Source organism: Desulfotruncus alcoholivorax DSM 16058 (assembly GCF_000430885.1).
Classification (GTDB): Bacteria; Bacillota; Desulfotomaculia; order Desulfotomaculales; family Desulfallaceae; genus Desulfotruncus; species Desulfotruncus alcoholivorax.
Map to the genome: position 1 here is coordinate 57,672 of NZ_AUMW01000012.1, position 57,671 is coordinate 115,342.

At 51.0% G+C, this 57,671-nt stretch carries 59 protein-coding genes (2 of these 59 cut by a window edge); 8 read left to right on the plus strand and 51 right to left on the minus strand.

All coding sequences use genetic code 11. The annotated features are described in order from the left end of the window. The 8 genes from wecB to H569_RS0106920 all read right to left on the minus strand — a co-directional run. On the minus strand, nucleotides 1-306 hold the 5' portion of the coding sequence (gene wecB / locus H569_RS0106885) for a non-hydrolyzing UDP-N-acetylglucosamine 2-epimerase (protein ID WP_027364396.1). 846 nt of this gene lie to the left of the window's left edge; only the first 306 of its 1,152 coding nucleotides appear in the window; its start codon is at nucleotides 304-306; its stop codon lies beyond the left edge, outside the window. A 48-nt stretch (nucleotides 307-354) separates the two neighbouring features. Further along, nucleotides 355-621, minus strand: a complete 267-nt coding sequence (locus tag H569_RS0106890; RefSeq protein WP_407638044.1) for a MazG-like family protein — start codon at nucleotides 619-621, stop codon at nucleotides 355-357. A gap of 66 nt (nucleotides 622-687) precedes the next feature. Continuing rightward, entirely contained in the window at nucleotides 688-1,140 is a 453-nt protein-coding gene (locus H569_RS0106895) for a deoxycytidylate deaminase (RefSeq protein WP_027364398.1), read from the minus strand. After that, nucleotides 1,118-2,395, minus strand: a complete 1,278-nt coding sequence (locus H569_RS0106900; RefSeq protein ID WP_027364399.1) for a serine hydroxymethyltransferase — start codon at nucleotides 2,393-2,395, stop codon at nucleotides 1,118-1,120. The genes H569_RS0106895 and H569_RS0106900 overlap by 23 nt, the downstream gene beginning before the upstream one ends. 238 nt (nucleotides 2,396-2,633) lie before the next feature. Continuing rightward, nucleotides 2,634-3,086, minus strand: coding sequence for a ribose 5-phosphate isomerase B (rpiB, locus tag H569_RS0106905; RefSeq protein WP_027364400.1), 453 nt, complete (start codon nucleotides 3,084-3,086; stop codon nucleotides 2,634-2,636). Nucleotides 3,087-3,295: 209 nt separating this feature from the next. Continuing rightward, nucleotides 3,296-3,763, minus strand: a complete 468-nt coding sequence (locus H569_RS0106910) for a low molecular weight protein arginine phosphatase (RefSeq protein WP_027364401.1) — start codon at nucleotides 3,761-3,763, stop codon at nucleotides 3,296-3,298. A gap of 131 nt (nucleotides 3,764-3,894) precedes the next feature. Then, complete coding sequence (locus H569_RS0106915; RefSeq protein WP_027364402.1) at nucleotides 3,895-4,440, minus strand: manganese efflux pump MntP; 546 nt, start codon at nucleotides 4,438-4,440, stop codon at nucleotides 3,895-3,897. An 89-nt stretch (nucleotides 4,441-4,529) separates the two neighbouring features. After that, complete coding sequence (locus H569_RS0106920) at nucleotides 4,530-5,600, minus strand: L-threonylcarbamoyladenylate synthase (RefSeq protein WP_027364403.1); 1,071 nt, start codon at nucleotides 5,598-5,600, stop codon at nucleotides 4,530-4,532. A gap of 265 nt (nucleotides 5,601-5,865) precedes the next feature. Here H569_RS0106920 and H569_RS21245 point away from each other — a divergent pair, with 265 nt between their 5' ends. From H569_RS21245 to H569_RS0106935, 4 genes are all read left to right on the plus strand, one after another. Then, nucleotides 5,866-6,468: an accessory gene regulator B family protein gene (locus tag H569_RS21245; protein WP_027364404.1), complete on the plus strand. Its 603-nt coding sequence runs from the start codon at nucleotides 5,866-5,868 to the stop codon at nucleotides 6,466-6,468. A 105-nt stretch (nucleotides 6,469-6,573) separates the two neighbouring features. Next, the gene (locus H569_RS23570) at nucleotides 6,574-6,696 is read left to right on the plus strand and encodes a cyclic lactone autoinducer peptide (RefSeq protein WP_157833478.1); all 123 of its coding nucleotides are present in this window, start codon (nucleotides 6,574-6,576) and stop codon (nucleotides 6,694-6,696) included. Continuing rightward, nucleotides 6,689-7,201, plus strand: a complete 513-nt coding sequence (locus H569_RS0106930) for a hypothetical protein (RefSeq protein WP_027364405.1) — start codon at nucleotides 6,689-6,691, stop codon at nucleotides 7,199-7,201. The genes H569_RS23570 and H569_RS0106930 overlap by 8 nt, the downstream gene beginning before the upstream one ends. A 40-nt stretch (nucleotides 7,202-7,241) precedes the next feature. Next, complete coding sequence (locus H569_RS0106935) at nucleotides 7,242-9,182, plus strand: ATP-binding protein (RefSeq protein ID WP_027364406.1); 1,941 nt, start codon at nucleotides 7,242-7,244, stop codon at nucleotides 9,180-9,182. On the opposite strand, the gene prmC is transcribed toward H569_RS0106935, so the two are convergent. From prmC to rpmE, 4 genes are all read right to left on the minus strand, one after another. Further along, on the minus strand, nucleotides 9,143-10,054 hold the full coding sequence (prmC, locus tag H569_RS19520) for a peptide chain release factor N(5)-glutamine methyltransferase (RefSeq protein WP_051273390.1): 912 nt from the start codon (nucleotides 10,052-10,054) through the stop codon (nucleotides 9,143-9,145). The genes H569_RS0106935 and prmC overlap by 40 nt on opposite strands. 2 nt (nucleotides 10,055-10,056) lie before the next feature. Further along, nucleotides 10,057-11,124 (minus strand): peptide chain release factor 1, encoded by a 1,068-nt coding sequence (prfA, locus tag H569_RS0106945; protein WP_027364407.1) that lies wholly within the window; start codon nucleotides 11,122-11,124, stop codon nucleotides 10,057-10,059. After that, nucleotides 11,114-12,001, minus strand: a complete 888-nt coding sequence (locus H569_RS0106950; protein WP_027364408.1) for a DUF1385 domain-containing protein — start codon at nucleotides 11,999-12,001, stop codon at nucleotides 11,114-11,116. The genes prfA and H569_RS0106950 overlap by 11 nt, the downstream gene beginning before the upstream one ends. A 196-nt stretch (nucleotides 12,002-12,197) precedes the next feature. Beyond that, on the minus strand, nucleotides 12,198-12,398 hold the full coding sequence (gene rpmE / locus H569_RS0106955) for a 50S ribosomal protein L31 (protein WP_027364409.1): 201 nt from the start codon (nucleotides 12,396-12,398) through the stop codon (nucleotides 12,198-12,200). Nucleotides 12,399-12,685: 287 nt separating this feature from the next. Here rpmE and H569_RS0106960 point away from each other — a divergent pair, with 287 nt between their 5' ends. Beyond that, a complete protein-coding gene (locus H569_RS0106960; RefSeq protein ID WP_027364410.1) occupies nucleotides 12,686-13,801 on the plus strand; it encodes a GAF and HD-GYP domain-containing protein in 1,116 nt (371 codons plus the stop codon). A 136-nt stretch (nucleotides 13,802-13,937) separates the two neighbouring features. Here H569_RS0106960 and H569_RS0106965 read toward each other — a convergent pair whose 3' ends face one another. The 23 genes from H569_RS0106965 to sleB all read right to left on the minus strand — a co-directional run bounded on the left by H569_RS0106965 (nucleotide 13,938) and on the right by sleB (nucleotide 38,605). After that, nucleotides 13,938-14,273: a DUF3307 domain-containing protein gene (locus tag H569_RS0106965; protein ID WP_027364411.1), complete on the minus strand. Its 336-nt coding sequence runs from the start codon at nucleotides 14,271-14,273 to the stop codon at nucleotides 13,938-13,940. Then, nucleotides 14,270-16,138 (minus strand): CHASE2 domain-containing protein, encoded by a 1,869-nt coding sequence (locus tag H569_RS19525; protein ID WP_051273391.1) that lies wholly within the window; start codon nucleotides 16,136-16,138, stop codon nucleotides 14,270-14,272. The genes H569_RS0106965 and H569_RS19525 overlap by 4 nt, the downstream gene beginning before the upstream one ends. 214 nt (nucleotides 16,139-16,352) lie before the next feature. Then, a complete protein-coding gene (locus tag H569_RS0106980; RefSeq protein ID WP_027364412.1) occupies nucleotides 16,353-17,603 on the minus strand; it encodes a radical SAM protein in 1,251 nt (416 codons plus the stop codon). A gap of 207 nt (nucleotides 17,604-17,810) precedes the next feature. Continuing rightward, nucleotides 17,811-18,758 (minus strand): peptidoglycan DD-metalloendopeptidase family protein, encoded by a 948-nt coding sequence (locus H569_RS19530; RefSeq protein ID WP_051273393.1) that lies wholly within the window; start codon nucleotides 18,756-18,758, stop codon nucleotides 17,811-17,813. A 323-nt stretch (nucleotides 18,759-19,081) separates the two neighbouring features. Next, nucleotides 19,082-20,368 (minus strand): transcription termination factor Rho, encoded by a 1,287-nt coding sequence (rho, locus tag H569_RS0106990; RefSeq protein WP_027364413.1) that lies wholly within the window; start codon nucleotides 20,366-20,368, stop codon nucleotides 19,082-19,084. A gap of 54 nt (nucleotides 20,369-20,422) precedes the next feature. Then, nucleotides 20,423-20,890 (minus strand): DUF2062 domain-containing protein, encoded by a 468-nt coding sequence (locus H569_RS0106995; protein ID WP_027364414.1) that lies wholly within the window; start codon nucleotides 20,888-20,890, stop codon nucleotides 20,423-20,425. Between the two features lie 6 nt (nucleotides 20,891-20,896). After that, complete coding sequence (gene fsa / locus H569_RS0107000) at nucleotides 20,897-21,553, minus strand: fructose-6-phosphate aldolase (RefSeq protein ID WP_027364415.1); 657 nt, start codon at nucleotides 21,551-21,553, stop codon at nucleotides 20,897-20,899. Between the two features lie 133 nt (nucleotides 21,554-21,686). Then, nucleotides 21,687-22,544, minus strand: a complete 858-nt coding sequence (locus H569_RS0107005) for a class II fructose-1,6-bisphosphate aldolase (RefSeq protein WP_027364416.1) — start codon at nucleotides 22,542-22,544, stop codon at nucleotides 21,687-21,689. Between the two features lie 186 nt (nucleotides 22,545-22,730). Next, on the minus strand, nucleotides 22,731-23,414 hold the full coding sequence (locus H569_RS0107010; RefSeq protein ID WP_027364417.1) for a hypothetical protein: 684 nt from the start codon (nucleotides 23,412-23,414) through the stop codon (nucleotides 22,731-22,733). A gap of 97 nt (nucleotides 23,415-23,511) precedes the next feature. Beyond that, nucleotides 23,512-23,913 carry a response regulator gene (locus tag H569_RS0107015; RefSeq protein ID WP_027364418.1) on the minus strand — a complete coding sequence of 134 codons (402 nt, stop codon included), beginning with the start codon at nucleotides 23,911-23,913 and terminating at the stop codon, nucleotides 23,512-23,514. Nucleotides 23,914-24,007: 94 nt separating this feature from the next. Continuing rightward, complete coding sequence (locus H569_RS0107020) at nucleotides 24,008-24,778, minus strand: Yip1 family protein (RefSeq protein WP_027364419.1); 771 nt, start codon at nucleotides 24,776-24,778, stop codon at nucleotides 24,008-24,010. A gap of 12 nt (nucleotides 24,779-24,790) precedes the next feature. After that, nucleotides 24,791-25,708: a signal peptide peptidase SppA gene (gene sppA / locus H569_RS19535; RefSeq protein WP_081410913.1), complete on the minus strand. Its 918-nt coding sequence runs from the start codon at nucleotides 25,706-25,708 to the stop codon at nucleotides 24,791-24,793. A 194-nt stretch (nucleotides 25,709-25,902) separates the two neighbouring features. Further along, nucleotides 25,903-27,495, minus strand: a complete 1,593-nt coding sequence (locus tag H569_RS0107030) for a CTP synthase (RefSeq protein WP_027364420.1) — start codon at nucleotides 27,493-27,495, stop codon at nucleotides 25,903-25,905. 107 nt (nucleotides 27,496-27,602) lie between these two features. After that, a complete protein-coding gene (locus H569_RS0107035; protein WP_027364421.1) occupies nucleotides 27,603-27,761 on the minus strand; it encodes a XapX domain-containing protein in 159 nt (52 codons plus the stop codon). Nucleotides 27,762-27,772: 11 nt separating this feature from the next. Next, the gene (gene argS / locus H569_RS0107040; RefSeq protein WP_027364422.1) at nucleotides 27,773-29,458 is read right to left on the minus strand and encodes an arginine--tRNA ligase; all 1,686 of its coding nucleotides are present in this window, start codon (nucleotides 29,456-29,458) and stop codon (nucleotides 27,773-27,775) included. Between the two features lie 300 nt (nucleotides 29,459-29,758). Beyond that, complete coding sequence (locus H569_RS0107045; RefSeq protein ID WP_027364423.1) at nucleotides 29,759-30,343, minus strand: indolepyruvate oxidoreductase subunit beta; 585 nt, start codon at nucleotides 30,341-30,343, stop codon at nucleotides 29,759-29,761. After that, nucleotides 30,336-32,093, minus strand: a complete 1,758-nt coding sequence (gene iorA / locus H569_RS0107050) for an indolepyruvate ferredoxin oxidoreductase subunit alpha (protein WP_027364424.1) — start codon at nucleotides 32,091-32,093, stop codon at nucleotides 30,336-30,338. Before iorA ends, H569_RS0107045 begins: the two co-directional genes overlap by 8 nt. A 20-nt stretch (nucleotides 32,094-32,113) precedes the next feature. Beyond that, entirely contained in the window at nucleotides 32,114-33,415 is a 1,302-nt protein-coding gene (locus tag H569_RS0107055) for a phenylacetate--CoA ligase family protein (protein WP_027364425.1), read from the minus strand. A gap of 44 nt (nucleotides 33,416-33,459) precedes the next feature. After that, nucleotides 33,460-34,707: an aminotransferase class I/II-fold pyridoxal phosphate-dependent enzyme gene (locus H569_RS0107060; protein WP_027364426.1), complete on the minus strand. Its 1,248-nt coding sequence runs from the start codon at nucleotides 34,705-34,707 to the stop codon at nucleotides 33,460-33,462. Then, the gene (locus tag H569_RS0107065) at nucleotides 34,704-35,195 is read right to left on the minus strand and encodes an Lrp/AsnC family transcriptional regulator (RefSeq protein ID WP_027364427.1); all 492 of its coding nucleotides are present in this window, start codon (nucleotides 35,193-35,195) and stop codon (nucleotides 34,704-34,706) included. The genes H569_RS0107060 and H569_RS0107065 overlap by 4 nt, the downstream gene beginning before the upstream one ends. A 351-nt stretch (nucleotides 35,196-35,546) precedes the next feature. After that, nucleotides 35,547-36,275, minus strand: coding sequence for an SIMPL domain-containing protein (locus H569_RS0107075; protein ID WP_027364428.1), 729 nt, complete (start codon nucleotides 36,273-36,275; stop codon nucleotides 35,547-35,549). Between the two features lie 186 nt (nucleotides 36,276-36,461). Beyond that, nucleotides 36,462-37,832, minus strand: coding sequence for a germination protein YpeB (gene ypeB, locus H569_RS0107080; protein ID WP_051273397.1), 1,371 nt, complete (start codon nucleotides 37,830-37,832; stop codon nucleotides 36,462-36,464). Between the two features lie 89 nt (nucleotides 37,833-37,921). Further along, nucleotides 37,922-38,605 (minus strand): spore cortex-lytic enzyme, encoded by a 684-nt coding sequence (sleB, locus tag H569_RS0107085; RefSeq protein WP_238492491.1) that lies wholly within the window; start codon nucleotides 38,603-38,605, stop codon nucleotides 37,922-37,924. Between the two features lie 400 nt (nucleotides 38,606-39,005). Here sleB and H569_RS19540 point away from each other — a divergent pair, with 400 nt between their 5' ends. Next, nucleotides 39,006-39,215: a hypothetical protein gene (locus H569_RS19540; RefSeq protein ID WP_051273410.1), complete on the plus strand. Its 210-nt coding sequence runs from the start codon at nucleotides 39,006-39,008 to the stop codon at nucleotides 39,213-39,215. A 138-nt stretch (nucleotides 39,216-39,353) separates the two neighbouring features. On the opposite strand, the gene H569_RS0107100 is transcribed toward H569_RS19540, so the two are convergent. The 5 genes from H569_RS0107100 to H569_RS0107120 all read right to left on the minus strand — a co-directional run bounded on the left by H569_RS0107100 (nucleotide 39,354) and on the right by H569_RS0107120 (nucleotide 43,866). Then, complete coding sequence (locus tag H569_RS0107100; RefSeq protein WP_027364431.1) at nucleotides 39,354-40,778, minus strand: cobyrinate a,c-diamide synthase; 1,425 nt, start codon at nucleotides 40,776-40,778, stop codon at nucleotides 39,354-39,356. Between the two features lie 280 nt (nucleotides 40,779-41,058). After that, nucleotides 41,059-41,376: a TusE/DsrC/DsvC family sulfur relay protein gene (locus H569_RS0107105; protein WP_027364432.1), complete on the minus strand. Its 318-nt coding sequence runs from the start codon at nucleotides 41,374-41,376 to the stop codon at nucleotides 41,059-41,061. Between the two features lie 39 nt (nucleotides 41,377-41,415). Beyond that, on the minus strand, nucleotides 41,416-42,798 hold the full coding sequence (locus tag H569_RS0107110) for a (Fe-S)-binding protein (RefSeq protein ID WP_027364433.1): 1,383 nt from the start codon (nucleotides 42,796-42,798) through the stop codon (nucleotides 41,416-41,418). A gap of 3 nt (nucleotides 42,799-42,801) precedes the next feature. Further along, the gene (locus H569_RS0107115) at nucleotides 42,802-43,626 is read right to left on the minus strand and encodes a respiratory nitrate reductase subunit gamma (protein ID WP_027364434.1); all 825 of its coding nucleotides are present in this window, start codon (nucleotides 43,624-43,626) and stop codon (nucleotides 42,802-42,804) included. A 51-nt stretch (nucleotides 43,627-43,677) separates the two neighbouring features. Beyond that, a complete protein-coding gene (locus H569_RS0107120; protein WP_027364435.1) occupies nucleotides 43,678-43,866 on the minus strand; it encodes an indolepyruvate ferredoxin oxidoreductase subunit alpha in 189 nt (62 codons plus the stop codon). 575 nt (nucleotides 43,867-44,441) lie between these two features. Here H569_RS0107120 and H569_RS0107130 point away from each other — a divergent pair. Beyond that, the gene (locus tag H569_RS0107130; RefSeq protein WP_027364437.1) at nucleotides 44,442-44,684 is read left to right on the plus strand and encodes an FmdB family zinc ribbon protein; all 243 of its coding nucleotides are present in this window, start codon (nucleotides 44,442-44,444) and stop codon (nucleotides 44,682-44,684) included. A gap of 39 nt (nucleotides 44,685-44,723) precedes the next feature. Further along, nucleotides 44,724-45,866, plus strand: coding sequence for a DVU0298 family protein (locus tag H569_RS0107135; RefSeq protein ID WP_027364438.1), 1,143 nt, complete (start codon nucleotides 44,724-44,726; stop codon nucleotides 45,864-45,866). Nucleotides 45,867-45,928: 62 nt separating this feature from the next. Here H569_RS0107135 and H569_RS0107140 read toward each other — a convergent pair whose 3' ends face one another. From H569_RS0107140 to H569_RS19545, 11 genes are all read right to left on the minus strand, one after another. Then, entirely contained in the window at nucleotides 45,929-46,552 is a 624-nt protein-coding gene (locus H569_RS0107140; protein WP_027364439.1) for a YkgJ family cysteine cluster protein, read from the minus strand. Continuing rightward, a complete protein-coding gene (locus tag H569_RS0107145; RefSeq protein ID WP_027364440.1) occupies nucleotides 46,545-47,174 on the minus strand; it encodes a tetratricopeptide repeat protein in 630 nt (209 codons plus the stop codon). Before H569_RS0107145 ends, H569_RS0107140 begins: the two co-directional genes overlap by 8 nt. 177 nt (nucleotides 47,175-47,351) lie before the next feature. Further along, the gene (locus tag H569_RS0107150) at nucleotides 47,352-47,585 is read right to left on the minus strand and encodes a dissimilatory sulfite reductase D family protein (RefSeq protein ID WP_027364441.1); all 234 of its coding nucleotides are present in this window, start codon (nucleotides 47,583-47,585) and stop codon (nucleotides 47,352-47,354) included. Nucleotides 47,586-47,668: 83 nt separating this feature from the next. Further along, the gene (gene dsrB, locus H569_RS0107155) at nucleotides 47,669-48,856 is read right to left on the minus strand and encodes a dissimilatory-type sulfite reductase subunit beta (RefSeq protein ID WP_027364442.1); all 1,188 of its coding nucleotides are present in this window, start codon (nucleotides 48,854-48,856) and stop codon (nucleotides 47,669-47,671) included. Between the two features lie 19 nt (nucleotides 48,857-48,875). Then, nucleotides 48,876-50,246, minus strand: coding sequence for a dissimilatory-type sulfite reductase subunit alpha (dsrA, locus tag H569_RS0107160; protein ID WP_114679267.1), 1,371 nt, complete (start codon nucleotides 50,244-50,246; stop codon nucleotides 48,876-48,878). Nucleotides 50,247-50,909: 663 nt separating this feature from the next. Next, on the minus strand, nucleotides 50,910-51,734 hold the full coding sequence (locus tag H569_RS0107165; protein WP_027364444.1) for an Mrp/NBP35 family ATP-binding protein: 825 nt from the start codon (nucleotides 51,732-51,734) through the stop codon (nucleotides 50,910-50,912). Between the two features lie 159 nt (nucleotides 51,735-51,893). Beyond that, entirely contained in the window at nucleotides 51,894-53,645 is a 1,752-nt protein-coding gene (locus H569_RS0107170; RefSeq protein ID WP_027364445.1) for an aldehyde ferredoxin oxidoreductase family protein, read from the minus strand. A 125-nt stretch (nucleotides 53,646-53,770) separates the two neighbouring features. Beyond that, the gene (locus H569_RS0107175) at nucleotides 53,771-55,450 is read right to left on the minus strand and encodes a glutamine--tRNA ligase/YqeY domain fusion protein (RefSeq protein WP_027364446.1); all 1,680 of its coding nucleotides are present in this window, start codon (nucleotides 55,448-55,450) and stop codon (nucleotides 53,771-53,773) included. 223 nt (nucleotides 55,451-55,673) lie between these two features. Beyond that, a complete protein-coding gene (gene rlmH, locus H569_RS0107180) occupies nucleotides 55,674-56,156 on the minus strand; it encodes a 23S rRNA (pseudouridine(1915)-N(3))-methyltransferase RlmH (protein WP_456072954.1) in 483 nt (160 codons plus the stop codon). A gap of 97 nt (nucleotides 56,157-56,253) precedes the next feature. Continuing rightward, nucleotides 56,254-57,510 (minus strand): UDP-N-acetylglucosamine 1-carboxyvinyltransferase, encoded by a 1,257-nt coding sequence (gene murA / locus H569_RS0107185; RefSeq protein WP_027364448.1) that lies wholly within the window; start codon nucleotides 57,508-57,510, stop codon nucleotides 56,254-56,256. A 25-nt stretch (nucleotides 57,511-57,535) separates the two neighbouring features. After that, nucleotides 57,536-57,671: the end of a peptidase MA family metallohydrolase gene (locus H569_RS19545; RefSeq protein ID WP_051273398.1), read on the minus strand. 788 nt of this gene lie beyond the right edge of the window; 136 of the gene's 924 nt are visible here — the last part of the coding sequence; its start codon lies beyond the right edge, outside the window; the stop codon is at nucleotides 57,536-57,538.

A 57,671-nucleotide genomic window follows, 5' to 3' on the forward strand; every position in this document is an offset into this window, starting at 1 on the left:
CACAAAAGTGGTGGTGGTGTCACCGTGCACCAGCACCAAATCCGGCTTTTCCTGCTCCAGCACTTTTTGCAGCCCCGCCAGGGCCCGTCCCGTTATATCAAACAGGGTCTGGCCCGCCTGCATGATGTTCAAATCGTGGTCGGGCACAATATCAAAAAGGCGCAGCACCTGGTCCAACATTTCCCTGTGCTGCGCCGTTACAGCCACCCGGCATGCCAATTGCTCGTCCCTTTGCAGCAACTGCACCAGCGGCGCCATCTTAATCGCCTCCGGCCTGGTGCCAAACACAACCAACACCTTCACCATACACACCCCCGGGGTCAGGCTTAAACTATCTATAATAATAACTGTAATTTATGGCTCCGGAACAAGGTAGCCTTTTCGGATCAGTTTATTAATATGTTCATCCAGAGCTTTTTCTATACTTACATGATAATGCTCTTCCAGCACAAACATCATTGAAACTGCTGTCTGGGCCACATCCAGCAGTTCCCTGGTTATCAGCGCCAGCACCTCACGCTCGTCAACGGTACATTTTTCCCCGCTCATGCCTCTGAGCTTGCCGATGGCCTGGGCCAGCTCCCCCGCCTCTTCCATCAACTTTAACGCGGTGGACTCCATGGAGGGAGTCAGGTTGTTAAGCTTGGGCAAGGCCACTATTTTTTTCTGCACCTTTATTCACCACCGCTAACAATCAAGGTCCGTTTTCTTAAGCTCAATACCTGCTTCCGCCAAAATTTCCAGCGCCAGTTCATCGGGGTAATCCCCCCGGTAAACTATTGTTTTAATACCGGCGTTGGCTATCATTTTGGCGCAAAGCACACATGGCTGGTGAGTCACATAAAATGTACCGCCCGCAATGGAAATACCGTGCAGGGCGGCCTGAATCAGAGCGTTTTGCTCGGCGTGCAACCCCCGGCATAACTCATGCCTTTCTCCGGAAGGAATACCCCGGCTTTCCCGCAGGCAGCCTATTTCCAAGCAGTGACGCAGGCCGGCGGGCGCGCCGTTATAGCCGGTGGTTAAAATCCGGTTATCCCGCACAATGATCGCGCCGACCTTCCGGCGCAGGCAGGTTGAACGACCCGCCACCACTGTGGTTATTTCCATGAAATAGCTATCCCATGAGGGGCGCTGCATAAACACCACTCTCTTCGTAAATGGGGAACCGGCGGCATAGGCCGGCAGCCATTTCAGCCGCTTTTTTACGACGCGCCGGGTCGTCGCCAAAACTAAGGGCCAGATGGATTATTTCCGCAACCTCTTGCATTTCCTGTTCTTTAAGCCCTCTGGTGGTTACGGCCGGCGTACCCACGCGCACGCCGCTGGTGACCACAGGCGGTTGTGGATCGTTGGGAATCGCGTTTTTATTTACGGTAACGCCAACCTCGTCCAATACCTTTTCGGCATCGCGACCGGTAATATTTTTATTGCGTAGATCCACCAGCATCATATGGTTGTCCGTTCCCCCGGAAACCAGCTCAAACCCGCGCTCCAGCAGCGCACCGGCCAAAGCCCGCGCGTTGGCGACTATCTGCCGCTGGTATTCCTTGAAGCCGGGTTGGAGAGCTTCACCAAAAGCAACAGCCTTGGCTGCGATAACGTGCATTAGAGGGCCACCCTGTATCCCCGGAAATACGGCTTTATCCACAGCGGCGGCATGTTTTGCTCTACAGAGAATCATCCCGCCCCGGGGCCCGCGTAGTGTTTTATGTGTGGTGGTGGTTACTATGTCGGCGTAGGGAACGGGGCTGATATGTAACCCTGCGGCTACGAGCCCGGCAATGTGCGCCATATCGACCACCAAGAAAGCACCAACCTGGCCGGCTATTTCACTCATTTTATCAAATAAAATTTCCCGGGGGTAAGCACTGGCCCCGGCCACAATTACTTTTGGCTTGTTTTGAACAGCAAGCTCATAAACTTTATCGTAATTTATCCGTCCAGTTTCCTCCTCCACCCCGTAAAAAAACACTTTAAAGTAGCGGCCTGACATATTAAGGGGACTGCCGTGCGTAAGGTGTCCCCCGTGAGCCAGGTTCATCCCCAGGATGCCGTCCCCCGGGTTCAGCAGCGTGAAATACGCAGCCTGGTTGGCCTGGGATCCGGAGTGGGGCTGCACGTTGGCGTGTTCTGCGCCAAAAAGCTTTTTGGCCCGTTCAATGGCCAGGGATTCGGCCACATCAACAAAGGAGCACCCGCCGTAGTACCGGCGTCCAGGCAGTCCCTCGGCATATTTGTTGGTCAGTACCGATCCCTGGGCCTCCATAACTGCCCGGCTGACGATATTTTCCGATGCAATCAGTTCAAGTGTGTTGCGCTGCCTGTCAAGCTCCCGCGCCAACGCGCCGGATACTTCGGGGTCTACATCAGCAAGGGGGCTGTAAAAGCTCATTTAACTTTCCTCCCAATTTTAATAAGCAGTTGCCGGTTAAACAGGTAATTCAAGCTCTCTGTTCCAAACCGTTTGAAGTAAAAAATCATAATAACTACTCAGAGTCAGAAGCCGGAATGAGAAAAAGGTTTGCCGTCCCGGATCATTCTGAATTCCTGCTCCTGAATTCTGAATACCTGAATAATAGTTATTTAATTAAGATTCTTAAACTGGTTCCAAGCCGGTGGTCCCTACTGGGTTAGCACTGCTTGTTATTCCTTTCAATTTCGGCAATCTTTTCAATCCTGCGGGCGTGCCTGCCGCCGGCAAATTCTGAATCAAGCCATGCGCCCACTATTTCACGGGCCAAACCAGGCCCTATAACACGCTCGCCCAGAGTTATAATGTTGGCATTATTATGTTCCGAGGCCATCCGGGCGGAAAAGGTGTCATGACACAAAGCAGCCCTGATGCCTGCCACTTTGTTGGCGGCTATGGAAACACCAATACCGGTGCCGCAGCATAAAATTCCCCGGTCATAGTCGCCACTGACCACAGCGCCTGCAACAGCCCGGGCAAAGTCCGGGTAATCCACTGAATCAAGAGAATAGGTGCCGAAATCCTTATATTCAATTTGCCTTTCCTTAAGGTAGCAGATAATTTCCGCCTTTAGATTAAAACCGCCATGATCGCTGCCTATAGCCACCCGCAACAGGTAACACTTCCTTATCGTTTTTATCAAATTGGCCGAGTCATTTGCCCGGCCCTTAACCTTAAATTATTCTACATTATTCGCGAAGTTTCCTTTAAACATATTAACCAAAAATTAAATATCCAAGGCCGGTTGACCCGGATAAGCATGGAGACATAATCTGGCAAACTATATTTGCATATATTGGTATTACAGTTATTACAGTTAGTTTAAGCCCGACCCCGGAATTTGCGGAGGGCATCGCGAATGAGTGCGTTGAGTTCGCCGGCTGCGATACGGTAGGCTTCTTCGCCCAGGCCAAAGGGGTCGGGAATGTCCCCTCCTGTACCGGCATATTCCGCCAGTGTATATATTTTATCCGAAGCGGCCGGCGCCATACGCAACAGCATGTCCCTGTGGGCGGCAGTCATGGTTAATACCAAATCTGCTTCCTCAACATCGCCGGGCGATACCAGTGAAGACCTGTGCCCGGTTAAGTCTATACCCCGCTCCTCCATCACGGCGATAGCCCGGTAAGACGCACCGTCACCAGGCAGGGCGGCAATTCCGGCGGATTTAAACTCAATGTCGTCCCGGCCCGGGTAAAGCTCAGCCAGCGCCTTGCGGGCCAGCGCCTCTGCCATGGCGCTGCGGCAGGTGTTACCGGTGCAAATAAATAAAATCTTTTTTTTCTCCATAGCTAACTTACACCAACTACTATTCAGGTATTCAGAATTCAGTAGTCATAATTCAGAATACTACGAGACGATAAACCGTTCTCTTATGTTGACTCCTGACTCCTGAGCAGTTACCTTATTATTCCCAATCTTTACGGTATCATCATGCGGATGCCGATACCCACCAGAAGCAGCCCGCCTCCGGCAACGGCCCGCTCACCGACCTTAATCCCGACAAAACGGCCCAATATAAGTCCTGATGCTGTCATTACCCCCGCTGTAACACCGATTATCATGGCGGTTAGGGGCAGGTTAACCTGCCTTGTGCCAAGGGAAAATCCTACGCTGAGGGCATCCATACTAACGCTGGCAGCCAGTAGCAGCAGTCCCCAGGTATTAACCAGAACAACCTTTGGATCAATAGCCTCTCCACTTTTAACAACCGATCGGATCATTTTAACTCCCAGGTAAACCAAGAGCAGGGCACCGGCAATGCTTGCCGCTCGTCCCGCAAAAGTACCCACAAATTCACCGGCGTACCATCCCGCCAGCGGCATGACGATATGGAAAATCAAAACCGTCAGGCTGACGATTAAAATTTGCCGGCGCGTTACCCCGGCCATGCCCAGGCCAAGGCACATGGAAAAGGCGTCCGTACCAAGGGCTACGGCAAGGGCAAGAACGGTATAAAGGCTCAATCTAAATTCCTCCATCATTTAGGCTGTTCAATGATAAATGTTTATGCAAAAACCTGTGGTTTCATCCATGCCCCGGCTGGCTATCAGCTTTATATCGCAATAATCTTTCCCCCTGCAGCCCTAATTAATCTGTCCATAACCGCCAGGCCGACGCCTTCCCGCGCAATCCCCTGGGCCAGGATTCTATCAACCCCCAACCGGTCAAACCGCCGCAGGGAATCATATAGCGCTGCCGCAACCGTCTCCGGGTCCAAGCTGTTGCCGGCCAATACGATATCATAATCTTTGCCTGTATATAAGTGAGCGGTATCCTCATAGGTTAAAATCCCCACCCTTAACCCCTGTGATTTAATCCGCCCGGCCTCGGCCAGGATATAGCCGGCCAGGTCTTTGACATTAGAACCTTCGAACAACAGCAATGGTGCACGGGGGGCGTAATGCATGTACTTCATGCCCGGGGACCGGGGTTTTTCCACCCTGCCGCCATTCACCGAGGGATCAATTTCCACCTGGCCCAGCACTTCTTCCAATTCCCGCCTCGTCACCCCGCCAGGCCGCAAAATAACCGGAATTCCACCTGTCAGGTCCAGCACGGTGGATTCCACACCCACGCCGGCCGGACCACCGTCCAGCACAAGGTCAATCCGGCCGGATAAGTCTTCCATTACGTGCCGGGCCGTGGTTGGACTGGGACGCCCGGACACATTGGCGCTGGGCGCAGCAACAGGAACACCGGCCGCTTCAATCAAGGCCTGCGCCACCGGGTGCGCCGGCACCCGAAACGCAACCGTATCCAGCCCACACGTTACTTCCCGGGGAAAACTGTTCGCGCTTTTAAGCACCAGTGTCAGCGGCCCCGGCCAAAAATGTTCGGCCAGTTGTTTTACAGCCGGGGGTATTTCTTTAATGTATTCAGTAATTGCTTGATACTTATTGATATGTACTATTAAAGGGTTATCCGCCGGCCTTCCCTTGGCCGTAAAAATCCCTTTTACCGCACCCGAATCAAGGGCGTTGGCCCCCAGTCCATATACTGTCTCCGTGGGGAACGCGACCAGGCCGCCCTCCCGCAGCACCTCTGCAGCCGCATGAACCAGCCCGGCCTCCGGGTTGCGCGGATCAACCACCAGCAACCGCGTGGGGCGCCGACAAAGTTCCATGTTTTACCACACTCCCGCTCTCTGAAGTAGTATACCACAAAGAGGGTTCCGGTAAAAGAAACCGCTCTGCAGGCTATTTTTATTTATCCAGTTTTGTATAAAGAACTCTCGCTGGTCGAACTATTGCGAAACATGACGGTATTTGTAGGAAAATTTATACATTTTTTAGCAGGAAATTGCCAAATCCATACATAATTAAACCTATAATTCATAATACACTATTCAATTCTACAACATTTTGCAGCAAGAAAGAGAGGCGGGGGATTTGACGTCAATTATCAGCCATTTTTCCCGGTATTTAGCCCAAAAAGCTGGTAACTATACTAAGAATCCAGGATTAAACAGCGAAATTTTTGCCTACGCCTTGATGATAATTCTTGTCAACGTCACCGCCTTTGGAGGAATTTTATTGTTTTCCTGGCTGCTTGGCACGATAAAAGCAACTTTACTGATATGGTCGGCCTTTATCTCCCTCCGCATTTTTTCCGGGGGCCGCCACCAGGCCGGCCCGGTGACATGCTGGGCATTAACTGTTGCAGTATTTACCTTGCTTGGTTTTTTAGTTACAAACATAGCTCCATTTACCGCACAGTATGCTTTAGAAATTGAAGCAGCAGGTTTTATTTTTGCGCTGTATGCGGTTATTGCCCATGCACCGGTTACCATAGCCAGCAAAAAATTCAAGCAGGTTAAAAAAAGCAGATTAAAAACCGCTTCCACTGTGGTGATTATTATTTGGGCGTCCTTTGTTTTTAACCCGTCTGTCATTGCAGCAGACCGCAACCCCAGTTGGCCCCTGGCTATAACCACAGGCCTGGTGGCACAGTCTTTTTCCATATTACCTTTGTCTTTTGCCAAAAGACACTAAATTTGCTGCGGTAAAAAGGCCAGCATCAACCATACCCTTATTAACCTTATATTATGGCTGGATTTTCCTGAAAGATTAAAATATAATCTAGAAAGGAGGGATAGCGTGAAAAGGATACTAATACTTTTAACCGCCACAGCCTTATTGTGGATTGCCCAAATCAGCTCCGCATCAGCATGCTTCTCACATTTTTATGAACCCGAATTACCAGAGAGCCTAAATGAGTAAAGAATTAACCGATAGTTTAATTAATTTGGTTTTTGTCGGAATACCAGAATGCATAGCTTTAACAATGCTGATGCTGGCTTTTTTACAACTTCCGTTAATTTGGAAAAAAACCTTTCTCGTTGGCATTACCCAAGCCATAACAGTGATCGTCTTCCGGATGGTCTCCAACAGTTTAGAACTGCCGGGACTTCATACAGCCGCTGCTGTAATAACTTCGGGCCTTCTGGTAAGCGCCTTCTGGCGAGCGTCCAGGCTAAAAGCTTTAACCTGCAGCATTATTGCTATTGTTTTACTTAGTATACTTGAAATATTATATTACCATCTTTTAGAAATATTGTTTACCGTAAACTTAGATCAAATTGTGCAATCCAAACTGTATTGGGTCCTGGGCGGCTGGTTGCATATAACAACTTTGTCCTTGGCAGCATTGCTGATAATGAAAACCCAATGGTATAAAAAAGGTTTGCATAAATACACGCCTTTTAATCATATCGGGGCACGGTGACAACCGTGCCTTTGACCTGAAAATTAGGAGGCCATCAAAATTGATAAAGCTGGAGGCTGGTTTATCCCGCCTGAAAGAGTGCTATTTATTCACCCACTTGACTTATTCCATTCTTTCCGTTACCTGTTTGTTAGAATGGCTAAAATCGACCCAAATGTTTTTCATTGATGGTTACATGTTTTTATGGGCAGCCTGCTTGATTATCATTCTTGCTTTGATTCCAGCCCAGCATGTTATCATTACCAAAACCTTTTTCCAGGACACAAAAAATTTAGTTTTATACAAAATCGCCTATACCGCCGCAATCTGCATTCTTTATATTCCCATTTTTACGGGCATATTTGCTGAAGGCAATCTTGGCGTTTTAATCATTGTGCCGGTGGTCCTTAATTCAATTATTTGCGGCACCGTTTACGGTTTGGCCACTTCCCTGGCCGTTGCCACGACTATGGCTTTTGTCAACAGTGCCAGAAACGAGTTTTTCCCGGAACTTATAACCAGCCACATCCTGACTCTGGCGGTGCTGGCCATAACCGCCTGGTTTATCGGTCAATCATTTGAATATATTAAAAATTTATTATACCAATTATCAGAAAGCGAAAGAGATCACCGGGACCTCCTCGATAAACTGGGCATAGCCACCCTTTACCTGGACAGCTCACATCAGATAATTGATGAGAACCAGTGTTTCAGAGATCTTATGGGCATTAAAGAGCATAATAGTTTGAGCTCGGAGCGAATAATTAATTATCACCTGCCATTTATTAAGGAGTATTTGAAGGACAATTCCGCACATTCTTTTAATGAAATTCCGGTATTTGGACAAGCATGTGACAGCCTGGGCAATATACTCCCGGTGCAATGCGTGGCTTACCCGACCAATACAGACCTTAAAGACAAGAAAGGGTTAGTATTATGCATCAACGACATCTCCCTTTCTGAAAAGCTGGAAGAAGAAAAAATTAAAACAAATTTGTTTATTGATTTCCTTAACTCCGGCCTGATTCTGTCTGATGCCACAGGCAAAATAATTGAAATAAACCGCCAGGCCGAAGTATTGATGAACAAGTCGAAGGCGGAGGCCATCAACAACAATATGACAGATTTATTAACCAGTGTTGCGGGTAAACCACTCGACCCCACAGCGTTGAAAAAATCCGGGTTTGAAATACAACTGGACGGTAAAACATTGCTTGTTAACTGGGCTGACCTTCGCAAAAGCAGCGACAAAATAATCGGCAGCGCCTGCATTATCAATGATATAACGGATCAAAAAGAAATGGAAAGAAAGATGCACAGGTCGGCGACGCTTTCTGCCATTGGAGAGTTGGCTGCGGGGACGGCCCATGAAATTAGAAACCCCCTTACTTCAATCAGGGGTTTTCTCCAGTTTTTACTTGAGAAAAAAGACGCTAAAATCGGAAAATACGAAAGCTATTTTGCAATTATGCTTAATGAAGTTGACCGCATTAATACTATTATTACGGAATTTTTAAAGCTGGCCAAGCCGGAAAAGGTAAAGCTGAACCCTGTTAATTTAAACGATGTTGTTTTATCAATTTGGGAATTGCTAAAAAACGAAGCGCTGCTGAAAGATATCCAACTGGAACTGGCACTTGATCAAGCTTTAAACCCGATTATGGGCAATAGGGATATGCTTAAACAGGTTATCATCAATTTGGTTAGCAACGCCTTCCAGGCCACAGGCCCGGGAGGAACGGTACAGGTTACCACATCCGCGGAAGAAAATGGCGCCATATTGCTTTCGGTACACGATAGCGGCCCGGGGATGGACGAATCAATTTTGGCCAAAATTTTTGATCCATTCTTTACCACCAGGGACGAGGGGACAGGTCTGGGGCTGGCTATAACCAGTAAGATCGTTGATGATCATAATGCCATAATCAATGTGACCAGCAGCCCTTCCCAGGGCACCACCTTTTACGTCAAGTTTCCACCACCCGTGGATACGGCAGGCTGAGACAGGCGGGCCACAACAAGCCGGGGACGTCCTGCCAGGTCAGCCAGTATCCCGGAGTCCCACCGGGGTGCGGGAACCAGCGCCCGGGCAGGCTCTTCCTGCCCGGGCGTTATTTCCATTAACAGGTGTCCATTGACAGCCAACAGCATTTCGGACTGGGGCACCAGGCGGCGGTAATGGTCCAACCCGTCCTCCCCCCCGTCCAGTGCCAGTAATGGTTCATAATCGCGAACGTCCCGGGCCAGCCCGTTTATTTCTTCACGCGGTATGTAAGGTAAATTTGCGACAACCAGGGCGGCTGAGCCGGGCCTCAGCACCTCCAGCAGCGGAACCAGCAAATCCCCTGCATAAAACATAACCGGCACGTTGTGCCGCGCGGCGTTTTTTTGGGCAATTTCCAGGGCGGCAGGCGATATGTCGGTGGCATAAACAGTCGTACTTGGTGCTAAACGGCCCAGGCTGACAGCTATAGCCCCGCTGCCGGTTCCCACATCAACAGCCAGGCGGTTTCCCGCAGGCCAGCCGGCCAGAACGGCCAGGGCGTATTCCACCATTAGTTCCGTTTCCGTCCGGGGAATTAAAACATGGGGCCCGACCAAAAAATCAAGCCCCATAAATTCCTTGCTGCCGGTCAGGTAAGCCACCGGCTCTCCCCTGGCGCGCCGTTTAAGCAGGTCCCTGTACAGCCCGGCCTCTGCCATAGACAATTCCCGGCCCGGCTCCCGGTACAGGTAAACCCTGTCCCGGCCCAGCACGTGGGCCAGCAGGACCTCGGCATCAATTCTGGGTGCCGCCGCACCGCTTTCATCCATGCTTTTTTTCAGGCATTTTGTGGCGCGGATCAGCGCTTCACCAATAGTTATAGCTCCCATACTTATTCCACCTGCTGCAGCTGCTCCGCTTGGTCGGTTGTCACCAACGCGTCCACAATTTCCTGAATATTCCCCATCAGCGCATCCTGAAGACGGTGTAGGGTCAGCCCAATACGGTGGTCGGTAACCCGGTTCTGTGGAAAATTGTAGGTGCGAATTCGTTCGCTGCGGTCCCCTGACCCCACCTGGGATTTTCTGGTGCTGGCCATCTGCTGCTGCCGGTCCTGCTGCGCCTTGTCAAGCAGCCTGGCCCGCAGCACCCGCATGGCCTTTTCTTTATTTTTATGCTGGGATTTTTCGTCCTGGCAGGAGACAACAATACCTGAAGGTATATGGGTTATGCGTACCGCAGACTGAGTTGTGTTAACCGACTGGCCACCTGGACCAGTGGAGCAAAATACATCTATGCGCAGTTCATTCGGGTTAATTTCCACATCCACTTCCTCCGCTTCCGGCAGCACGGCCACGGTAGCGGCGGAGGTATGGATGCGCCCGCCTGATTCTGTGGTAGGCACCCGCTGCACCCGGTGCACTCCGCTTTCGAATTTCAACTGGCTGTATGCGCCTTTACCTTCAATGACAAAGGTAATTTCCTTTAATCCGTTCAAGTCCGTCTCGTGGGCATCCATAATTTCGGTTCGCCAACCTTTTAGTTCAGCAAACCGGCTGTACATGCGAAAAAGGTCGGCTGCAAACAGCGCAGCCTCTTCCCCACCGGTACCGGCGCGGATTTCCATGATAACGTTCTTTTCATCATTGGGGTCCTTGGGCAATAAAAGGACTTTTAGTTTTTTTTCCAGGGCTTCTTTTTTTTCCTCCAACTCAGCTTGTTCAAGTTCGGCCAGTTCCCGCATCTCGGCATCCAGTTTATCTTGAAGCATCTGTTTGATGTCATCAAGTTCAGCCGATGCCTGTTTGTATTCACGGTAAACAGAAACTATTTCGCTGAGTTCAGAATGTGCTTTGACATATTGCTGCCAGCGCGCCTGTTCCCCGATAACGGCGGGATCGGCAATCAGTTCGCCCAGCTCCTCGTACTTTTTTTCCAGGCTGTCAAGCTTATCGAACACTGACCTCACCCCTATCTTCCTTTAGCACGGCCTTTAAAGCAGTAATGGCCACCTCAACCATATTACCGTCGGGTTCTCCTGTGGTCAATTGTTGCACCCATTTGCCGGGCGCAGCCAGTATGCAAAATATCATATTGTTTTGATACCGGGCCGAAGCTTTTAACAACTCATATGATATCCCGGCCACTACCGGCAACAACAAAACGCGGGACAAAATGCGCCACCATAATACCTGTTCCCCCAGCATGGCGAAGACAAGGATACTCACCACCAGTACGATTAATAAGAAACTGGTGCCGCAGCGGGGATGGTAGGTGGAATAACGCTGCACACGCTCCACAGTTAATTCCTCACCGGCTTCATACGCGTTGATGACCTTGTGCTCTGCGCCATGATAACAAAAAACCCGTTTGATATCATTCATCTGAGCAATTGCAACTACATACGCCAGAAAGACAGTAATCCTGATCAGTCCTTCCAGCAGGTTCTGTAAAATACTGCCGTGCACCCAGCGGTTGAGCAGATGGGCCGCCCCGGTGGGCACCACCACAAAGAGCAAAATAGCCAGCCCAAAGGCCAGGGCCATGGTGATGGCTATATCGCGCGCTGTTAATTCCTCTTCTTCACCCTCCATGGCCTGGTTGGCGGAAAAGGACAACGCCTGCAACCCAACGATCAATGATTCAAAAAGAACTACGACACCCCGTAGCATAGGCCACTTAAGCGGTTTGATGCGTGAAGTTATTGACGAAACAGGCTTGTGGTCGATAACTATGGTACTGTCAGGCCGGCGCACAGCCACGGCAAGCGCATCCGGACCGCGCATCATTACACCTTCAATGACGGCCTGCCCCCCGTAATTAAATTCAGGGCGCATAATTATCACTTCCTATAATTGGGGACATTCCTCCGGCCCTAAAATCCCGACCCTAAAAAGGAGGTGTGTCCCCTTTCTCCAATTGGGGACATTCCTCGAAGAGGTGTGTCCCCTTTCTCCAATTGGGGACATTCCTCGAAGAGGTGTGTCCCCTTTCCTTAATAAAAAAGCAGAGCACCCGCCCTGCCTGAACAGCTTATTTTAAGCCGTATTTTTTGCGGAACTTTTCCGCCCGGCCGCCTGTTTCTACAGTTCGCTGTGAACCGGTGTAAAACGGGTGGCATTTGGAGCAAATTTCAACCTTGATCTCATTTTTGGTGGACCCGGTGATAAATGTTTCTCCACATACACAGGTTACTTTAGCTTCATGGTACTTGGGATGGATTTTCTCCTTCAAAAGAGTTCACCTCTTTCCGGTCAAGATATATATTGGCAAAACAGCCGGTAGGACCGTGTTTTCCCTGGTGCGAACACTAAACAATTATAGCATAACGACCTTATTCAGGCAAGAATTATTACTCATTTTAACCAGTGTTGCTTTGTTCCAAACTGCCATGCTTCGTGGTATAATTAACCAAGTTATTATCCAACCTGAAAAATTGTGGTCAGGAGGGCCGGTGTTCCCACATACGTTTTCATTGATATGCTGGTGCCGCGTTAGCGACGCCCGGGAGGTTTTTTGAGTTGCAAATTGCCCCGGAACATTTACAAACACTATTGGAAACAAGCAGGCTGCTCAATTCCCAGCTGGAGCTTTCCAACCTGCTGGACCTGGTGCTGGAAAAAGCCATTGGGGTTGTTGAGGCGGAGGCCGGGACGTTGTGGATGGTAGAGGAGGACGGCTATCTTGTCCCCATTGTGGCCCGCGGCCCGAAGGCGGACGGGCTTAAGGGCCTTAAACTTAAACCGGGGGAAGGGATGGCCGGCCAGGTTGTGGCCAACAATGAGCCCAAGCTGGTTGAGGATGTGAGCAAGGACCCCAACTGGGCCAAACGTTTTGATGATTCCACAGGATTTGTTACCCGCTCTTTGCTGGGCATTCCATTAATGGCCCGCAATAAGGTAATTGGCTGCCTGCAGTTTGTTAATAAAAAGGATGGGGGATTCTTTTCCAAAATGGACATGGAGTTGGCCATGGCTTTTGCCGGCCAGGCCGCCATATCAATGGATAACAGCAGGATGTATACCTGGCAGCGCACTCTCATGCACAGCCTGCTTACGGTGATGGCTTCCGCCTTGGACGCCAGAGATCCCTATACCGCCGGCCATTCGGAAAGGGTTTGCCGTTACTCGGTGCTTACAGGCAAAGAGATGGGTATGACGACGGAGGAATTGGAGCACCTGGAGCGGGCGGCATTGCTGCACGATATCGGCAAAATCGGAGTGCGGGACAATGTTTTGCTCAAACAGGGGCCTCTGGATATAGACGAGTGGATGGCCATGAAAAGCCACGCCGAGCTGGGGGCAAAAATACTGGCCAACGTTGAGCCGCACCACCTGGCTGGGAAGCTGCACGAAGGAGCGCTGTGCCACCAGGAAAAGTACGATGGGACCGGATATCCCAACGGCTTGAAAGGAGAAGAAATACCTCTGGTGGCGCGGATAATCGCCGTAGCCGACACTTTTGACGCCATAACCACAGACCGGCCTTACCGCAAGGGATCTCCCTTCGCAGCCGCGCTAAGGGAAATCAACCGTTGCGCCGGGACCCATTTCGACCCGGAGGTGGCTAAAGTATTTATTACCGCCATGGCCAGAGAATATAACGTTAACATGGATGAAACCGGGCCTGCTGAATAGGCACGCCTCAGGAGTCAGGAATCAGGAGTCAGAATACTTCGGGATAAAAAGCCGTTCTCCAATTCTGACTCCTGGCTCCTGACTCCTGTTTTTCATGGGAACATTTCTGAAAAGGTACGTCCCCTTCCCTTTATATTCACAACAACGTGGCCACGGCGAGTACGACAATATGCCAGGCCTGGTCAACGGCAACGTTAAGCCACATCACGTCTTTGGCGCCGGTTACCCTTCCGGTCCAAAAGTAAATAAAAGCCCTCCGGTCCAACAAGCAATGGGTCAGAAAGATAAAGCCCACGGCAGGCAGGGACAGCCCCCCGCCACCGAGAGACAGCAGATAAACACAAAAAGTGTAGACCGCCGAGTGAACCAAAAGTGGCACCCACTTCGTTGCTTTACCCTCCGCCATCCAGCGTGTCTGAAAAATAAAATCCCCAACCAGGTGACCAACCAGCAGCCAGGTAAAAAGGTTCATGCCCGGTCTCCCTCTCGTGCAATTTCAGTTACTATTGTATAAACTCCTATTGGATCGGTAAACCCTTTGACTTCTGCGTGGCCCAAATGCCGCAGTTGCCAGGGAAGCTGCCGTGCCCCTCCCTCGCCCAGCATTTTTACCGTGCGTTCACTAATAACAATCAATGTGCCGAAGGTTTTGGTCAAACCCTCAACCCTGGAGGCCAGGTTTACATCCTCGCCGATTACTGTATAGTCCATCCGCTCGGGACTGCCCACGTTGCCCACCAGCACACTACCGGAATTCATCCCTACGCCGATATTAAGGGGGGGCTCGCCCTTCGCCGCCCACTCATCGTTCAGCTTGCCGATGGCATCTTGTATTTCCACTGCCGTTCTGATAGCCCGCTCAATATGGTCCGGGTAATAAACCGGCGCGCCAAAAAAGGCCATTAGCCCGTCCCCCAGGTATTTATCCAATGTTCCCCCATTGCGGAAGATAATTTCGGTCATGGCGGTTAAATATTCATTCAGCCGGCTGACAACTTGCTCCGGGGCCTTGTTTTCACTGTAAGCTGTGAACCCCCGGATGTCGCAGAAGATAATCGTGATGGTAACCCGCCTGCCGCCCAGCTTTAATTCCCCGGAATTGTTCATAAGCTCTTCCACAACACCTGCGGAGACATAGCGGCTGAACATGGCCCTGGTCCGCCGGCGCGCCACTTCAGCCTGCACAAAGTCGGCAGCGGTCATTACGCCATAGGTCATGAATATCAGTACCAGGGGTGCAGCCACATTCAGCCATAGCAGGTAATAGGACCATAAGCCGTAAACAATACCGACGACCACAGCCACCATGGCCAGCGCCCCGGCCAGCCCCAGCCAGGGGCCGCGGCCGCTGACCGCCAGGGTGGACAGGATGCCCACCAGTACCAGGAATAATAAGTTAATCCCGGGCGATACCCGGCGGTACCAGCGCCCGTCCAGGAAACTCTGCACCACCGCGGCATGGATCTCCACTCCAGGAGTTTCCAATGCCCCACTGAGAATAAGGTTGGAGGTTGTGTATGGCGTTGGGTAGCTGTCCTTGGATATCGACGCTGTCGGCCCGATCAGGATAATTTTATCTTTGAACTCCGAGGCTGGGTATTTTCCGCCCACCACATCGGCATAACTATAAGTTTTAAAAGTGCGCTGCGGCCCCCAAAATTCCGGCATGGCCTGGTTGAGTTTATTTAATGGTATCGACCTTCCGACCACAGTCAGCAGCCCCGGGGTATATTTGATATTGGTCGGTTTAAGGTTAACCGCCGTAAGGGCTGTGGCCAGACCCAAAGAAGGAAATGGCATTTCAAAGGTGTTTACATCCACCGCTGTTATATGTCGAACCACCCCGTCAGGGTCGGTCGGTGTGTTAACGAAACCCAACCCCGCGGCCCCCGCCATAATTTCCGGGCACGGTGGTTGAAAAACCTGTTCAACTTGCCCGGACGCCTGGTCAAACACAAATTGACTGGCTAAAACGACCCTCCCGTGCCGGGCTATCGCTTCACCCAAAGCGGCATCTTCCCCGGGCTTGGTAGGCACGTCAAAGGTCAGGTCAAAAGCAACGGCTTTGGCTTCCCGGAGTTTTTCCAGCAATTGCGCGTGTACGGTCCTGGGCCAGGCCGGGGGTCCCAGCTTTTGATAAGATGCCTCGTCCATACCAATGATTACCACCTGCCGGCCGGGATCCCGCACCCCGCGCAAGCGGAACCAGGAATCGTACATCGCCATTTCCAAGCGGTCGAAAACCCCCAGCAGCACCCCGATTCCAGAAATAGCTAAAATTACTAAGGCAATAAACCATTTGTTTTTGTTTATTTTTTCATTGGTGACGCTATTCATGCACTCATCCTTTTTTTACCATGATTGTAACAATTATATTATTGCTACCGCCAAAAAGGGACGGGGATTTACAATAACCTTGCTTTTGCCCTTCAATTTTCACTCCCCCAATGATTTTATAATTAGGTACTTTATTCAATGGCAGCATAGATAATCCTTCATGTTTTGTCAAACCATACCAAAAAATTTATATACTTCTGGTCAAATAAGAAATTTATTTTCTTTTTATGGATTTTGTAAAATTGCCCACATCCAAACCCTTAATTTGCGATAAAAATTGCAGAAATATCTTCATGCCAAGCGGTGTTGACCCGCATGATATATATTGCTCCAAAAAATCCGGGTCAATATTAAGGTTCCGCAATTGTACCTGGTTAACACCATTCTCCTGAATAAAATCAAGCAAAGCGTCAATTTCACGTTCAGTATCATTTAAACCGGGAAGCACCAGCAAATTAAGTGAAACATAAACGCCCCGGTCCCGGGCCGCCCTGATTGATCTAGCCACGTCCTCCAGTTTGTAATCTCGCGGGCGGTAATAGGTATGATATACCTCATCCCGCGCACTGATCAGGCTTACCCGAATGGAGTCCAGCCCGGCGTCGCAGATTTTTTCAATTCCTCGCGTATATCCGGCGTTGCTGTTCATGTTGATAGTACCAAGTTCGGTTTTCCGGCGCACTTTGTCAATTACCGGTGCTATATCACCCGCCGCCAGTGCCGGCTCACCCTCACAACCCTGCCCAAAGCTGATAATTGCATCCGGAGCGTTTTGCAGGTGGTGCAAAGCTATCTGGGCCGCTTCTTCTATTGTAGGGCGAAAGGCCAGCCGCGACTGTGGCGAAGGGCAGCATTCCGCCGGTTGCAGGGAGATACACCCCAGGCAGCGAGCGTTGCAAACGGGAGACATGGGCAGCCCCCCCTCCCAGCGGGTATAAAATATGTTTTGGGCGGTAAAACAGCTATACTCCAAAGCACACCGGGCAAGCTGCTCCAATAACCGGTTATTTGAAAACTTGGTTAGCCTGCTTTGGACTAATTTGGGCAGGTCTTCTGAGTTATAGTGTCTCGGATCCCACCGGTCAGGTTCGTCAGTTTGTATTGCGGCAACAAAGACCTTGTCGTCTCGTAAAGCCACGGCAGTATAACCATAAAGCGGAAGTGGTTGGTCAGCCTTGCGCCAATAGCCCGGCAAAAGAGTGCGAGTGTATCCCTGGGGCAACAGTGCTCCCACTGCCCTGGCCTTACTTCTGCCGCCCTGCGCATACTCCAAAAGCTTAAATTCGCCTTGTTGGTTCATTCCAACCGGCGTGCTGCCAGGCAGCAGCATCAGAGAAGCCCCCTCCGGCAATTCAATCATGTCTTCGTCAATTATTTCCACCAACCTGTTTCCGGTCCGGCCTACGGCAGCCAGATCATGATCAAACATACGGCCCTGCTCGTCAGCGTATAGCAACTTATACATATATATCCCCTTTACACTAAATATTTCTTGTACACACCCGTCACGGGTATATTTTACCATTGCCCCATGCCAAGTGACATGAAGCAATTGAAGCAGTTTAAGCAAAAAAAAAAAAACGGAAGGCAAATCCGTTTTTTACTAATTTTAACTGTTTAAGGTTGCAACACAATATCATCATATCCAGATTGTACAGTTATTATAAATAGTTTAAGCCTGACCCCTTTTGAGGCAGAGGAGGGGATCGAAGGGGACGCCGTTTAGAAGTACCTCCAAATGGACATGGGGTCCGGTGGAGCGTCCGGTGCTGCCAACCCTGGCGATGGGTTGATCAGCCAACACCTTCTGCCCGGCACGAACCAGTAGTTTGGAGTTGTGGGCATACAGGGTGCGCAGTCCGTTGCCGTGGTCGATAATCACGGCGTTGCCATATGTCCCCCTAGGACCGGAAAAGACCACCGTGCCAGCCTTGACGGCCCGTACAATTTGGCCGTAATCCGCGGCGATGTCCAGACCCTCGTGCATGCTGCCGTCTCTCATCCCGTAAGGTGAGCTGATCCAGCCAACCACCGGCCAGTCCAGCTGGTTAAGAGGCAGGGACCTGGATACTTCGGTTTCCCCGCCCCCCTGGCCTGCGGGAATGTTTATAACCTGTCCCGCCATAACCCTGTCGGGATTGCGCAGGCCGTTCATTGCCGCCAGCTCTCTTTCACCAACGCCAAAGCGGGCGGCTATTAAACCCAGGCTTTCACCTTTTTTAACCTGGTAAGGGAAAGATGTCCCGGGCAGCATCAGCACCTGGCCCTTGATGATATGATCGCGGTCCCGAAGGTTATTCATTGCCACAAGTTTGCCCATGTCTACGTTATTTCTTGAAGCAATCAGACCAAGGGTATCGCCTTCACGCACTATATATATCCCGGGTGCGGCCGCACTTGTCCCGGCTGCTGTTTGCTCAGGCCGTTCCTCCTCCGGGGCCGCCAGGTACGGGGCATCGGGCCGCAGTAATTCGTCAAGCCGGGCCTGCGCCGCTTGCGGCGACATGATCAGAGCAACAGCCATAGTAATAACAAAACCGGTAATAATTATTTTTGCAGTAAACTTGAATTTACTCATAGTTAACCTTGTAATTAAATTTGTGATTAAATCTTTAAGCATTTTTGTCTCCCCTAGAAGTTTTATCCAAAGACATACTTTATTAAATTATTACCGGTTTTTATGACTTTTATACCAAAAGGAAAGGGGACACACCACCGGCCCGCAACCACAATATTTTCTTGGTAGACCACCATGCCGCTAATGAGGCACCATCAAAAAGATAAAAAAGGGGTTGCTGTAGGGGCGGACGACCCTGTCCGCCCGCCTCTGAGCCAGCTGTTAGTCATCTGGAGATATTCCGTCAAAGTTTTTTCAGGATAGTTTTTTCAGGATAAAAAAAGACGGGTACTTGCCAACCCGTCTTTAAAAAGCTATGCTATCCGTTACGGAAGGTCTAACGCAGCCTGACTTCCATTGCTGTTCTTGCGGGCAACCCGAAAAGCCCGCAGCAAATCCGCGTTGGATTTGGTTTTTTTCAGACGCTCGGTCATGTATTCCAGCGCCTCGGCAGGGGACAGACCGGCAGTGGCCCTTCTGAAATACCAGTTCAGTTCAAGTTCATCCCTGGTAAGCAATAAATCTTCCCGCCTGGTTCCTGAACGCAAAACATCAATGGCCGGGAAAATTCTCCTTTCCGCCAGCCTGCGGTCCAAGATCAGTTCCATGTTGCCGGTGCCCTTAAATTCCTCAAAGATGACATCATCCATCCTGCTGCCCGTTTCCACCAGCGCTGTGGCCAAAATGGTAAGGGAACCTCCCTCCTCCAGGTTGCGGGCCGCGCCGAAAAACCGCTTGGGCCTGTGCAGGGAAGACGGGTCGACGCCACCGCTCAGGGTCCGCCCGCTGGGAGGTACAACCAAATTATGCGCCCTGGCCAGACGGGTAATGCTGTCCAAAAGAATCACAACGTCACGCCCGTGTTCCACCAACCGCTTGGCCCGCTCCAACACCAAATCGGCCACCCGCACGTGGTTTTCAGGCGGCTCGTCGAAGGTCGAACTAATGACGTCACCATTTACAGACCGTTCCATATCGGTGACTTCTTCAGGACGTTCATCTATAAGCAGTACAATCAGGTTTATTTCCGGGTGGTTTAGCGTTATGCTGTTGGCGATGGCTTTAAGCAGCACGGTTTTACCCGCCTTGGGCGGGGAAACAATTAATCCCCTTTGGCCTTTACCTATGGGAGCTATGAGATCAATTATCCGGGTGGAAAGTTTGTCCTTTTCAGTTTCCAGGACAATCCGCTCTTGGGGGAATAGGGGGGTAAATCCTGCAAAATGCAACCTTTTGGAAGCTTCCTCGGGGTTTGCTCCGTTTACCTGCTCCACGCGGAGCAGCGCGGAATACCTCTCGTTATCCTTGGGCCCTCTGACTTGCCCGCCTACCAGATCTCCTGTCCGCAAATCAAAGCGTCTGATTTGTGAGGACGATACGTAAATATCATCATAACTTGGCAGGAAATGTGACGGCCTTAAAAAACCATATCCGTCCGGCAGTATTTCCAGTACGCCGCTGGAAATCTGCAAACCGCTTTTTTCCAATTGCGCTCTGGCTATTTCGGCTGCCAGTTCCTTCTTGCGCAGCCGGGAATAACCTGTGAGTTCCAGCTCTTTGGCCATGGCGTATAACTCGGCCAGGGTCTTGCTTTCTAATTCAGCATTGTTCAACGGCATCCCCCCTCAGCAAAAATAATTATCATTTAATGTAATGCAACACTCATTCTACTGGGCTATTATTCCCTTTCGTTTTTGCCTTACCATCATTAATTTACGAACTCCGAAATAAAGCAACAACCAGGCCAGAAAAGAATTTATTACTGCGCCAACCAGAAATGGATAACCAAACTGCGACAGGTAGTTAATCCAGTCCGCCGGTTTCAGGCCGGCTGCATGCATTGCCTTTCCAGCGTGTTCATATTCATTAAATCCCATTATTAGACTTCCGGTTGCTATGTTAAGCATATAAAAAAACGGCACGGCCCACTTAAAAAATGTTGCCGTCAGGGCTGCGGCCAGGCCGTTGCCGCCTGCCACCCGCGCTATGATATAGGCAATAGGTATCCCTATTATCGGCACGGGCAGGAAATCCATGGCAAGACCAGTTGCCGCACCCCGGGCAACTTTTACGGGCGCATCCGGTATGTCCATGACCCTGGTGTAATATTTTTTGAGGCGCCCCTTAATGCTCACAATGATTTATCCTCCTTGCTTTTTGGGTACTTTTTCCCAGTCCGCCAGAAATTTATCAATGCCCAGATCGGTAAGCGGGTGCTTAATCATCTGCAGCAGTACTTTATACGGCACTGTTGCAATATCGGCGCCGGCCAGCGCAGACCTGGTTACATGCATTGGGTGCCTGATACTGGCGGAAATTATTTCTGTTTCGAAACCATAAAGGTCAAATATCTGGACAATTTCATTGATCAGGACCATCCCGTCCTGGCCGGCATCATCCAGTCGTCCCACAAACGGGCTCACATACGTGGCCCCGGCAAGCGCCGCAAGCAAAGCCTGGTTCGCGGAAAAAACCAGAGTTACGTTAGTTTTAATCCCTTTTTTTGATAACTTGCTTACAGCTTTTAGCCCCTCTGCATTCATTGGTATTTTTACAACAATATTCGGGTGTATGGCAGCAAGTTCCCCGGCTTCGGCAATCATTGGCCCGGCCTGGGTACTAACCGCTTCAGCGCTGATCGGGCCGTCAATAATTGTCGTTATTTCCCGCACCACATCCACAAAATCTCTGCCCTCCCGGGCGATCAGGGAGGGGTTGGTGGTAACTCCGCTGATCACGCCAAGCTCACCGGCGGCCCTGATCTCTTCCACGTTGGCGGTATCGATGAACAGCTTAATGGGTAACACCCCCCCAATTTTTTATTCGGTAACCTTAATCATTATATTACAGGTTTTGGAAAAAGTCGAGTGAAATTGGGGACATACCTCCGACCCTAAAGCTATGACCATAAAGGGAGGTGTGTCCCCTTTCCTATTTTGCTTTTCCGGAGCTTCCAAATAGCCTTATTTTTTCTCTGATTAATTCTACCGCCGCCTCCCGGGCCGGGCCTAATATCTTGCGGGGATCAATTTCATCCGGGTTGGCGGCAATTACCTCTCTGCACCGGTCAACAAAGGCTTCGCGAATGTTGGTGTCGATGTTGACTTTGCGCACACCCAGGCGGATAGCCTCCTGGATAGCTTCACCGGGCACACCGGAGGAACCGTGTAAAACTATGGGTATCTGCACCAGTGATCTTATTTTTTCCAACCGGGCAAAATCCAGCTTGGGCACACCTTTATAGCGGCCGTGGGCGGTGCCGATGGCTATGGCCAGCGAGTCAACCGCTGTTTCCTGCACAAAGCGGCGGGCCTCTTCCGGATCGGTAAAGAAAGCGTCGGCATCGCTGACCGAAATATCGTCTTCAGTGCCGCCAATTTTACCAAGTTCAGCCTCGACGGACACTCCCACCGGACGGGCCGCGGCAATTACCTGTTTAGTCAGGGCGATGTTTTCTTCCAGGGGGTGCTTGGAACCGTCAATCATAACCGAAGAGAAACCGGAGCGAATGCAGCGCATTACCTGTTCGAAACTTGTCCCGTGATCAAGGTGCAGCGCCACCGGCACGCTAACCATGGCTGCTGCCGTGTTGGCCATTGCCGTTATATATTCTATGCCTGCGTACTTGATGGCACCCTGGCTGGCCTGCATAATTACCGGCGCATTTTCCGCCTCTGCGGCCGCGGCAATGGCCTGGACTATTTCCATATTGTTGCAGTTAAATGCACCTACAGCGTAACCACCGGCTTCTGCCGCTTTGAGCAAATCACTAACTGGAACCAAACCCATAAAATCTATGACCTCCTTTAAGAAGCAGACTAATTTTCGTTACTATTCAGGTATTCAGAATTCAGTAGTCAGAATTCGGAATATTTCGGGACAATCAACCGTTCTCTCATTCTGACTCCTAACTCCTAACTCCTAACTCGTAAAATTAGTATACACCCCCTGGGGGGTGCTTATCAGGTAATTTCTTTATTTTCTCCTGCGCTTGTTCCTTTTGCCCTGTTTACCCGAGTTGGCCAAACTGTCCAGGCAATTAAACCCGTTGCGGGTCAACTCAATGGTATCTACTTCCCGGATTACCTTAAGATCTTCTTCAGTTTCAGCATAAATGATATTTACACTATCACAGCCCTTGCAGTGCAGCTCAAGGCGGTCCGGGAAAATATCCACCTCAACATCGTGGTTGCCGCACTGGCAGTAAACAGACCCCTGTTCTGCTATGTCGTGCAAACAGTTTAACACTTCATACATTATCCGGGCATTATGAAAGTGTTCGTCCTCTTGTTCAAACTCTTCCACCAGTGATTCCATGCTTTCCTCTTGAGCAGCAGCCAGCATCCTGACTTCTTCCTCCGGACCCAGGTAACCAAGTTCCAGCCCTGTTTCCTGGCAGAACAGGTAATGCACCGCCCCGGACCATAGCCTGCCGGTACTTAATGAGTGGGCATGTCTGTTTTCACAAACCACACACGAAACCTGAAACAGATACTCTTTCCTGTTTCTGGTAGTAATAAGCAGTTTTGTAAAACCGCATGAGCAGTTAATTTCCACTCTATTTTTTCCACTAAACTCAAAGCGGGAAAGACTGTGGTAATCAAGTTTTCCGCATTCCGGGCAACGCATGCCCAGTAGAGTTTCGGTTTGAATAATCATTATTTTCCCCCTGCAGATAGTGCTTGTGCAAATCATATCATTTGACACATCATTCGACACAAGCTCCTGCAAATCCTTTTTTCACGATATTATCCTGCTAACCCGTCTTTATTTCTGCCCGGGAGGCTGCCTCCCTGGAAATAATATTATTAACCAACGCGCGCAACTCATTCAGGTCGAAAGGTTTGCTGATGTGATCAACACCTTTTCCACTTATCTTTTCCAGAATGTCCAGTTCACTGTAAGCCGTCATCATCACCACAGGAACGCCGGAATCAACCTTCCTAATTTCATTCAGCGTTTCCAGACCGTTCATACCAGGCATTTTTATATCCAATAAAATTAGCCGGTATTTTTTTTTGGCAAGCTTTTTTAAAGCTTCCATACCGTTTGATGCCTGTTCCACCAGGCGGCCATCATCTAATAGAGCCTCACAAATCAGCCTCCGGACGCCGGGTTGGTCATCTACCACCAATACTGTTTCGGTGTTTTTTGTCACATTTTCCCCCCCCCATCAAACCTGTTGGAATTCACTTCGACGGGGGAAAAAAAATCCCTGCACCAAATTGTTAAACATTTCTATTTTTTTGTAATTAGATGAACCGGCCGGTTTGCAGGCCGGCTATTGATGATCCAATTACAACAATGGATACTATTGCCAAAACAACAATTATGCTCCATGGAGCTATAACCACCAGAATTGCCTTTCCGGCGCTAAACTGATGCACCTCCCGCAGTCCAATAACAAGCAGCACTGTGCTCCAGACAAACACCGCTATGCCACATAAAGCTGCGGTTAAGGCCTGGAGAAAACCTCCGGGGAAAACCATCAGCATTACCTGAACCGGCAGCATAAAAACAACCGGCAGGCCGGCAAGCCCGTATACGGCAAAAACATTGCGGGCGCCGCCCCTGCCGCCAAGCAGCTCTGACAACAGGTGCAGCAGGCCCGACATAACAAACCATTTAACCAGGCCAAATAAAAACCCGCCCGCTGCCACCAGAATGGCAGTAACTTTAACATAATCATATTCAAGCATTCCCGGTATACGCAGGGACTGAAAAAAACGCGGCGTGGTATAATAACCCATTAATGCTTCCAAAATGTTTACAGAAAAAAATACTAAAACTGCAGCACCAATCCGGGGATTACTGGCAAAACCGGCAAAGGTCCGGGCAGGGTCAAACAGCGTTCCGTAGATTAGCTCAAGCATTCCGGCTTGATCAAGTTCGCTTCTGGACTCGGGTTTGCTATTCAGATTAATTTCATCATTATTTAGGATAATTTCCCTATCTTGTTCCGGATATACATTTTCATTTTGCTCTTCACCGCCGGTCTTATGGGCCCCGTCCTGGTTTTCCATGGTATTCCTCCTTTAATTCACCACCGGTGCGCCGGGGTCTAATAAAAACCAGGCGCCCGATTGCAGCGGCGGCAGGCCAAGTTTAACCCTGGCCAGGGTCTCCCACCAGGTATGCTGGGGTGCCAGCTCAATCACCTCGGGCTTACCCTTGATTCCAGCCAGGTCAGCTGCCAGTTCAACGGCATCGTAATAGTTGCCCAGGACATCAACCAAACCGTTATCCAGCGCCTGCTTACCGGTATAGACCCGCCCGTCCGCCAGTTTCCTAACTTCGTCAGGTTCCATGTTCCGCCCTTCGGATACAGTGGCGATAAACTGTTCATACATTTCATCCACCATACCCTGAAATATGGCCTGCTCTTCGCCGGTGATATCACGGTTTGGCGAGCCCATATCTTTATGTTTCCCGCTCTTAAAAACCCTGTTTGCCACGCCCAGTTTCTGATATAGGCCCTGAAGGTCGCTGGTGGTCATAATCACGCCTATACTGCCGGTAATAGTGCCAGGGCTGGCCACTATTTTATCGCACCGGGATGCGATCCAGTACCCTCCTGAAGCAGCGACGTCCCCCATTGATGCAACCGCCTTTTTGCCGGCCTTGCGCAGCCGGTCCACTTCCAGCGCGATTTCCTGCGAGGCGCCTGTTGTTCCGCCGGGTGTGTCAAGCCTGAGTAAAACTGCCTTAATTGCCGGATCGGCGGCTGCCCTGCGCAGCTGTTCCATAATTGTTTCCGACCCCACCGCGGATTCAAAAAGCCCCGCTGAATCCGCCCCTCCGGCAATAACGCCGCTGATGCGGATCACACCCACGGCGCCCCCGGCGGCATTCTTACTGTATGCGCCCGCCCCGCCGCCTTGATCAAGGGCGGCTATTACCAGTGAAATAAGCACAACTCCTATGATGATCCCGGCGATAACTTTTCGCTTCAAACTTTTCACAACCTTTAAGGGGAATTGGTTAAAGAAAAAGCCTTGGGCTGACCAAAGCTGTTAAAATTACTGTGTTAGTTACTATTGAGATAGTCAGAATTCAGGAGTCAGAATAAACCAATACCCCGAGCCGGTTCTCTCATTCTGACCCCTGAATTCTGACTTCTGGCTCCTGAAAGAGGTGTGTCCCCTACCTATAACGCAGCTCCGATAAAATCCCTGAACAACGGGTGCGGTTTATAAGGGCGGGATTTAAATTCCGGGTGGAACTGGGTTGCTACAAACCAGGGGTGATCCTTTAATTCAATTATTTCCACCAAATAGCGGTCGGGCAAAGTGCCGCTAACTACCAGTCCGGCCTCAACCAGCGCATCCCTGTATTTATTATTAAACTCATACCTGTGGCGGTGCCTCTCGTAAATAATTTCCTCACCATAGGCCCGCCGGGCCAATGTACCCGGCACCAATCTGCAGGGATACCTGCCCAGACGCATGGTACCGCCCATCTTGTCCAATTCCTTTTGTTCAGGCAGCAAATCTATCACCGGATAGGCGGTGTTGGCATTGAATTCGGTACTGTTGGCTGAAGTCCAGCCAAGCACGTTCCTGGCGTACTCCACAACAGCCAGCTGCATGCCCAGGCACAACCCCAGCAGGGGAATTTTTCTCTCGCGGGCAAATCTGATGGCGTTAATTTTGCCCTCAATACCCCTGTCACCAAAACCACCCGGCACCACTATGCCGTCGACGCCGGTTAGCATCTCTTCCACGGGCCGGCTTTCCAATTCCTCGGAATTGACCCAGCGAATCTCCACCGCCGCGCCATGGAAAAGGCCTGCGTGGCGTAAAGCCTCGGCCACGCTGATATAGGCATCGTGCAGTGCCACGTATTTGCCGACCAGGGCTATGGTTGTGCGACGGTATAAATTTTTCATCTTATCCACCATCACCCGCCACTCGGAAAGGTCTGGCGGGGTTAAACACTTAAGGCCAAGTCTTCGCACAGCCAGGTCGCCCAGTCCCTCTTCTTCCATCATCAGCGGGACTTCGTAAATATGAGAGGCATCCACTGCCTGGACTACGGCATCCCGGTCGGTATCACAAAACAGGGCCAATTTTTCGATCATTTCCCTGGAAAGAGGTTTTTCAGTGCGACATACCAGGACGTCGGGCTGAATGCCTATGCCGCGCAGTTCCTTAACGCTGTGTTGGGTGGGCTTGGTTTTAAGCTCATTAGCCACCCTGAGGTAGGGTACCAGGGTCACGTGTATGTACATGACGTTATCCCGGCCAAGGTCGCTTTTTAACTGGCGAATAGCTTCCAGAAACGGCAGGGATTCAATATCCCCCACGGTGCCGCCGATCTCGCAGAGAACCACGTCCGGTTCCAGTTCCCGGGCAATCCGGAGTACCCGGTCCTTTATCTCATTGGTAATATGGGGAATCACCTGTACGGTGGCCCCAAGGTAGTCTCCCCGGCGCTCCTTGTTGAGGACCGACCAGTACACGGTGCCGGTGGTCACGTTGCTGCTCCTGCCCAGGTCAACGTCTATAAACCGCTCATAATGACCCAAATCAAGGTCTGTTTCAGCTCCGTCCTCGGTTACGAATACCTCTCCGTGCTGGTAGGGACTCATGGTACCGGGATCTATATTAATATAGGGATCAAGTTTTTGAATGGCCACTTTAAGCCCACGGCTTTTAAGCAACCGGCCCAGGGAAGCTGCTGTTATCCCCTTTCCCAAAGAGGATACAACGCCCCCGGTAACAAAAATAAACTTGGCCATGGTGCTCCTCCTGTTGTCTTGTTCTATAATCACCTTAAATATTCTATCACGACCTAACGGCTTGTCAACAAGAGCCGGCGGATTTGATCATAAGAATAAGCAGGAGTTTATCCAAAATATTTGGCAGCTGCGACGTAACCCAGGAAGAGACCAACAATGCCCATAACCCCTGCCAGGGTGGGGGGAGCGGGGACGGGAAGTTTAAGCTTGGCAAATAATACGCCGATTAAAAACCCGGCCAGGGTGGTCATAATTACTTCGCGCATGGTACCCCTCCTTACATTTTTTCGGGCGCGTTTACACCCAGCAGCCCCAGCCCGTTCCTCAACACCACCCGGGTGGCCTCCACCAGCAGCAGGCGGGCATTGCTCAATTCAACATCACCGGTTATAACCCTATGCACGTTATAAAAGCTGTGCAGCAAGCCCGCCACCTCGTGCACATAACGGGCAATGCGGTGGGGAGCCAGCTGCCGCGCCGCCATGGCGACCTCTTCCGGGTAGTCGGCCAACCGCCGGGCCAGCGCTAACTCGGCTTCCTCTTTCAACAGCCTCAGGTCCACCCTGTCAGCCGGGGGAATACTCCTGCCCTGTTCCGCCAGCTGCCTGAAGATGCTGCAAATACGGGCATGGGCGTATTGAACGTAATACACCGGGTTATCATTGGACTGGGATCTGGCCAGGTCCAGGTCGAAATCCAGGTGACTGTCCGCGCTGCGCATAATAAAAAAGTAGCGCGCCGCGTCGCGTCCCACCTCATCCACCAGTTCCTCCAGGGTAACGAACTGCCCGGTGCGCTTGGACATGCGCACGATCTCTCCGCCGCTGAACAGCCTGACCAGTTGCATCAAGATTACGTGCAGGGCCTCCGGGTTATAGCCCAGCGCCTCCATGGCCCCTTTCATCCTGGGTACATGGCCGTGATGGTCCGCGCCCCAGATGTTGATCACCCAGTCAAAGCCTCGCTCAAATTTGTTCATGTGATAGGCTATGTCGGCGGCAAAATAAGTGGGGATCCCGTTTTTCCGGACCAGCACCTCGTCTTTTTCCACTCCAAAGGAGCTGGCTTTAAACCACAGGGCGCCGTCTTTTTCATAAATATGGCCTCTCTCCCTGAGACGGTTTACGGCTTCTTCCACCTTGCCGCTGTCGTGCAGTGACTGTTCGGAAAACCATACGTCATAATGCACCCCAAAATCGGCCAGCCCTTTTTTTATGGCGCCGGTTTTTTCTTTAAGAGCGTATTCCACCAGGGTATTCAGTCTTTTGGCGCGATCCGCCTCCAGCAAACCGTCACCGTTATCTTCAATAAAACGGCGCACCGTATCAACTATATCCTGCCCGTGGTAGCCGTTTTCAGGCACTTCGGCCTCCCGGCCCAGCAGTTGGAAGTAACGGGCTTCCAGCGTTAGGGCAAAATTCTCGATCTGGTTGCCGGCGTCGTTAATGTAATATTCCCTGGTAACCTGCCAGCCGGCAGCGTCCAAAATTGAAGCAATGCTGTCGCCCAGGGCCGCCCCCCTGGCATTACCCATGTGCAGCAAGCCGGTGGGATTGGCGCTGACAAACTCAACCTGCACTCTGCGGCCTTTTCCCGCCTCCACCCGGCCATAGGCGGATTGCCTGGCAACCGCCTCGGGCAGGGCCTCCAGCACCCAGCGCGGGTCCAGGTGGAAATTAATAAAACCGGGGCCGGCCACTTCCGCCCGCTCCAGCCACTGCATTGAACGGGGCAGGTTTTCCAATAGGATCTCGGCAATTTTCCGCGGCGCCATCCGGGCCTGCCTGGGCAGCAGCATGGCCAGATTGGTGGCAAAATCTCCGTGCTCCCGCTCCCGGGGCACCTCAACCACATATTCGGGCAAATCCACCGGCGGCAGCTGGCCTGCCTCAACGGCAGCCGCGGTAGCTGCGGCCATGGCTTGTCTTAAATTATTGCGCATTTTGTCTACTACGCCGGTCATTATAACGATCCTCCCAGTGTTTTATTAGGTCTTTGGAATTCAGCAATCAGAATTCAGAATATTGCTAGACGATAACCGTTCTCTCATTCCGACTCCCGGCTCCTGAATAGTTACAAGTATTATCGCCGAAGCGGGCGGACAGGATCGCCCGCCCCTACTTGGTTTTTACTTCCGCACCTACATATTATATCCCTTTTTAACCTTGAAAAAATTAAAAAAGAAAAACTGCCCGAAGGCAGTCCCATATGGCTGTCCCAACAAAATGCGTGATCACCTGTAGGTGCACGGCATGCCGCGCACCTACAATGACCTGGAATTATACCCGGCGGTAAAGGCGGCGTTGTTAACTTCCAGGAATTTGGGCGGTACCGTGGCCGCCAGGGCCTCCCGCCAAATTTCTTCTTCAATCGGCAATTCCCTGGCCAGTGCGCCCAGTAAAACCACATTGGCCGCTTTGGCGTTGCCGCACCGGATGGACTGCCGCAGCGCATCCAAAACCAGCACGTTATTTATTTTGCCTTTGATTTGTTCGATTATACCGGCCGGGTATTCCGCCTCGCCTGCCAGAACCGGCACGGGGTAAATCTGCTGGTCATTGATGATTACGGCGCCGCCCGGCTTCAGGTAGGAAAGCCAGCGCAGCGCTTCCAGCTGCTCAAAGGCCAGTATAACATCAGCCTCACCCTCTGAAATCAACGGTGAGTGGACTTTTTCCCCCAGGCGGACCTGGGTGACCACGCTGCCGCCCCGCTGGGCCATACCGTGAATTTCGGACACTTTGACATCATAGCCGACGGCACGGGCGGCCGCCGCCAGCACTTTGCTGGCCAGGATGGTTCCCTGCCCGCCGACTCCCACCATCAATACATCAACCGGTTTAAGCACAGGCATTCCCACCTTTCATCGCCCCGGTTTTGCATACCTGGACGCACAGGTTGCACCCGACGCACAGGTTGGGGTCCACCGCGGACTTTTTATCTGTAACTGAAATGGCCGGGCAGCTCAGCCTGAGGCAAGTTTTACAGCCGTTGCATTTTTCCGGGTCCACCGTTACGGCGGGCCTGTTCTCCCGTTTCAACAATGCACAGGGCCGCCTGGCTATGATCACCGACGGGCCGGAAGCGGCCACTTCGGTTTGAACAACTTCTTTTAATTTTGCCATATCCAGGGGATCGACCACCTCCACCCTTGGCACGCCCAATGCCTTGCAGAGCATGGTCAGGTCCACTTCGGGAGCTTCCTTGCCTTTAAGGGTGCGCCCGGTGGCCGGGTGGTCCTGGTGGCCGGTCATGGCGGTGGTGCGGTTGTCTAAAATGATGACCGTGCTGTCGCCGCCGTTATAAACTGTGTTTAAAAGACCCGTGATCCCGGAATGCAGGAATGTGGAGTCCCCGATAACCGCCACGGTTTTACCCCTGAGGCCGGGGACAGCCTTGTCAATGCCGTGGGACATGCCGATACTGGCGCCCATACATACGCAACTGTCGATGCCTTCCAGGGGAGGCAGGCCGCCCAGGGTATAGCAGCCGATGTCGCCGGTCACGGTCAGTTTAAGCCGGCGCAGGGTATAAAACACGCCGCGGTGCGGGCAGCCGGGGCATAATACCGGCGGGCGGGGCGGCGCGGCGGGCAGCCCCGCAAGCGGGTTTTCCGCCGCCGGCCGGGCGGGCAATACGCCGGCTTCGATGAATTTACGCCTGACCAGGCCCTGGCTGAACTCGCCGGTAGCGGGGAAAAGTTCCTTGCCGGTTACTTTAATGCCCAGCATGCGAATTTGTTCTTCCAAAAAGGGCTCAAGCTCTTCAACCACATATAAAGACTCTACGCAGGAGGCAAATTGTTTAATCAGTTCGACCGGCAGCGGGTTGGTAAGGCCCAGTTTCAGCACCGAGGCGTCCGGCAGCACTTCCCGGACAAACTGGTAGCTGATGCCGCTGGTAATAACGCCGGTTTTGGCACTGCCTTTGACGATGAAATTAACGGGGGCACTTTCACTGTATGCAGTAAGTTTAGCCAGTCTTTCCGCCAGGCTGACCCTGCGCAGGCGCCCGAAGGCGGGCACCATCAGGTTCTTTTTGACATCTTTGGCGTATTGCTTGATTTCCCTGGCTCCCGGTTCGCCCAGCTCAACCATGCTCTGGGAGTGCGCCACCCGGGTGGTTATGCGCAGCATGACCGGGATATCAAATTTTTCACTGATTTCCAGGCCCAGTCCCACCATGTCCTTGGCCTCCTGGCTGTCCGCAGGTTCCAACATGGCTATTTTGGCGAACCTGGCGTAATAACGGTTGTCCTGTTCGTTCTGAGAGCTGTGCATGCCCGGGTCGTCCGCCGATACCAGCACCAGTCCCCCGTTAACGCCGGTGTAGGCCGCTGTAAACAGCGGGTCCGCAGCCACGTTGACGCCAACGTGTTTCATGGTAACCAGGGCCCTGGCCCCGGCCATGGCGGCGCCGATGCCCACTTCCAGGGCTACCTTTTCGTTGGGAGCCCATTCACTGTAAACCTCGTCGTAGCGGGAGAGGTTCTCCAGGATTTCGGTGCTGGGGGTGCCGGGGTAACCAGCCGCAAGGGTAACGCCGTATTCATAAGCGCCCCTGGCTATGGCGGCATTGCCGGATAGCAATTCCTTCAAGACTCTTCCCTCCAATTCTTTTATTCCTTGGGCCGGTTGTCGATAACCCGTTTTATCTTGCCCTCGCTGCGGGCAAGTGAACGCGGCTCTAACAGCCTCACTTTACAATTAATCGACAAAACACTGAATATTTTCTGCCGGATCTTGCTTTCCAGGGCCTCCAAGTCCCGGAAGTGACCGGTAAACATCTCGTCGGTAAGTTCCACCTGGACTTCCATGATATCCAGGTAGCCTTTTTTGTTTACTAAGATTTGATAGTGCGGTGAAAGGCCGTCTATATTCATCAACACGGTTTCAATCTGGGACGGGAATACGTTGACCCCGGATATGATCAGCATGTCATCAGTCCGGCCGCGTATTTTACGCATCCTGGCCAGGGTCCGGCCGCACTCACATTTCTCCTCGTTGATTACAGTTATATCTCTGGTGCGGTAGCGCAGTATGGGCAGGGCCTCCTTGGTCAGCGTGGTTATAACCAGCTCACCCTCTTGCCCCGGCGGCAGCTGCTCACCCGTCTCAGGGTCGATGATTTCCACCAGGAAATGGTCCTCGTTAATGTGCTGGCCGGCAAAATGCAGGCATTCACCGGCCACGCCGGGCCCCATAACTTCACTGAGCCCGTAGTTATCAGTCGCCTTCATGTTCCAGGTGCGCTCCAGCTCAGCCCGCATGCTTTCGGTCCAGGCCTCGGCGCCGAACAGGCCGGTGCGGATGCCCAGGGATGCCGGGTCTATCCCCAGCCCGCGGGCAGTATCGGCCAGGTGCAGGGCATATGAAGGTGTGCCGACCAGGGCGGTGGCCCCGAAGTCCTGCATCAGCATAATCTGCCGGGTGGTATTGCCCACTGAAGCCGGCACCAGCGTTACACCCACTTTTTCCAGCCCGTAGTGCAGGCCGAAGGCGCCGGTAAAAAGCCCGTAGCCGAAGGTGATCTGCACCACGTCCTCGTCCGTAACCCCGGCCATCGTAACCACCCGGGCCACCAGGTTGGACCAGTTCTCCAGGTCCCGGCGGGAGTATCCCACCACGGTTGGCTTGCCGGTGGTGCCGGAGGAGGCGTGCAGCCTGACTATTTGCTTTTTGGGCAAGGCAAACAGCCCGTAAGGGTAGTTATCCCGCAGCGCTGTTTTATCGGTAAAGGGCAGCCTGGTTACATCAGCCAGCGACTGAATGTCCCCCGGCAGGACTCCGGCCCTGTCCAGGGCCTGACGATAAAACGGGACCCTTTCGTAAACCCGGGTCACCGTCTCTTTCAGTCTTTTTAATTGCAGGGAGCGCAGTTCCTCCCTGTCCATACATTCATGTTGAGGGTCCCAAATCATAAGTTTTCCACTTCCTTGTCCCTATATAAACAATAGCTTTGATTCTATAAAGTTTGACAAATTCCTTCTTGCCGGGCGGCTGATATTTGAGACGGGGCCGAGATCACCCGCGGGCGCACCCCGCAGCGCCGGACAAAACGAGCCATCCGGCGGAACGCTTCGCTCAGATCATCTATGGAGGCGGCGTAAGAAACCCTTACAAACCCCTCACCAGACTTTCCGAAGGCGTTACCCGGGACAAGGGCCACCTGCTCCTGTTTAAGCAGTTCTTCGGCAAATTGTTCAGAGCTCAAGCCGGTAACCGATACCTGGGGAAAGGCATAAAAAGCCCCGCCGGGTTCAAAACACGGCACACCCATATCTTTAAAGGCCTGAACCACCAGGTGCCGCCTGCGGTTATAATGTTCAACCATGCGGCGCATGCCGGCCCTGCCGTTTTTAAGGGCCTCCAGAGCTGCCATTTGCCCGGTTATCGGAGTGCATAGCATGGAATACTGGTGAATTTTAGTCATGGCCCCAATAAAATCAGGGTTGCCGGCAGCGTAGCCAACCCGCCAGCCCGTCATGGCGTAAGCTTTGCTGAAGCCGTTCAGCAGTATGGTGCGCTCCTGCATACCCGGCAGTGAGGACATGCAGGTATGCTGCCCGACATAAGTAAGCCGGTCGTATATCTCGTCGGAAATAACCACCAGGTCGTGCTCCACTGCAACTTCAGCTATCCTGGCCAGTTCCTCCCGCTCCATAACGGCGCCGGTGGGGTTGTTGGGATAGCATAGCAGCAGCACCCTGGTATTAGGAGTTATGGCCGCCCGGACCTGGTCGGCGGATATTTGGAAGCCGTTATCCAGGCTGGTGGGTAAAAACACGGGTTTGCCTCCGGCCAGCGTAGTGCAGGGCGCGTAGGATACATATGAAGGTTCGGGAATTAAAACTTCGTCCCCGGGCTGTAACAGCGCCCGCATGGCCAGATCCAGCGCCTCACTGACGCCCACGGTAATTAGAATTTCGTTACGCGGGTTGTATTGAACGTTGTAGGTGTTTTGAAGTTCTGCGGCAACTGCCTCCCGCAGCTCCAAAAGGCCCCAGTTGGAGGTATACATGGTATAGCCTTTTTCCAGGGAATAAATACATGCCTCCCGAATGTGCCAGGGAGTGACGAAATCGGGCTCACCCACGCCCAGCGAGATTACGCCTTTCATTTCCGCTACCAGGTCGAAGAATTTTCTTATACCCGAAGGCGGGATGTTTTGCACCGCCGGATTAATTCTTTGCGCCCATTTACTCATCGTCATGGTGATATCACCAGCCTCCTGTCTTCTTCACCATCTTCCATAATTACCCCGTCTTGTTTATAGGCTTTAAGCACAAAATGGGTGGTCGTGCTGACTACTCCCTCAATGGTGGCCAGCTTGGTTGAAACGAAATTGGAAATTTCCCTCATGCTGCGCCCTTCCAAAAAAACGGCCAGGTCATAGGTACCGCTCATCAGGCGCATGCTGCGAACCTCAGGGAAACGGTAAATGCGTTCAGCCACTGCATCAAAGCCAACATCCCTCTGAGGGGTGATGCGAACCTCAATCAGGGCGCTAACTTTTTCTTCCCCAACTTTCTCCCAGTTAACAAGCGTAATGTACCCGAGTATCGCTTTTCTGTCTTCCAGCTCCCTGATTATTCTTTTGATTTCTGCAGCATCGGCATTAAGCATAACCGCTATTTCTTCTGCCGTAAGCCTGGCGTTGTTTTCCAGAAGCTCCAGTACTTCCTTTTCCACATTGTTCATGTAATCACCCCTTTCAGTTAAAAATAAAAAACCCCGTCCTTAAAAAGGGACGAGGTATGTATTGTTCTCGCGGTACCACCCTACTTGACCGGCCCCAAATACGGCACGGACCTCTCAAACCCTTTAACGGCGGCAAACCGGCACGGCATACTTTCCAGCAAGGATTTCAACCGGCAGCTCCGGGGCGGCACGGGGGCATCAAACCCGCCGGGCTTGCACTACCCCCGGCTCGCTGGCTGATCTTACAGCACCCTTCTTCCCCATCGTTGCTTTTGCTTTTACATGAATACGGTTATTGTAGCACGGGGCATCAGGGGTGTCAACAATTAACCGGTCAATTGACAGTGGTATTTATTGAAACAGGTAGGTTATATCAGCACTGGCCTTGATTTCGGCCAGGCCGGGACTGATCGGGGTTGGCGCGCCGGCTCCGCCAGTGCCGGCCATCTTATTATCGTAGTAGATTACGGGCGGGGGCGCATTATCATACCAGCCGCCGGTGGCTGATTTTATGCCCGCAATCTTTTTGCCCAGCGCTGCGGCTATTATTTCAGCTTTGGACCTGGCATCTTCTACAGCCTGGCGAAGGGCCCGGGCTTTAAGCTCTTTGCCGCCTTCATAGTAAAACTGAATGTTTTGGACCTGGTTGATACCGTTTTGAACCGCTAGGTCGATAACTTTCCCTGTTGAATTGATGTTCCTGACTGTCACCGTTATTTCATTCCGGACCTCGTAGCCGGTTATCCTTGGCGCTTTATTTTCTTCGTAAACATATTTGGGATTAAGGTTATAACCCGAAGTGACCAAGTCATTCTGGCTAATTCCGCTGTTTTTTAGGGCAGCCAAAACTTTATTGACTATGGTGGCGTTCCGGGTTTGCGCCGCACCGGCCTCAGTTGCCTCGGTGATAACGGCAAAGCTTACTTCAGCCGTATTGGGGGCGACTTTTACTGTGCCGCTGCCGCTAACGGTTATTACGTTGTCCGGTGCGCCGTTATCCTCTGCAAAAGCGGCGGCGCTGAAGGAAAAAAGAACCAGTGCTGTTAATAAAGCAACCAGCAAACTCTTTGTCCTTTTCACAAAAAAACCTCCTTTGAAATATGTTTTTAAGTATATTTAGCCGGCCTCGAAACCCCCTCTTAGGTAGGACTTAATATTAAGACGTTACATTTTTTAATTTGTTCCTCCAAAGTAAAAAATAAGGGGTCGGGCTTAACCTATTGAAATAAGTTAATAGGTAAGCCCGACCCGATTTGTTTTACTGTTTTACATTGTCAGCAGGCCGTTATTTGTGTCCAGCAGTCGAAGCACTTTTTCTTCTTTGCCATCAATGGCATTGATATATACCAGGTAGGAATCCCCTCCAAGGGTGCCTTTAAACTCCCAGGTAAGTTTTTCTCTGTTTGCATCCAGTGGAATTAGAGCCAGACGCCCGCTGCCCTCCACTTTTAAACTGCCGCTTACCAGTTTTCGCGCCTGCATTTCGTTTAACTTTGGCCGGGGCAGCCGGCGGTTATAATGAGACGTCAGATACCCCCTGGCGTCCATACCGACAACCTGGCCATTATCAAGAGCAACGGTTACTTTTACCAGGTCGGGATAGATGATAACTCCCCCCTGGTTTAGCGCAAAATTAAAGGTAACTGCATTGTCATTGGTTTGATAATAGCTGGGTTTAAAATTTTTATAGCCATGGCTTTCAAGATATGACTGAGCCCTTGACCGCGCTTTTGTAATTGTCCAGCTGGAATTATTAATGCTGCGCGGGTTTAGCATCCAGATCAGGTGGCCTCCCTTTTTGGAAACATCTACGACAACAGGCTCACCGGCAACCTTACCGTTTTTGCGCCGGGCTATTTCCACGCGATATGCAGGAATATTGCTCTCCACGGTCCCTGTAACCTGGGCGATGGGATTTTCGCCACCCTTATTGTCATAATGATTAAGCGCTATGGTTCTGGCCCGATCCCGGTTCACCTCCTGGCCGGTAACACCCCTGGCGCCGGCACGCTCCAGATGATCCGAAAAAGGCCCGTCATAAATTAAAGTAGGATATCCGTACATCTGCCGGTCGATGGCCTGAAAGTTGGGACCGGCAAGCTTGGAGCCTTCCCTGGCCAGGCGGCGGGAGCCGTTAACGGCCAGATCGCTAAAGGTATATTTGCCGTCCATTATACCGGCGTGAATTGTCCCCAGCTCTTTGTTTAAACTGGATACCTGGTTATACAGGTTATTAAGCGTTCCTAACTGATCGGGGCTGACAGGCTTCCCCCCGGCCACTTGCTGTGAAAGCATGCGGGAGTAATCACCAAGCTGGGTAATAAATTTTACCGTACGCCCCAAAAGTTCATCACCGACGGGTAATTGAGTCAGGTTATCCATTGCCTGATTGCTTTCCGTCCATATTTGGTCGAATAACCGCTGGTTGTTAGCCACCCCGGCCGATACAAGACTTTTGCCAAGTAAAACCTCTGTATTTTGAACATGGTAAGCTGCGTTGTAAAATGCCCTCTGGTAATTATTAGCCAGTGCAGTCTGCAGCATCTTCTTAGTTTGGTTTTGCTGGTACCCCCAGTATCCCAGGCCAAACGCTGCAAATGCCGCAATACCAATTATTGCCATCCACTTTTTAATCATTCGAAGCTGCCCCCTTACACTGTACCGGAAGAGTTATCATTTACTTTATTTTCATCCTTCTGCTGGTGCTACAATAGCGGCATGATGGTCTATCTGGCGAAAACATGCCGGCCAATGGTGGTAATAATTTGCCGGCCCCAGATCCACGGGCTTACAGTTTTGGAGGGATTCCAAAAAAATAATGCCCCTCCGGAAGGATCCGACCCCGCCATGGCCTCCCTTGCCGCCCTAAGGGATTCCTTGGTCAATGGACGGTTGATCTGGCCGTTTGAAACCGACTCAAAGGCTCCGGGCTGAAATATCACCCCGGCAATGGTATCCGGAAAGGAAGCGCTCCTCACCCTGTTTAGGATTACCGCTCCCACGGCAAGCTTACCGTAATAAGATTCATCTGCCGCTTCCCCTTCAATAACCCTGGCCAAAAGCGCAACATCCCGCGACTCTTCGACAAATCCCCTGTCGGCGTACGTTCCGGCAGGCTGGGCGGCGAGCCTGCCGGCAGTATCACTGTAACCCAATGCTGCCCATGTATCGGGGCCAACCACACCATCAGCACTAAGCCCGTTTTTCCGCTGAAAATCTATAACGGCTTTGTAGGTTGCGGAACCGTAAGTCCCATCCGCCCAGCCATGATAGTAGCCCCATTGACTCAATTTTTGCTGCAGCACGTAGACGTCATTGCCGCTGCTCCCCCAATAGAGGGTTTTCTTTTGGGCGTAAGCCTTTACGTCATTATGCATGACCAGAGCTGTTGTAAAAACCAGTAGCGCCATTAGCAGTAAAGGCAACATCCTGGTGATGATTTTCCGGTTATACAAGAACTGGCACCCCCAGAATTTTTTTTAATAGTTTCTCATAAAAATACAAAACCTATGTGCCAAGGAAAACATTTTGTATTGAGGCAAGGATTTACAGTAGAGACCGAGAATAGATTATATATAAGGAGTCGGAAGTCAGGAGTCAGAATGAAGACCGGGAGCATTGGTGGATTCCGGCTGTTGATTTCCGAATACTTGAACAGAGTCAGTATTCAGCATAAAAGGACAACTTTTAAGCTCGTATGGTATTCTGAATTCCGACTACTGATTTCTGACTACTTTCAAGGGGGTAAGTGTTCTGTTCAGCAATAATATAGACGTGGACGGTTTTGTCAAAGAGAGGCAAAGTGAAATTATGCAGCTTGTAAATAAGGCTTTAAACCGGGCCGGTGATATTGTAAAAGAAAAGGTTTCTTCCGGCGAGGTGGAGGCAACTATTCAGGATGTGCTTCCTCTACTGCTTTACGAGGTGCTTGTAACCAATACCGTATCAACGCTGCGCCTCGTGGCTGAAATGATTGATTTTAAACCGGCCGGAGCAGGCGGCAACAGGGTGGGACATTAAATTGGGAGTGAATTAGGTGAATATCAAAACCATTGGGTTTTTGGCATTTTTGGCCATTGGAGGAGTTGCAGCCTTCATCTACGGGGCGTATTACGAATACCGCAAAAAAAATCGCCGGTAATCTCCTACCGGCAATTTTTACACCCGGCCGGGGCTGCGTTCCGCCCCGGCTGCCACCAGTTTTTCCGCCCACCCGGGGGTGGCAACTGAATGCAGGTGGGTATAACAGGCAAGTACATTTTTGTATATCAGACCATCGTGTTTTCCGTCCAATCCAAAGCCCCTGGTAACCTTAAAGGCAAATTGCACCTTATCCCGGTCCAGGTTTTCCACCTTTGAATGGTGAAATTCGTGTCCTTGTATATGTTCCCCTTTATTAAAATAAGGATTGCTGTTTTCCACTGCCAGGGAAATATACCCGTGCCCTTGCGGCTTGTCCGTCACGCTGACGTCAAAGGGCAGGATACCTGTCATTTCATGTTCTTGCCCATGCCATTTCAGCTTTCTGCCCAGGTACATCAGCCCGCCGCACTCCGCATAAACAGGCAGTCCGTTTTCGACCATCTCCTGCAAACTCTTCTTCAAACCTGAGTTTGCAGCCAAGTCGGAAGCAAACATTTCAGGAAAACCCCCTCCGATGTAAGCCGCGTCAACCTCGGGCATGCATTCGTCCTGGATGGCGTTTACCGGCACAAGCTCCGCCCCCGCGGCAGCCAAAGCTTCAAGATTTTCCGGATAATAAAAAGTAAACGCACGGTCTAAAAATACCGCCACCCTTGCAATGGGCTGTTCTGGTTTTAACGCGGCAAGTCCCTTGCCGCTCAATACAGGTGTATTAAGCCGCGGTTGGCTTACCTCAAAGGGTTTGGCTTGACGTGCAATTTCGATAATTGACTGCAGATCCAGATATTTCCCCGCGTCCTCTCCGGCTGCTTCGACAGCAGTTGCCAGCTCATCGCTCTCCGCGGCCGGAATCAGGCCCAGGTGGCGGTCGGGGATGCTGAATTGTTTGCCCTTGGGGATAACCCCCAGCACGGGAATCCCACAGTAGCGTTCTATGGCCGCGCGAAGCATTTGCTCATGGCGCGGGCGGGCCACTTTGTTTAAGATAACGCCCGCAATTTTGATTTCAGGGTCAAAATGCATGTAGCCGGAAACCATGGCCGCCACGCTACGGGTCATCCTGGTGGTGTCCACCACCAGCATCACCGGTGCCCCGATCGCCTTGGCGATTTCCGCCGTGCTCCCGCTGCCTTCAAGGTCCACACCGTCGTACAGGCCCATGGCTCCTTCAACAACTGCCATACCGGCGTCAAGGGCGCCGCGGGCAAAGGAGGCGCGAATGGCGTCGCGGTCCATCAGATAACTGTCCAGATTCCGGCAGGGCCGCCCGGTGATCCTGGTCATCCAGCTGGGATCAATAAAGTCAGGACCCTTTTTATATGGTTGTACACAATAGCCGGCTGCCTTTAAAGCTGACAGCAGCCCTATCGTAACGGTCGTCTTGCCCGATCGACCGTGCGGAGCCGCCACCACCAGCCGGGGTACACTGCATATATGCATCTCATCCATCGCCTTCCTTTACCAGTTGGGGACATACCTCCGACCCCAAGTATATTGGGGACATACCGACCCATAAACTACGACCCCAAAGAGGAGGTGTGTCCCCTTTCCTCTGCCCCCCAAAGAGGAGGTGTGTCCCCTTTCCTTATTAAAAATAACAGGCACGGTTGTCCCGGCGCGTTGCGCGCGCCGGGTCTGCCCTGTGCCTGAATTTTAACAGGTTTATTCAACTACTTGCAAGTTACCCTCAACTTTTTTAGCACCCTGGTCGCCGGCGTTATTACACACAGCCGGTAGGCTTGGGCAAGCCGGCGAGTTTACAAGCTCCTTTAGCCGGCCCGGAAGGGAAAAGATCATAGATGTATTTCAAACTGCAGCCCGTTTCCTTGCATAGTTTACGAACCATGGGCGCAATATGATATTGTTTGAAATAATCCCGCAGGTAGTTAATAATCTTCCAGTGGTCATCGGTTAGCTCGGTTATACCTTCAGAGGCTGCAAGCGCCCTGGCAACGTCCTCGTTCCAAAGGTCGGGAACGATCATGAAGCCGTCTTCATCGAATTCTATTTCTACTCCATTGATAATAATACCGGGCATACCTAAATACACCTCCATCCACCGGCTAACAGTATACCATTACTTCCAAACCAACGCCTTGCCGACCAGGTCGACCAGACCCTTAACCTCAACGCCCAGTTCATGCTCTTCCACCATCGGGTACAGTTGAGCCTTGCAAATAGAGCACGGAGCGCAAAGGATGCCGTCACCGTTTTTGCCAACTCCGGTGGCGCGCACCTGCTCCGCCTTCTTCTGGCTGAGCAGAATCCGGCGCTGGTACATTTCCGGGTCGTCGAACAGGATCGCCGAGCCGCCGCCGCAGCAGAAATTATCCATACCATGGGGTGTCATTTCCCTGAAGTCGGTGGTTACCGCACGGATAATTGTCCGCATATTCTCATTCAAGCCGCAGGCCCGGACGTAGTTGCACGGGTCATGCAGGGTGACCGGCTTGGAGTTTTTAGAAGGATCCAGCTTCAGTTCCTTATTGCGAATCATATTAGCAATTTCGTCGTGAATGTGGACGATAGGCCAGCGCACCGGCCTGTCGGCCAGCGACGGAATATACATCTTGGCAGCCCGCCAGCCGTGACCGCACTCGCCCCAGACGATCTTTTTGATGCCCAGTTCCTGGGCCGCGTTCAGCAGGCGCATTACGTTGCCGCGCTGGGTCCAGTACTGGTCAAACAGCAATCCGAAGTTACCTGCCTCGGTTACGGTACTGGGAATGGTCCAGTTCGCTCCGATATAGGTAAAGAACATACCCGCACCCATCAGGGTATACGGGTTCAGCAGGAAGTCCGCCGAGGAGGGAATATACATGATGTCGGAATCAGGCTTGTCAACGGGAAACTCAACTTCCACGCCGAATTCGTCCATGATTTCCTCGGACATGAATTCCAGGGTGTCCACAATACCGGGTTTGGGCAGGTTGGTGTGGTTACCAACCCTCTCCATGGCGGCGCCCACACTGGCGTGCAGCTTGGGTGTAATACCCAGCCAGTGCAATAACTGGCGGCCGATAAAGGTTACCTCGCAAGTGTCGATACCGAACGGGCACACGTGCGCGCACCGGCGGCACTGGCTGCACTGGTAAAAATAAGAATACCACTGTTCGATAACATCGAGGCTGATATCCTCGGCGCCAACCAGCTTGCCGAACCAGCGTCCCTCAAGGGTAAAATACCGCTTGTAGATTTTACGGATCAGTTCAGCCCTGTTGGTCGGTATATTGTTGGGGTCCCTGGTGCCAAGATAGGTGTGGCAGTTTTCCGCGCACTGCCCGCACTTGGTGCAGGACTCCATCGCCATAACAAAGGAACGGAACTTTTTCCGGATCTGATCCAAGTATTCAATCGCCTTTTCAGGCTTTAATTCATCAGGCACGGGCTCAATGTGAATTTTTCGCATTTCTTCCAACGTTGCCCGGACAGGTTGCACCATGCCCTTATATTCAGGCATAACTTACACCCCCTCTTCTGCGGCATCCGAAGGCAGTCCAATACCGGCCGCACGGGCCGCCGCTACATCGACATTGGGTAAACCGGGGGCGGGATCCTTGTAGACCCGGTTGACGATCCAGCGCTCGGCAAACATACCGAACAGGTGCATCAGCTTGCTGAATGGGAATACGATGAGTAAGATTTGAACCAGTAAAAAGTGAACAAGGAAAAAACCGTTATTCAGCAGTTCCATGCCAACCACCGGCTTAAATAAGGCCAGTGCAACAATATAATCACGCACCAATTGGTATTCAACGCCGAATGACTGTTCAAACAGACGCATGATGTCGCCCACACCGACCAACACCAGCAGGTAAATCAACCACAGATTGTCGCTGGGCTTTGTAACCTGTTTCACTTTAGTCAGGGTCAAACGCCTGATTAATAAATAAAGCAGGCATAAAAACAGCAGAATACCAAAAGTAGTGCCCAGCAGGTTGGACATTTCCTTACTCAATTCCGGACTAATACCCAGACCCGGGATCAGTGCAAACTGTTCACCCAGAAAACCGAAGCCGACTATATGCCCGCCGAGAACATTCAGCAAGGCAAAATGCATTAAGAAGGCGCCGGCCCACAAAGCCAGGTCAAACCGGAACAGGTTACGGAACAGGAAAGCTTCCGAACCTATTCTTACGGCAACTTGACCATTGGTCTGGAGCCAGGGCGACAGGGTGATGTTATGGATAATGCGCGCCCCGGCCCAGCGGCCTAAACGGTAAAGTATTCCCAGAGTAAACAGCGTAACGGTAATGTACGGAAGAATTTGTCCAATTAGTAATTTCACTCGCACACCTCCCTCGGAGCATAAGCCCTGAGCCAACTAGTTAGATAACTATTAAGACTCTTCCACTTTCACTGCGCCGCTGGGGCATACGGACATGCAAGTTTCACAACCCAGGCAGTCATCCAGTTCGCCGGTCACCTGAGCCTTGCCATCCACCATTTCCAAGATGGAGGCCGGGCAGTTGTCGGCGCATTCACCGCAACCTTCACAGATGTCCTGGTTAATGGTCACCACGTACATTATGTTCACCTCCTTAAAACAAATGGTCTTACTTTTGACGGCAGGCAACCCGTCCCACAAGAAATCTCCTCTCCGGAGCAGGTTGCACAGCTGTTAAAAATACGGTTAGACCGTATAAATCCTTATACCATATTCGTTATCTGCGAAATTATTCCTTCAGGAAAAGCATAACAAACACTGTTTTTTTTCAGGATTGTGCTAAAAGTCGTTGATTTTAATACAATTTTTAACATATCCAGACAAAAAATCTTCGTTCCGGTAGGCCGGAAAAGGAGCCGCCACCTGTAGATTAGCATGTCATTAATCAGCCTGTCAACGATCACATTATACCAGCCGTGGATTAAGGAAAGGGGACGGCGCCAGTTCGGTTTGACGCGCCTGTTTACGTGCTGATATAATAGGGAAAGGGGACACACCTCCTCTTTTGGGATAAGCGGTCAGGGGACACACCTCCGCTTTAGAGTCAAGGCTTTTTGGTCGGAGGTATGTCCCCAATGTATGAAAGGGGACACATCTCTTCGAGGAATGTCCCCAACGACTGAAAAGGAATACAAAGACACGAGGAAGTGAAGGACATGCCTATTTTTGAATTCCGGTGCCTTAAATGTGGTAAGATTTTTGAAAAGCTATTTATCATCGGGTCCCGTGAAGAGGTTGAAATCAAGTGTCCCGAGTGTGGTTCGGAGTCTTTCGAGCGTGTTATCAGCAAAACCAACTATGCTATGGGACAGGGGGGAGGCAGCAAGCCAAAGGTAACCACAAAATCATGCAGCTCCGGCAACAGTTGCACCTCCTTTGAAATTCCGGGTCCGGAATAAAGATTATTTCAATTCAGAATTGCGAGGCGCGTAAAAACAATGCATAATAATCCCAGCAGGGGACAACAATTCGCAGGCAGGAACAGCAAGGTTAAGCCCAGATGTCCTTTCTGCGGCCTGCCCATTAGCAGGCCGCAGGAACTGGAAGTGCACAGGCCGGGTGAAATGCCGGTAGGTTCCTGTTCCTGCGGTGCTGTATATGCCTATGACGCCACGGGCCATAACCTGGGGGCGGCCTTTTCCGAAGCCCTTGTTTTCGGGTGCAATATGGACTGGGACCTGGCCTGGAACCTGCTGCCCGAAGAAGATTACCTGGAAGCCCTGGTTGAAAACTATGATCTTGAAAGCAATTACATTATACCTGCAGGCTCGTTCGAAGGCAGGCGCATTTCCGGAGCGCTTTATTTTATCAGACTTCATAACGATATCAGGGAAGCAACGGGTGAAGCAGTGCAAAGAAGGCTGGACAAAGTCAGACAGGTGGTGGCCAAACCGGAGCCTGTCCCCGGGGCTTATGCTAAAAAGAGTTTCACCAAGAAGGACGTTGAAAAGTGGGTGGCTGATTACCAGCTTGAAACCATTGTTGAGGTTGCGGGCCGGGATAAGCGAATTCTGCGGGATTTACAGCGCTTGCTTTACTCGGCGGACGAATTAACCAGGCATAGGGCGGCGAGCGCACTTGGCAGGGCATCCAGAGTGGTTGTCGAAAAAGACCCGGGCGCTGTATCCGACCTGCTGCAAAAAATATTTACTTCTGTTGCGGGCGCTGATTACGGCTCCTCCAACTGGGGCGCCATTGATGCCATCGGTGAGATAATTGCTAATTCGCCCGATTTATTTGCCGGGTATATTCCCACCATGTACCAGTTTATGAATGACCGGGAACTGAGGCCAAGGGTGCTGCGGTCCATTGCCAGAATAGCGGAAGCTAAACCGGAACTGATTCAAAAATCCTTGGGTTATTTTACCGGCTTTCTTCAGGTGGCCGAGCCTGAAACAAGGGGATACGCAGCCTGGTTGACGGGTAAATTGCTTACTTCCAAATCAGCGCCTGGAACAAAAGAAGCAATGGAGGCACTTAAGCGCATCACTGAAGATAATAACCCGGTGCGCATTTATCAAAACGGCAATGCTCATGAGAAAACTGTCGGCCAGTTGGCAGCAGAAGCGCTTGGGCAGTAACCAAAACATTAAGGCACTCTTTTTTCTCCCCCGGGCAACCGGGAAAATAAGAGTGCCTTTTACTATTGTTGGGTTTCCACCCGGGGGGCTGTAATAGCCCTGGCCATGCTAACCAATAACCCGGCCTGATCCAAATCGGATTCCCCCACCTTTTGCAGGTAATCTTTGGACAGCTGGAAGAGTTCACGGTAAATTTTATCCAGGTCGAAAGCCGGGTAGGCCTTGCCTTTTTCAAAGCCGGCCTTCCAGCAGGCGTGAATTTTTCCGCCAATAATTGTCGGAATGCCATAAACCCGGCAGGTAACGGGGCGGTGGGCATAAATAGCACACTTTTGCTGATCGTTCAGCATTGGACATCTAATCCTCTGCGTAGCCATGATTTCATTTATTTTCCCCGTGTCGTCACCGCACGCGCGAATTTTTTCCTGCATTGCAGCCAGTGATTTTTCAAATTCTTCCAATCTTGAGGTTATTTCCTTTCGGGCCGGCTCACCAAGCTCGTGAAACCGGTAGTTCAGATAGGCCGACTCAACGGGAAACAGCCCGAACACCGCACTGCAGCAGTCGGAGCACTGTACTTTACATTTAACGCAGTCGCCGTAGCTTTGCTGCATTGCATTAAAAGATTCCTCCGCTTGAGCGGCCAGCAGCTCGTATTTCTCAAAAATGTCGCTTAGTTTATCCATTTTTTCGATATTGCTCCAGTTCTTTAATAAATTCGGGATGGGGCTTAAAGCCCAATTCGACAGCTTTGTCGAGAAGTGTCAGGGCTTTTGCAAAATCTTCTTTTAGGTAATAGGCATAAGCAAGATTATTATACGCCAGCGCGAAACCGGGCGCCAATTCAACCAGTTTATGCCCGGTTGCAATGGCCTGGTCCAAATCACCTTTTTGTAAATAGGCGTTCACCAGGTTGCTCCAAGCCTGGGCGATATCCGGGTTTAATTCGATGGATTTTTCCAGCGCTTTTATCGCCTCGTCCGTTTTGGCCAGCTGCAGATAGGCAAACCCCAGGTTGGCGTAACCACGGGCATATCTCGGTTCTATTTCCACCGCTTTCCGATTGGCCTGGATTACTTTTTCCATATCCCCCAGCTTAAAATAAATATAGCCCAGGTTTACGCAGGCTTCAAACATTCTGCCGCTGTTATTGATCGCTTCTTCAAAAAACCCTATGGCCTCATTAAACTTACCCTGCTGCATCAAGGCAACGCCCAGGTTGTACTGGGCATTGGCACACTCAGGGTTCTCATTAAGCATGTCTATTTGTTCTTTGATAAATTCAGTCGATTCCTGCGGGGTTTTCATAACATCTGCCTCTCATTTTCATGTATTCAGAATTCAGTAGTCAGAATTCAGAATACTTCGAGAAAACGATGTTTCCTCATTCCGACTTCCGACATCTGACTCCTGAGTAGTTACTTGGATTTTAAACAAAGAGAGGCCGCCGTCCCAAGGGCAGCAACCTCTCCATTGCCACGCGGTTTATTCCGGGTCTTCGGTCATGCCTCTTCCCTTTAATCCGTACATAGTGCTGCTGCCGGTGGAAAAGTAGATCAATGTCCCGTCGTTGATTAAAGCTGTGCAGGCCTTTTTAATGTCTCTCATTTTGGCATCCGGCACAACTTTTTGCACGGCTTTCTCTATGTCTTTAAAGTAGAACTTGGTTTTTTTGCTGGATTCGGCAAACTCAACAATGGCCTTTTTAATTTCGTCCATATTAGCATCTCCTTTTAAATACAGGGACAGCCCTGCGGAAATAGCCGGCAGGTCTGTCCCCATATCTTAATTCTCAGGTAATATTAGTCTATCCCGCCGGCTGCTTTTGATACATTCCAGGCAGCGTCGGTGTATTTAAACTGAGTGCTGGTGCGCCAGGTGTCATAAGCCAGGCGGTAGTCGTCGATAAGGTGCTCGGTGAATTCCAGACCGGTCTTCTCGAAGAATTTTTCCCAGCCGATACGCTCGGCCCAGTCGCCCAGGCGTTCGTATTTGTTGGCGCCCTGTGCGTAAGCGTTAAGGATTTTCTTAACGTTTTCGACCACTTCCGGGAACCTCGGGAAGTTGTTCGGCAACCAGGGCACAACAACTTTGGAGAACTTGGGCATGCTGATCCGGTTGGAAATTTTACCGCCGGCCAGGATGGTCACGCCGTCGCCCTCTTTGTCGGAAAGCGGCAGGGCCTGGCACATGGTGTAGCAGTTACCGCAGAACATGCAGCGGTCTTGCTTGATCTTGACTGTTTTTCCGCCTTCCGGCGTCTTGTCCGGGGAAATGGCTCCCAGCGGGCAAGCAGCGATGGCCAGCGGAATTTCGCAAACCTTGTCAATAACCTCATGGTCAATGATGGGGGGTTTGCGGTGGTAACCCAGCAAAGCGATGTCCGAGCAGTGCACGGCACCGCACATGTTCAGGCAGCAAGCCATGGAGACCCTGACTTTGGCAGGCAGGTTCATGCCCTGGAATTCTTCAAACAGTGCGTCCGCGATGGACTTAACCATTGAAGAGGCGTCGGTTGCCGGAGTATGGCAGTGGATGTAACCCTGGGTGTGCACGATGTTGGTTACACCGGCGCCTGTCCCGCCGATGGGGAACTTAAAGCTGCCGCCGGGGAATTTACGGCCTTGCAGGTCTTTTTTCAGGGCATCCAATTTGGCTTCACTGTCAACCAGGAACTCAATGTTGTTCCGGGTGGTGAAACGAACATAGCCGTCACAGTACTTGTCGGCGATCTCACAAATTTCACGAACGTGCTGCACGGTCATGAAACGGGCGGCGCCGCACCTTACTGTAAATACTTTTTCTCCTGTTTCAGAAACGTGTACTAATACACCCGGCTCCAAGACATCATGATAGGCCCATTTGCCATAGTTATTTTGGATGACAGGAGGGAAATACTGCCAGAAATGTCTGGGGCCCAGGTCTGTAAGCCTGTTTTTTTGCGGGTCCTTAGGATCGTATTTACCGAGTCTTTCTAAAGATAAAGCCATTACACTAACCTCCTATCCCTTATCTCTTATGTCTGGTCCGATATTCTTTAATATCACGTGTCCAACCGCCGGGTACGTCTTCTTCTTTCCACAATACGTACGGGTTTTCACGCGGGGTCTTGACCATATGCGGCGCAGGCGGCAGTTCCATGATTTCCAGGAACTTGGGCAGGCCAAAGCGCTGCATCAGTTCGCCCAGACGTTCGCGGTTCTTGCCTTCTTCCATCCAGAATTCCCATACTTTTTCAATAAATTCTTTGATATTGTCGTACGGGGCTTCTGCTTTCATGAAAGGAACAATCAAAGTGGCCATTTGGGCGCCTTCCAGAATGGGCGCTTTTGCTCCCAACAGAATGCTGACACCGGTATCCGTACCGGGTTTTAAAGCCCTGGGCATGGTGTTGATGCAGTGCATGCAGCGAACACACTCGGCGTTGTCGATCGTCAGTACGCCGTCTTCATATTTCATGCACTTGGAGGGGCACAGATCGAGAACTTCTTTCTGCAGATCGAATTTACCCCAGTCTCTTCCGGCATGGGCGCCGGCGTTGGGAATAAAGTCACCGGCAATGTAACCTTTTACTGCATCCTGGTCGATACGAATATCGTCTCTCCAGGTTCCGATGAAGGACATATCGGAACGGGCGATGGAAGCAACGCAGCCGTTGGGGCAACCATCGAATTTAAACTTGAACTTGTAGGGGAAAGCCGGGCGGTGCAGCTCATCCTGGTAGTATTGGGTCAATTCATAGCACAGGTCCTGGGTATCATAGCAGGCAAATTCGCAGCGTGCCTTACCGATACAGCAGGAAGGTGTACGCAGGTTGGAGCCGGACCCCCCGATATCCTGACCGAGTTCATGGGTTAGTTCAAAGAAAATAGGTTCCAACTGTTCGGTTGTGGTTCCCAGTAATACCAGGTCACCGGTGGAGCCGTGCAGGTTCATCATACCGCTGCCCCTGTATTCCCACATGTCGCAGACGGTCCTCAGGAAATCCGAGTTATAAAACTTACTGGCCGGCTGGTTGACGCGAACGGTGTGGAAGTGGGCAATGGAAGGATATTTTTCCGGCAGGTCGGAATAACGACCGATAACGCCGCCGCCATAACCGAACACACCGACGATACCGCCGTGTTTCCAGTGAGTTTCACCATCGTCAAAAGATACCTGGAGCTGGCCAAGCATATCTTCAATAACGTCACGATCAATCAACATCCTGTCATCGGCAAGTTTCCGCCGGTGCAGGGCACCCTGTTTGGCATCGGACACAAAGCTGGGCCACGGGCCTTTTTCCAGTTCTTCCAGGTCGGGAATATCATGTTTAATTTTGAAGTTTTTCAGTTCTTCTTCTGTATAATTGTTCAGTTCTTCGTCGGAGTAAATACGCATTTCGGCGTATTTTATTTCCTTTTGTTCGTTCTTAGGTTCAAATAAAGCCAACTGCAATACCTCCTTTGGTTAAGTACAAGTTATAGACCAAAGATTTCCGTTAACGGGTAGTTTACCTAACTCCACCCCCTTCCGAAATTTAATGGCTCTTAAAAAATCATATTGATATACATCCGGAGTCAGTTAATCAACCCCGTTGTAATTCCGCACCCACAGCTGTACCATGATTGATCATGCAACCAACTTGTGAGTCAATTAGATTACATGCTGTAAGGTACAGGCCACAAGGACACGAAAAACTCAGCACCGTTACTCGCCTTTAAAACCGTTGTCCCGGGCTAAGAACCATCGCTCTCCTTTTCCGTATACGTATGCTATTCGTTACAATTCGCATTATTCCTTCCCGTATTATTATTTTTTGTGGGATTTGGCACAAAAAAATTAGGACTGTTACAAAGCTTGTCTTATTTATTTTAACCAATTGGCCCGAAACAGTCCACAGGTGATAGCTGGCATTGTTTAAGTATTCTAAGAGGAAAGGGGACACACCCCCTCAATGGGGTCGCCGGAGGTATGTCCCCTATGATACAATAGTTAGCTGTCATTGCGAGCGTAGCGAAGCAATCTCATCTTGTGGTTACTTCAGCCAAACAGATGCCCGGTTCAATTGTTAATAATTTGATCAAGGCCCTTAAAAACAGCCGGCTCGTATTGCTCCACCCGCCCGGCATCGCATAATTCGGCCAGCACAGGGTCAACCGGCAGCCTTTCCAACAGGCGCAAACCCATACCGGCAGCCAGCGCGCCGGCATGGCTCTCACCAAAAATATTGATCTCTTTACCGCAGTCCGGGCAGCGCAAATAACTCATATTCTCAACAAAGCCGTAAACAGGCACATTCATTTTACCGGCCATGTGAACAGCTTTTCTAACCACCATATTGGCCAATTCCTGCGGCGAGGTGACAATTATAACGCCGTTTAGCGGCAGGGATTGCATTACGGTAAGCGGAACATCACCCGTTCCCGGGGGCATGTCCACCATCAGATAATCGAGCTCACCCCAGGCCACTTCGGTCCAGAATTGTTTTACCACCCCCGCAATAATTGGCCCACGCCAGATAACCGGCTGATCTTCTCTTTCCAGCAACAGGTTTATCGACATAACTTTGATGCCACCGCCGGTAGTGACGGGGTACAGCATTTCTTCGTCCCGGTCCGGGCGCTTACCGCTAATACCAAACATCTTGGGAATGCTGGGACCGGTTATATCAGCATCCATAATCCCCACTTTATAGCCGGCACGGCTTAAACTGATCGCCGCCAGGCCCGTGACGGCTGATTTGCCCACCCCGCCTTTGCCGCTCATAATCGCTATAACCTTTTTAATTTTGCTTTTTGCATTTACCGGCAGTGTTTCAACCCCGCATTTATCAGGGGAACAACCTTCTGATTTTTGATTGCACGAACTGCACTTGTCTGTTGCCATTTGCTATCTCTCCCTTTGCATATGGACTAATAAAGCATCCGTCAGTACTACAGCGAATATTGCTTATTTTCGCTGTAGTACTAGTATTCTCGCTTTATATCCCGCTTCCTTCAATATTTATTTTTAACAGGCCGGTCACGCCAGAGCCGTTTTTTAGTTTTAACCCAGCATATTGAATTGCTCGTTCATACGATCCATTTCTTCCGGTGGAATATCGAAAACCGTGTTATGGGGCGGCAGCGGCTCCTTGCGGAAAAATTCGGGCAGCCTGTCGTGGGCCGGGGTGAAGCCGGCGCGCCGGTTGAATTCTCTCTCAACGCGCAGCACCTGGCGACCCATCTCCATTATGTCCTCCATGGAATGGTTATCACCGTTCTTGGCATTCCAAATATCAAGCACCGTCGGCCACCCGTCAGGGTTGTCCAGCAGGGCAAAGGCAACAAATATGCAAAGGCCCATGCTGTCCAGCGCCGCAGTGGCAACCTGCAGGTTAACTGAAAGCTCCACCTGGCCTTCAGCTTTGAGCGGGTCAACGTAGCCGCCGGTTTTTAATACGTTCATGGTTACGGCATATCCGGCGGTATGATCGGCGCCCATGGTGGTCATGGCGTATGTCGCGCCTATCCCTTTAACCGCACGGGGGTCGTAGGCCGGCAGGTGCTGGCCCTTAACGGTGGCCACCCTGGTGACGCCGTAGGTTTTGCCAACGGTATCGGCGCCCTGGCCGATAATATGGCCCAGTGGCGTATCTCTGCCCACTTCCTCCAGCAGATTGATCGCCGCCCGGCCGTCACCAAACGGGATGATGCCCGCCTCCATGGCTACTCCCAGCGCGCCCCCCGCTTCAATGGTGTCAAGCCCGAGATCATTGCAGATCCGGTTTAGCTTGGCCACCACATCAAGATCGTCAATCTCCAGGTTTGCGCCCAAAGCCCAGGCTGTCTCGTATTCAATGGGTGAACAAAGAGCTTCGCCGTTTTCATCGGGGTAAATATTGGAGCAGCGAATGACGCAGCCAGGATGACAGTTATGCGTTGGCGTCCCCACACCACCCCTGGCCTTGGCGCGGGCCGACAATTCCTCGCCGCTGATCTTGCCGGCGCCCTCAAAGCGCCCGTAGCGGAAGTTCCTGGTGGGCAGGGCGCCGGCCTCGTTAATAATATTCATCAGCACGTTGGTGCCGTACAACGGCAGCCCTTCACCGCTGACGGGGTGCTCGCGAAGAATTTTGGCAAACTTTTTGGACGCCTCACTGTATTTCTCTTTATCGGCAACCGGCGCATCAAAGGTTTTACCCGTGTCTACAACGACAGCTTTGAGCTTTTTAGAGCCCATCACGGCTCCCAGGCCACCGCGACCGGCAAACCTGCCAGGTCCTCCTTCGGGGTCGTTGCAGGAAATACCCGCGTTGGCCATTTTGCGTTCGCCGGCCGGGCCGGTACAAATACAATAAACTTTCTCATGATAGCGGCCTCGTATCCTGCTATTAAACTCATAAGTGCCAAGGCCGGCAAATTCCCCCGCAGGCTCCAACCTGGCGCCCGCATCGGAAATATGCAGCAGGTGATACTCATCACCTTTTGGCATTCCTTCCACAATTATGGACTTGTAGCCGAGGCTGGCCAGCTTGTGGGCCAGCGGTGTGCCTGCGTTTGCTTCCTTAATGCCGCCGGTGAGCGGGCTTTTAGCGCCAAAAGAAAGCCTGCCGGAATTGGGGCACTTTGTGCCGGATAGAATTCCGGGAGCGATAATTAGCTTGTTGCCTTCGCCCAAAGGATGGCAGGTCGCATCGACTTCGTCCAACAAAATGCGCGAGGTCAACCCGCGCCCACCCAGGTCCTTATATGCCTCCGGTACTTTCTCTTCCTTAACAGTTAAATCCGACATATTGACCCGTAATATTTTTTCCATACTCAACACCACCGTTTGATTCAATTTCAGTATATATTTCCATGATTTTTAATTTTTCATACCAGCCACACCAAATGTAACGTTTTTACAAATAAAAAAACCCTTTCACAACGAAAGGGCCGGGATTATGAGCCCGCATTCTTTCCTGCAATTTTAGCCCATGAATCCTTTAACGATACGATTCGGTTAAAAACCAATCCACTTTCTGAAGAATCCCTATCAACACAGAAATAACCCTGCCTGAGAAACTGGAAACGGGTTCCGGGCTTGGCCCCGGCAAATTCAGGCTCAACATAACACTCATTTAGAACTTCCAGCGAATTTGGATTTAAATTGCTGGTAAAATCTTCGTCTTCTTCCGGGTTATCTTTCAAGAATAAGTGGTCATACAAACGAACTTCCGCCTTGATTGCATGTTCCGCCGAAACCCAGTGCAGCGTCCCCTTTACCTTGCGCGAATCTGCGGAAGAACCACTGCGTGTTTCCGGGTCATAGGTGCAGTGCAGCTCAATAATTGCACCTGTTTGTTCATCCTTGACCACCCGCTCGCACTTAATGATATAAGCATGCTTTAGGCGGACTTCCTTGCCGGGTGAGAGGCGGAAGAACTTTTTCGGCGGGTCTTCCATAAAGTCGTCCCGCTCAATATAAATTACGCGGGAGAAGGGAACCCGGCGTGTCCCCATATCCGGGTTTTCGGGATTATTTTGGGCATCCAGCATTTCCACCCGGTCCCCGGGGTAATTGTCAATAATTACTTTAAGCGGGCGCAATACGGCCATGACCCGCGGGGCCCGTAGGTTTAAATCCTCCCTGATGCAGTGCTCCAGGTAAGCTATATCCACGACGCTGTTTGCTTTAGCCACCCCAATGCGCTCGCAGAAATCACGTATCGACTCGGGCGTATAGCCGCGCCGACGCAGGCCGGATATGGTTGGCATCCTGGGGTCGTCCCACCCGCTGACATACCCTTTCTCAACCAGATGCCTCAGCTTTCTTTTACTCATTACGGTATGGCTTAAATTCAACCTGGCAAATTCAATTTGCTGAGGAGGATTCTTTATATTAACCGCCTCCAGCACCCAGTCATAAAGGGGCCGGTGGTCCTCAAATTCACAGGTGCAAATGGAATGGGTAATCCCCTCAATGGCGTCGGAAAGCGGGTGAGCGTAGTCATACATCGGGTAGATGCACCATTTATCGCCTGTGCGATGGTGCGTAGCCCGCATAATACGGTAAATAACGGGGTCGCGCAAATTCAAATTGGGCGATGCCATATCAATTTTAGCCCGCAATACTTTGCTGCCGTCTGCAAACTCACCGGCCCGCATTCTTTCAAACAGATCCAGGTTTTCTTCCACCGAACGGCTGCGGTATGGGCTTTCCTTCCCGGGCTGAGTCAAAGTGCCCCGGTACAGTCTGATTTCATCCGGGCTTAAATCACAAACGTAGGCCTTGCCGGCTTTAATCAGCTGAACTGCATATTCATAAAGACGTTCAAAATAATCGGATGCGTAAAACAACCGGTCGCCCCAGTCGAAGCCAAGCCACCTTACGTCTTCTTTAATGGAATCCACGTATTCCACTTCTTCTTTGCTCGGGTTTGTATCGTCAAATCTCAGGTTACACAGGCCACCATAAAGTAACGCTGTTCCGAAGTTTAAGCATATAGATTTAGCGTGTCCAATATGTAAGTACCCGTTCGGCTCGGGTGGAAACCTGGTATGAACACGGTCATATTTCTTGCTTCGCAGATGTTCTTCAATAATATTATGAATAAAATTACCTGTTTTTGCAGTTGTCATTACAAAATGCTCCCTCTTTATATTTGGTTTATATTGGGGACCACCTTTGGCCCTAAAGTCCCGGCCCCCAAGAAAAGGTGTGTCTCCTTTCCTCGTTTTTCCATATATTGCCCAAAAATCTATAAAATAATTATTTTTTATTCTACAGGAGAAACCGGCACAAAACAATATTTCCTAAAATTTTTGCTTGCACAATGTAGCATATTACCTTGTTATCGTGACATTACTTGTGGTACGGCTCATTTCTCAATATTCTGAAAGCACGGTAAATCTGTTCAAGCAAAATTACTCGCATAAGCTGGTGTGGAAAGGTCATTTGGGAGAATGACAACCGCCAATCTGCCCGCTGCAATGCTTCACCCGGCAGGCCCAAAGTACCTCCGATGAGAAATGTAATATCGCTTTGCCCGTCAAGGGCCAGTTTTTCCATACGGGCAGCCAGGCCTTCTGAAGATACCTGTTCACCCTGCACATCCAGGGCTATGACATATGAGCCGCCCCGAACCTGCCTGGCCATCCGCTGCCATTCCCTAACTTTGATGTTGTCCTCTTCTGTTATTGATAAACCTTCAGCAAAGCCCTCGCCGGGCGTTTCTTTCAATTCCAGACGGCAGTATGACCGCAGTCGCTTTGCATATTCCCCAACGGCTTCCCGCCAGTGTTTTTCTTTTAATTTCCCAACAGCAAGCACGGTTATCTTCAGCATTTTCCACCTTCCAAAAAAATCTCACCTAAATAAAATAACACCCCTGGAATAATTTAATCAACTCCACAGGTGTTATGTTAAATCTAATCACTGCCGCTTATAATCTTTCAACCTGAACTCCCAACCTTGTTAGCTTTTCTTCCAGGCGGTCATACCCCCGGTCAATAAAATAAGCATTGGAGATAATTGTTTTCCCCCGGGCAATTAAGCCGGCTATCACCAGTGACGCACCGGCCCGCAGGTCAGTGGCCCTGACACTGGTTCCTTGCAATCCCTTGACCCCTTCAATTACGGCCATGCGGCCCTCCACTTTGATCCGGGCACCCATCCTTTTAAGTTCGTCGGCAATCTGGAAACGGTTCTCAAATATATTCTCAATAATCACACTGGTACCCTCAACAATTGAAAGAAACGCCATCATTTGTGACTGCATATCCGTGGGAAATCCGGGATAAGGTAATGTTTTTATATCAACAGGATGCAATTTGCCATTGCCTTTAACCACCAGGTTGTCTCCTTCCTCTGCCACATAAATCCCGGCCTCACGCAGTTTAGCACAGATAGGTTCAACATGAGGAGGGATGATGTTTTCAAGTACCAGGTGGCCCCGGGTGGCAGCAGCCGCAACCATGAATGTGCCGGCTTCTATCCGATCAGGAATGACAGCGTAACGGACACATCCCCCAAGTTCCTTTACCCCTTCAATTTTAATTATATCAGTACCGGCGCCGCGCACCTTGGCCCCCAGGCAGTTAAGGAAATTTGCCAGGTCCACTATTTCAGGTTCTTTAGCCACGTTTTCCAGCACTGTTTGTCCTTCAGCCAAACAGGCGGCCATCATAATATTCTCTGTTGCCCCCACGCTGGGAAAATCAAGGTAAACACGGGCGCCCTTCAGCCGGCCGCGGGTTTTTCCCAGGACAAACCCGCCGTCAAAACTGATATCCGCCCCAAGAGAGGACAACCCCTTGAAATGCAGATCCATCGGCCTAATACCAATGTTGCAGCCGCCGGGAAGGGAAACCCTGGCACAACCAAACCTGGCCAGCAGAGGCCCCAGCAATAAATTCGATGCTCTTAGTTTTTTTACCAAATCGCAAGGCGGGTCTGCCGCTGTTTTAGCCGGTGCAATTATTCTCAGAGAGGAATCATCCACCCAGGCAACCGCCGCACCTAAACACCTGATAATATCCAGCATAACCCGTACATCATTGATGTCCGGAATGTTTTCCAGCAGCACCTCTTCGCCAGCCATGATCGAGGCGCTCAAAATAGCCAGCGCCGCGTTCTTAGCCCCACTGATGCGAACTCTCCCACTTAATGGCTTGCCCCCGCATATAACAAGCTTCTCCATTTAAGACATTTCCTCCCGCCTGTCCCTAATATGCCGCATATTCATCATATTCACCCTGTTTCAGCCAGTAATGCCATTCCTTTTCAAACTGTCCCAGGTCCAGTCCGAGGGCTTGTTTGAGCGAACCATTAAAACTATTGCCCTGGGCCAGGCTATTTATA

Excerpts from the sequence above, each read along its gene's own strand:
- H569_RS0106890 (WP_407638044.1), bottom strand. The coding sequence starts at position 621 with ATGGAGTCCACCGCGTTAAAGTTGATGGAAGAGGCGGGGGAGCTGGCC.
- H569_RS0106895 (WP_027364398.1), bottom strand. The coding sequence starts at position 1,140 with ATGCAGCGCCCCTCATGGGATAGCTATTTCATGGAAATAACCACAGTG.
- H569_RS0106900 (WP_027364399.1), bottom strand. The coding sequence starts at position 2,395 with ATGAGCTTTTACAGCCCCCTTGCTGATGTAGACCCCGAAGTATCCGGC.
- H569_RS0106910 (WP_027364401.1), bottom strand. The coding sequence starts at position 3,763 with ATGGAGAAAAAAAAGATTTTATTTATTTGCACCGGTAACACCTGCCGC.
- H569_RS0106920 (WP_027364403.1), bottom strand. The coding sequence starts at position 5,600 with ATGGAACTTTGTCGGCGCCCCACGCGGTTGCTGGTGGTTGATCCGCGC.
- H569_RS0106930 (WP_027364405.1), top strand. The coding sequence starts at position 6,689 with ATGAGTAAAGAATTAACCGATAGTTTAATTAATTTGGTTTTTGTCGGA.
- prmC (WP_051273390.1), bottom strand. The coding sequence starts at position 10,054 with ATGGGAGCTATAACTATTGGTGAAGCGCTGATCCGCGCCACAAAATGC.
- H569_RS0106950 (WP_027364408.1), bottom strand. The coding sequence starts at position 12,001 with ATGCGCCCTGAATTTAATTACGGGGGGCAGGCCGTCATTGAAGGTGTA.
- H569_RS0106965 (WP_027364411.1), bottom strand. The coding sequence starts at position 14,273 with ATGAACCTTTTTACCTGGCTGCTGGTTGGTCACCTGGTTGGGGATTTT.
- H569_RS19525 (WP_051273391.1), bottom strand. The coding sequence starts at position 16,138 with ATGAATAGCGTCACCAATGAAAAAATAAACAAAAACAAATGGTTTATT.
- H569_RS0106980 (WP_027364412.1), bottom strand. The coding sequence starts at position 17,603 with ATGTATAAGTTGCTATACGCTGACGAGCAGGGCCGTATGTTTGATCAT.
- H569_RS19530 (WP_051273393.1), bottom strand. The coding sequence starts at position 18,758 with ATGCTTAAAGATTTAATCACAAATTTAATTACAAGGTTAACTATGAGT.
- H569_RS0107005 (WP_027364416.1), bottom strand. The coding sequence starts at position 22,544 with ATGGGTTTGGTTCCAGTTAGTGATTTGCTCAAAGCGGCAGAAGCCGGT.
- H569_RS0107010 (WP_027364417.1), bottom strand. The coding sequence starts at position 23,414 with ATGATTATTCAAACCGAAACTCTACTGGGCATGCGTTGCCCGGAATGC.
- H569_RS0107020 (WP_027364419.1), bottom strand. The coding sequence starts at position 24,778 with ATGGAAAACCAGGACGGGGCCCATAAGACCGGCGGTGAAGAGCAAAAT.
- H569_RS0107030 (WP_027364420.1), bottom strand. The coding sequence starts at position 27,495 with ATGGCCAAGTTTATTTTTGTTACCGGGGGCGTTGTATCCTCTTTGGGA.
- H569_RS0107035 (WP_027364421.1), bottom strand. The coding sequence starts at position 27,761 with ATGCGCGAAGTAATTATGACCACCCTGGCCGGGTTTTTAATCGGCGTA.
- argS (WP_027364422.1), bottom strand. The coding sequence starts at position 29,458 with ATGACCGGCGTAGTAGACAAAATGCGCAATAATTTAAGACAAGCCATG.
- H569_RS0107055 (WP_027364425.1), bottom strand. The coding sequence starts at position 33,415 with ATGATTTGGGACCCTCAACATGAATGTATGGACAGGGAGGAACTGCGC.
- H569_RS0107060 (WP_027364426.1), bottom strand. The coding sequence starts at position 34,707 with ATGACGATGAGTAAATGGGCGCAAAGAATTAATCCGGCGGTGCAAAAC.
- H569_RS0107065 (WP_027364427.1), bottom strand. The coding sequence starts at position 35,195 with ATGAACAATGTGGAAAAGGAAGTACTGGAGCTTCTGGAAAACAACGCC.
- ypeB (WP_051273397.1), bottom strand. The coding sequence starts at position 37,832 with ATGATTAAAAAGTGGATGGCAATAATTGGTATTGCGGCATTTGCAGCG.
- sleB (WP_238492491.1), bottom strand. The coding sequence starts at position 38,605 with ATGGCGCTACTGGTTTTTACAACAGCTCTGGTCATGCATAATGACGTA.
- H569_RS19540 (WP_051273410.1), top strand. The coding sequence starts at position 39,006 with ATGCAGCTTGTAAATAAGGCTTTAAACCGGGCCGGTGATATTGTAAAA.
- H569_RS0107100 (WP_027364431.1), bottom strand. The coding sequence starts at position 40,778 with ATGCATATATGCAGTGTACCCCGGCTGGTGGTGGCGGCTCCGCACGGT.
- H569_RS0107105 (WP_027364432.1), bottom strand. The coding sequence starts at position 41,376 with ATGCCCGGTATTATTATCAATGGAGTAGAAATAGAATTCGATGAAGAC.
- H569_RS0107110 (WP_027364433.1), bottom strand. The coding sequence starts at position 42,798 with ATGCCTGAATATAAGGGCATGGTGCAACCTGTCCGGGCAACGTTGGAA.
- H569_RS0107120 (WP_027364435.1), bottom strand. The coding sequence starts at position 43,866 with ATGTACGTGGTGACCATTAACCAGGACATCTGTGAAGGTTGCGGTGAA.
- H569_RS0107130 (WP_027364437.1), top strand. The coding sequence starts at position 44,442 with ATGCCTATTTTTGAATTCCGGTGCCTTAAATGTGGTAAGATTTTTGAA.
- H569_RS0107135 (WP_027364438.1), top strand. The coding sequence starts at position 44,724 with ATGCATAATAATCCCAGCAGGGGACAACAATTCGCAGGCAGGAACAGC.
- H569_RS0107140 (WP_027364439.1), bottom strand. The coding sequence starts at position 46,552 with ATGGATAAACTAAGCGACATTTTTGAGAAATACGAGCTGCTGGCCGCT.
- H569_RS0107145 (WP_027364440.1), bottom strand. The coding sequence starts at position 47,174 with ATGAAAACCCCGCAGGAATCGACTGAATTTATCAAAGAACAAATAGAC.
- H569_RS0107150 (WP_027364441.1), bottom strand. The coding sequence starts at position 47,585 with ATGGACGAAATTAAAAAGGCCATTGTTGAGTTTGCCGAATCCAGCAAA.
- dsrB (WP_027364442.1), bottom strand. The coding sequence starts at position 48,856 with ATGGCTTTATCTTTAGAAAGACTCGGTAAATACGATCCTAAGGACCCG.
- dsrA (WP_114679267.1), bottom strand. The coding sequence starts at position 50,246 with ATGCGTATTTACTCCGACGAAGAACTGAACAATTATACAGAAGAAGAA.
- H569_RS0107165 (WP_027364444.1), bottom strand. The coding sequence starts at position 51,734 with ATGGCAACAGACAAGTGCAGTTCGTGCAATCAAAAATCAGAAGGTTGT.
- H569_RS0107170 (WP_027364445.1), bottom strand. The coding sequence starts at position 53,645 with ATGGAAAAAATATTACGGGTCAATATGTCGGATTTAACTGTTAAGGAA.
- H569_RS0107175 (WP_027364446.1), bottom strand. The coding sequence starts at position 55,450 with ATGACAACTGCAAAAACAGGTAATTTTATTCATAATATTATTGAAGAA.
- rlmH (WP_456072954.1), bottom strand. The coding sequence starts at position 56,156 with ATGCTGAAGATAACCGTGCTTGCTGTTGGGAAATTAAAAGAAAAACAC.
- murA (WP_027364448.1), bottom strand. The coding sequence starts at position 57,510 with ATGGAGAAGCTTGTTATATGCGGGGGCAAGCCATTAAGTGGGAGAGTT.